The organism is Streptomyces sp. NPDC041108, from assembly GCF_055592645.1.
In genome coordinates, this window is the sequence record NZ_JBVIYK010000018.1 from 114,790 (window position 1) to 172,174 (window position 57,385).

46 protein-coding genes (2 of these 46 running past the window's edge) are annotated in these 57,385 nt (G+C 72.9%); 17 read left to right on the top strand and 29 right to left on the bottom strand.

Annotated elements, in window-relative coordinates:
• The 5 genes from ACZ6BB_RS35365 to ACZ6BB_RS35385 form a co-directional block, all read right to left on the bottom strand.
• Positions 1-358: the 5' portion of a threonine/serine dehydratase gene (locus ACZ6BB_RS35365; protein WP_471619260.1), read on the bottom strand. The gene continues 620 nt to the left of window position 1, outside the view; the window shows 358 of its 978 coding nt (coding positions 1-358); its start codon is at positions 356-358; its stop codon lies beyond the left edge, outside the window.
• Positions 359-630: 272 nt separating this feature from the next.
• Complete coding sequence (locus ACZ6BB_RS35370; RefSeq protein ID WP_471619218.1) at positions 631-981, bottom strand: UBP-type zinc finger domain-containing protein; 351 nt, start codon at positions 979-981, stop codon at positions 631-633.
• Complete coding sequence (locus ACZ6BB_RS35375) at positions 978-2,495, bottom strand: ATP-binding protein (RefSeq protein ID WP_471619219.1); 1,518 nt, start codon at positions 2,493-2,495, stop codon at positions 978-980. Before ACZ6BB_RS35375 ends, ACZ6BB_RS35370 begins: the two co-directional genes overlap by 4 nt.
• Before the next feature lie 19 nt (positions 2,496-2,514).
• Positions 2,515-4,191 carry an NAD(P)/FAD-dependent oxidoreductase gene (locus tag ACZ6BB_RS35380; protein ID WP_471619220.1) on the bottom strand — a complete coding sequence of 559 codons (1,677 nt, stop codon included), beginning with the start codon at positions 4,189-4,191 and terminating at the stop codon, positions 2,515-2,517.
• Between the two features lie 97 nt (positions 4,192-4,288).
• Positions 4,289-4,645 (bottom strand): VOC family protein, encoded by a 357-nt coding sequence (locus ACZ6BB_RS35385; RefSeq protein WP_471619221.1) that lies wholly within the window; start codon positions 4,643-4,645, stop codon positions 4,289-4,291.
• 57 nt (positions 4,646-4,702) lie between these two features.
• Between ACZ6BB_RS35385 and ACZ6BB_RS35390 the strand changes: the two genes are divergently transcribed.
• Complete coding sequence (locus ACZ6BB_RS35390; RefSeq protein WP_471619222.1) at positions 4,703-5,575, top strand: universal stress protein; 873 nt, start codon at positions 4,703-4,705, stop codon at positions 5,573-5,575.
• Between the two features lie 31 nt (positions 5,576-5,606).
• Here ACZ6BB_RS35390 and ACZ6BB_RS35395 read toward each other — a convergent pair whose 3' ends face one another.
• The 3 genes from ACZ6BB_RS35395 to ACZ6BB_RS35405 all read right to left on the bottom strand — a co-directional run bounded on the left by ACZ6BB_RS35395 (position 5,607) and on the right by ACZ6BB_RS35405 (position 9,491).
• Entirely contained in the window at positions 5,607-6,854 is a 1,248-nt protein-coding gene (locus tag ACZ6BB_RS35395; protein WP_471619223.1) for a DUF4032 domain-containing protein, read from the bottom strand.
• Between the two features lie 126 nt (positions 6,855-6,980).
• Positions 6,981-7,415 (bottom strand): hypothetical protein, encoded by a 435-nt coding sequence (locus ACZ6BB_RS35400; RefSeq protein ID WP_471619224.1) that lies wholly within the window; start codon positions 7,413-7,415, stop codon positions 6,981-6,983.
• 153 nt (positions 7,416-7,568) lie between these two features.
• Complete coding sequence (locus tag ACZ6BB_RS35405; RefSeq protein WP_471619225.1) at positions 7,569-9,491, bottom strand: AMP-dependent synthetase/ligase; 1,923 nt, start codon at positions 9,489-9,491, stop codon at positions 7,569-7,571.
• Between the two features lie 317 nt (positions 9,492-9,808).
• Here ACZ6BB_RS35405 and ACZ6BB_RS35410 point away from each other — a divergent pair, with 317 nt between their 5' ends.
• On the top strand, positions 9,809-10,336 hold the full coding sequence (locus ACZ6BB_RS35410) for a hypothetical protein (RefSeq protein ID WP_471619226.1): 528 nt from the start codon (positions 9,809-9,811) through the stop codon (positions 10,334-10,336).
• A gap of 15 nt (positions 10,337-10,351) precedes the next feature.
• Here the strand turns inward: ACZ6BB_RS35410 and ACZ6BB_RS35415 are convergent, their stop codons facing one another.
• Genes ACZ6BB_RS35415 through ACZ6BB_RS35425 form a run of 3 tightly spaced genes read right to left on the bottom strand, consistent with a single transcriptional unit; the run spans position 10,352 to position 13,390 of the window.
• On the bottom strand, positions 10,352-11,866 hold the full coding sequence (locus ACZ6BB_RS35415) for a tripartite tricarboxylate transporter permease (protein WP_471619227.1): 1,515 nt from the start codon (positions 11,864-11,866) through the stop codon (positions 10,352-10,354).
• Position 11,867: 1 nt separating this feature from the next.
• Positions 11,868-12,410: a tripartite tricarboxylate transporter TctB family protein gene (locus ACZ6BB_RS35420; RefSeq protein WP_471619228.1), complete on the bottom strand. Its 543-nt coding sequence runs from the start codon at positions 12,408-12,410 to the stop codon at positions 11,868-11,870.
• Entirely contained in the window at positions 12,407-13,390 is a 984-nt protein-coding gene (locus ACZ6BB_RS35425) for a Bug family tripartite tricarboxylate transporter substrate binding protein (RefSeq protein ID WP_471619261.1), read from the bottom strand. Before ACZ6BB_RS35425 ends, ACZ6BB_RS35420 begins: the two co-directional genes overlap by 4 nt.
• Before the next feature lie 290 nt (positions 13,391-13,680).
• Between ACZ6BB_RS35425 and ACZ6BB_RS35430 the strand changes: the two genes are divergently transcribed.
• Positions 13,681-15,384, top strand: a complete 1,704-nt coding sequence (locus ACZ6BB_RS35430; protein ID WP_471619229.1) for a sensor histidine kinase — start codon at positions 13,681-13,683, stop codon at positions 15,382-15,384.
• Entirely contained in the window at positions 15,381-16,094 is a 714-nt protein-coding gene (locus ACZ6BB_RS35435; protein WP_471619230.1) for a response regulator, read from the top strand. The genes ACZ6BB_RS35430 and ACZ6BB_RS35435 overlap by 4 nt, the downstream gene beginning before the upstream one ends.
• 33 nt (positions 16,095-16,127) lie before the next feature.
• Here ACZ6BB_RS35435 and ACZ6BB_RS35440 read toward each other — a convergent pair whose 3' ends face one another.
• From ACZ6BB_RS35440 to ACZ6BB_RS35465, 6 genes are read right to left on the bottom strand one after another with little or no spacing between them, the layout of a single operon-like run.
• Complete coding sequence (locus tag ACZ6BB_RS35440) at positions 16,128-16,877, bottom strand: thioesterase II family protein (protein ID WP_471619231.1); 750 nt, start codon at positions 16,875-16,877, stop codon at positions 16,128-16,130.
• Positions 16,874-17,752 (bottom strand): STM4011 family radical SAM protein, encoded by an 879-nt coding sequence (locus ACZ6BB_RS35445; protein WP_471619232.1) that lies wholly within the window; start codon positions 17,750-17,752, stop codon positions 16,874-16,876. The genes ACZ6BB_RS35440 and ACZ6BB_RS35445 overlap by 4 nt, the downstream gene beginning before the upstream one ends.
• 8 nt (positions 17,753-17,760) lie before the next feature.
• The gene (locus ACZ6BB_RS35450; protein ID WP_471619233.1) at positions 17,761-19,119 is read right to left on the bottom strand and encodes an STM4012 family radical SAM protein; all 1,359 of its coding nucleotides are present in this window, start codon (positions 19,117-19,119) and stop codon (positions 17,761-17,763) included.
• Positions 19,116-19,922 carry an STM4013/SEN3800 family hydrolase gene (locus ACZ6BB_RS35455; protein ID WP_471619262.1) on the bottom strand — a complete coding sequence of 269 codons (807 nt, stop codon included), beginning with the start codon at positions 19,920-19,922 and terminating at the stop codon, positions 19,116-19,118. Before ACZ6BB_RS35455 ends, ACZ6BB_RS35450 begins: the two co-directional genes overlap by 4 nt.
• Positions 19,923-19,941: 19 nt before the next feature.
• Positions 19,942-21,132 (bottom strand): STM4014 family protein, encoded by a 1,191-nt coding sequence (locus ACZ6BB_RS35460; protein ID WP_471619234.1) that lies wholly within the window; start codon positions 21,130-21,132, stop codon positions 19,942-19,944.
• A 34-nt stretch (positions 21,133-21,166) separates the two neighbouring features.
• Positions 21,167-22,135 carry an STM4015 family protein gene (locus ACZ6BB_RS35465; protein WP_471619235.1) on the bottom strand — a complete coding sequence of 323 codons (969 nt, stop codon included), beginning with the start codon at positions 22,133-22,135 and terminating at the stop codon, positions 21,167-21,169.
• A 258-nt stretch (positions 22,136-22,393) separates the two neighbouring features.
• Here ACZ6BB_RS35465 and ACZ6BB_RS35470 point away from each other — a divergent pair, with 258 nt between their 5' ends.
• Both ACZ6BB_RS35470 and ACZ6BB_RS35475 read left to right on the top strand, forming a co-directional pair.
• Complete coding sequence (locus ACZ6BB_RS35470) at positions 22,394-22,720, top strand: hypothetical protein (RefSeq protein ID WP_471619236.1); 327 nt, start codon at positions 22,394-22,396, stop codon at positions 22,718-22,720.
• 74 nt (positions 22,721-22,794) lie between these two features.
• Entirely contained in the window at positions 22,795-23,820 is a 1,026-nt protein-coding gene (locus ACZ6BB_RS35475) for a DUF6745 domain-containing protein (protein ID WP_471619237.1), read from the top strand.
• A gap of 16 nt (positions 23,821-23,836) precedes the next feature.
• Here the strand turns inward: ACZ6BB_RS35475 and ACZ6BB_RS35480 are convergent, their stop codons facing one another.
• Together ACZ6BB_RS35480 and ACZ6BB_RS35485 are read right to left on the bottom strand one after the other, a co-directional pair.
• Positions 23,837-24,457 (bottom strand): L-threonylcarbamoyladenylate synthase, encoded by a 621-nt coding sequence (locus tag ACZ6BB_RS35480; protein WP_471619238.1) that lies wholly within the window; start codon positions 24,455-24,457, stop codon positions 23,837-23,839.
• Positions 24,458-24,578: 121 nt separating this feature from the next.
• Entirely contained in the window at positions 24,579-25,943 is a 1,365-nt protein-coding gene (locus ACZ6BB_RS35485) for an FAD-dependent oxidoreductase (RefSeq protein WP_471619239.1), read from the bottom strand.
• A gap of 212 nt (positions 25,944-26,155) precedes the next feature.
• Between ACZ6BB_RS35485 and ACZ6BB_RS35490 the strand changes: the two genes are divergently transcribed.
• Positions 26,156-26,605: a hypothetical protein gene (locus ACZ6BB_RS35490; RefSeq protein WP_471619263.1), complete on the top strand. Its 450-nt coding sequence runs from the start codon at positions 26,156-26,158 to the stop codon at positions 26,603-26,605.
• A gap of 84 nt (positions 26,606-26,689) precedes the next feature.
• Here the strand turns inward: ACZ6BB_RS35490 and ACZ6BB_RS35495 are convergent, their stop codons facing one another.
• The gene (locus ACZ6BB_RS35495) at positions 26,690-27,673 is read right to left on the bottom strand and encodes an aldo/keto reductase (RefSeq protein WP_471619240.1); all 984 of its coding nucleotides are present in this window, start codon (positions 27,671-27,673) and stop codon (positions 26,690-26,692) included.
• Positions 27,674-27,738: 65 nt separating this feature from the next.
• The gene (locus tag ACZ6BB_RS35500; protein WP_471619241.1) at positions 27,739-28,704 is read right to left on the bottom strand and encodes a DUF1152 domain-containing protein; all 966 of its coding nucleotides are present in this window, start codon (positions 28,702-28,704) and stop codon (positions 27,739-27,741) included.
• 477 nt (positions 28,705-29,181) lie between these two features.
• On the opposite strand from ACZ6BB_RS35500, the gene ACZ6BB_RS35505 reads away from it, so the two are divergent.
• Positions 29,182-29,964 carry an alpha/beta fold hydrolase gene (locus tag ACZ6BB_RS35505; protein WP_471619242.1) on the top strand — a complete coding sequence of 261 codons (783 nt, stop codon included), beginning with the start codon at positions 29,182-29,184 and terminating at the stop codon, positions 29,962-29,964.
• Positions 29,965-29,974: 10 nt separating this feature from the next.
• On the opposite strand, the gene ACZ6BB_RS35510 is transcribed toward ACZ6BB_RS35505, so the two are convergent.
• From ACZ6BB_RS35510 to ACZ6BB_RS35520, 3 genes are all read right to left on the bottom strand, one after another.
• Positions 29,975-30,766 (bottom strand): hypothetical protein, encoded by a 792-nt coding sequence (locus ACZ6BB_RS35510; protein ID WP_471619243.1) that lies wholly within the window; start codon positions 30,764-30,766, stop codon positions 29,975-29,977.
• A gap of 111 nt (positions 30,767-30,877) precedes the next feature.
• Positions 30,878-31,765 carry a Gfo/Idh/MocA family protein gene (locus ACZ6BB_RS35515; RefSeq protein ID WP_471619244.1) on the bottom strand — a complete coding sequence of 296 codons (888 nt, stop codon included), beginning with the start codon at positions 31,763-31,765 and terminating at the stop codon, positions 30,878-30,880.
• A gap of 62 nt (positions 31,766-31,827) precedes the next feature.
• On the bottom strand, positions 31,828-34,605 hold the full coding sequence (locus tag ACZ6BB_RS35520) for a SpoIIE family protein phosphatase (RefSeq protein ID WP_471619245.1): 2,778 nt from the start codon (positions 34,603-34,605) through the stop codon (positions 31,828-31,830).
• Positions 34,606-34,934: 329 nt separating this feature from the next.
• On the opposite strand from ACZ6BB_RS35520, the gene ACZ6BB_RS35525 reads away from it, so the two are divergent.
• From ACZ6BB_RS35525 to ACZ6BB_RS35535, 3 genes are all read left to right on the top strand, one after another.
• Positions 34,935-37,067 (top strand): DUF1996 domain-containing protein, encoded by a 2,133-nt coding sequence (locus ACZ6BB_RS35525; protein WP_471619264.1) that lies wholly within the window; start codon positions 34,935-34,937, stop codon positions 37,065-37,067.
• 366 nt (positions 37,068-37,433) lie between these two features.
• Complete coding sequence (locus ACZ6BB_RS35530) at positions 37,434-37,634, top strand: hypothetical protein (protein ID WP_471619246.1); 201 nt, start codon at positions 37,434-37,436, stop codon at positions 37,632-37,634.
• A gap of 205 nt (positions 37,635-37,839) precedes the next feature.
• On the top strand, positions 37,840-39,429 hold the full coding sequence (locus ACZ6BB_RS35535; RefSeq protein WP_471619247.1) for a hypothetical protein: 1,590 nt from the start codon (positions 37,840-37,842) through the stop codon (positions 39,427-39,429).
• 45 nt (positions 39,430-39,474) lie between these two features.
• Here ACZ6BB_RS35535 and ACZ6BB_RS35540 read toward each other — a convergent pair whose 3' ends face one another.
• Entirely contained in the window at positions 39,475-39,939 is a 465-nt protein-coding gene (locus ACZ6BB_RS35540; RefSeq protein WP_471619248.1) for an SRPBCC family protein, read from the bottom strand.
• A 190-nt stretch (positions 39,940-40,129) separates the two neighbouring features.
• Here ACZ6BB_RS35540 and ACZ6BB_RS35545 point away from each other — a divergent pair, with 190 nt between their 5' ends.
• On the top strand, positions 40,130-41,101 hold the full coding sequence (locus tag ACZ6BB_RS35545; protein WP_471619249.1) for a hypothetical protein: 972 nt from the start codon (positions 40,130-40,132) through the stop codon (positions 41,099-41,101).
• A 96-nt stretch (positions 41,102-41,197) separates the two neighbouring features.
• On the opposite strand, the gene ACZ6BB_RS35550 is transcribed toward ACZ6BB_RS35545, so the two are convergent.
• On the bottom strand, positions 41,198-41,563 hold the full coding sequence (locus ACZ6BB_RS35550) for a cupin domain-containing protein (RefSeq protein WP_471619250.1): 366 nt from the start codon (positions 41,561-41,563) through the stop codon (positions 41,198-41,200).
• A gap of 150 nt (positions 41,564-41,713) precedes the next feature.
• On the opposite strand from ACZ6BB_RS35550, the gene ACZ6BB_RS35555 reads away from it, so the two are divergent.
• Positions 41,714-44,011: an MMPL family transporter gene (locus ACZ6BB_RS35555; RefSeq protein ID WP_471619251.1), complete on the top strand. Its 2,298-nt coding sequence runs from the start codon at positions 41,714-41,716 to the stop codon at positions 44,009-44,011.
• 32 nt (positions 44,012-44,043) lie between these two features.
• Here the strand turns inward: ACZ6BB_RS35555 and ACZ6BB_RS35560 are convergent, their stop codons facing one another.
• Positions 44,044-46,323, bottom strand: a complete 2,280-nt coding sequence (locus ACZ6BB_RS35560) for a M4 family metallopeptidase (protein ID WP_471619252.1) — start codon at positions 46,321-46,323, stop codon at positions 44,044-44,046.
• A gap of 465 nt (positions 46,324-46,788) precedes the next feature.
• Complete coding sequence (locus ACZ6BB_RS35565) at positions 46,789-47,604, bottom strand: SAM-dependent methyltransferase (RefSeq protein WP_471619253.1); 816 nt, start codon at positions 47,602-47,604, stop codon at positions 46,789-46,791.
• A gap of 348 nt (positions 47,605-47,952) precedes the next feature.
• Here ACZ6BB_RS35565 and ACZ6BB_RS35570 point away from each other — a divergent pair, with 348 nt between their 5' ends.
• A complete protein-coding gene (locus tag ACZ6BB_RS35570) occupies positions 47,953-48,171 on the top strand; it encodes a hypothetical protein (protein WP_471619254.1) in 219 nt (72 codons plus the stop codon).
• A 156-nt stretch (positions 48,172-48,327) separates the two neighbouring features.
• A complete protein-coding gene (locus ACZ6BB_RS35575) occupies positions 48,328-49,170 on the top strand; it encodes a class I SAM-dependent methyltransferase (protein WP_471619255.1) in 843 nt (280 codons plus the stop codon).
• On the opposite strand, the gene ACZ6BB_RS35580 is transcribed toward ACZ6BB_RS35575, so the two are convergent.
• Complete coding sequence (locus ACZ6BB_RS35580) at positions 49,142-49,987, bottom strand: thioesterase II family protein (RefSeq protein ID WP_471619256.1); 846 nt, start codon at positions 49,985-49,987, stop codon at positions 49,142-49,144. The genes ACZ6BB_RS35575 and ACZ6BB_RS35580 overlap by 29 nt on opposite strands.
• 247 nt (positions 49,988-50,234) lie before the next feature.
• On the opposite strand from ACZ6BB_RS35580, the gene ACZ6BB_RS35585 reads away from it, so the two are divergent.
• Both ACZ6BB_RS35585 and ACZ6BB_RS35590 read left to right on the top strand, forming a co-directional pair.
• A complete protein-coding gene (locus ACZ6BB_RS35585) occupies positions 50,235-56,861 on the top strand; it encodes a type I polyketide synthase (protein WP_471619257.1) in 6,627 nt (2,208 codons plus the stop codon).
• Between the two features lie 89 nt (positions 56,862-56,950).
• Positions 56,951-57,385: part of a type I polyketide synthase coding region (locus ACZ6BB_RS35590; RefSeq protein ID WP_471619258.1), annotated on the top strand (this coding region is incomplete at its 3' end). 1,234 nt of the annotated region lie beyond the right edge of the window; the window shows 435 of its 1,669 annotated nt.

Genomic DNA, 57,385 nt, shown 5'->3' on the forward strand with positions numbered 1-57,385 from the left:
TGAGCCGCAGCGAGGCCCCGGCCGCCTCGACGAGGTCGACGGCACGTCGCGGGGCGTTCCTCGCCATCACCACGGTCGCCTTGATGTGCAGTGCCGCGGCCATGTGCGCCAGCGCGATCCCGTGGTTGCCGCCGCTGACCGCGACGACGCCGGCCGCCCGCTCGGCGGGGGTGAGCGCCAGCAGTTTCGCCGTGGCGCCCCGGGCCTTGAACGAGCCGGTGCGCTGCAGCAGCTCCAGCTTCGTGGTCACGGGGACACCGAGCAGCTCGGACAGCCCCGGGCTCGGGACGGTCGGCGTCCGCACGACATGGCCGGCGATCGTCGCGGCGGCATGCCTGATCTCGTCTGTCCCGATCAACACGTGGGCACTCCGTTCGGGTGGTGCTTCGGCTTGCGGCCCCGGTGGGGGCAGGGTGGTGCGTTCGGCCGCGGACCCGGTGGGGGCCGGTCGCGCCGATCCCGGCGCCCTGAGAAGCCGGGGCTGAGCCCCCAGCCTTTCAGACCCGCGGCACCGTGGTACTTCAGGCCCTGCGGGGCCCGGGCTTTCGGGGGCGCGGGGACCTGCGCGAGAAGCCCCACCGGGCCCGCACCCGCAGTAGAGCCCCAGCCGTCCCGTCCCCCCGCGTCACCTCACCGCAGGCGATCCGCCCAGTCACCCGGCACCCGCCCGGCCGGGCCCGGGGCCGGCTGGTCCGTGGGATGGCTGAGCGGCGGTGCCAGGTCCGGCCCCGACTCGTACATCTCGGAGGTCTCGTAGTTCCAGAACCAGGACTCCCCGGGCTCATAGCTCCGCACGAAGGGATGTCCGGAACCACTCGCGTGCGCCGTCGCGTGCTGCGCGGGCGAGGAGTCGCAGCAGCCTACGTGACCGCACTGCGCGCAGCGCCGGAGGTGGAACCACCAGCCGCCGGCGGCCTCGCACTCCACGCAGCCGTCGCCGCTCGGCGGCACGGCGGGGTCGATGCCGGCGGGCGGCGTCATGAGGTCTCCTCGGACAGGTCGGGAGCGGGGAGCGGGCGGTCGTCGGGGTCGTCGGCGAGGGTGAGGTCGAGGTCCGCCGCCGGCGCCGTCAGCGGCAGGAACACCTGGAAGCGGGTCTCGCCCGGCCGGGACCGGACCTCGATGTGACCGTGGTGCTTGTTGACGACGATGCGCCAGGAGATGTCGAGGCCGAGCCCGGTGCCCTGCCCGACCGGCTTGGTCGTGAAGAACGGGTCGAAGATCCGGTCCCGGATGCCCGCCGGGATGCCGGGACCCGTGTCCTGGAACTCCACCAGCACCCGGTCACGGTGGTCGAGCGCCGTGCGTACCGTCAGCGTGCCCGCGCCGCCCGTCTCATTGATCGCGGAGACCGCGTTGTCGATCAGGTTCGTCCACACCTGGTTCAGCTCCCCCGGATAGGCGGGGATGCGCGGCAGCGTGCGGTCGTACTCCTTCACCACCTCGATCCGCTCGCCGATCTTCCCGGACAGCATCAGCAGGGTGCTGTCGAGGAGTTCGTGGACGTCGGCGTTCTGGTACGGCGCGCGGTCCAGCTGCGAGTACTGCTTCGCCGCGTCGACGAGCTGGGTGACACGGGTCGTGGAGTCCTCGATCTCGTTCATCAACAGCTCGGTCTCGACGGTGTAGTTGAGCCAGCGGACCGCGCCTTCGAGGGTGTGCTCGTCCACGGCGGCCGCGACCTGGTCCAGCCAGGCGCTGTCGAGCCCGGCCTGGACGAAGGTCGGCGCGAGCTGCCAGCCGCCCGCGATTCCGTGGTCGTCGAGCCAGTCCGAGAGCTCGTCCTCCCGGTCGGACGCCTCCAGCGGGCTGAGCGGGGTCGCCTTGGCCACCTGCTCGGCCGTCCGTTCCTGCAGGTCGACCAGCGACTCCAGCGTGGCCCGCTTGTACGGCCCGGCGGCGATGACCCCGAGCTTGTGCCGCATGCCGGCCACCCGCTCCCGCAGCGCGGAGGTGGCACGCACGGCCGCCGCGGCCGGGTTGTTCAGCTCATGGGTGAGCCCGGCCGACAGCGAGCCGAGCGCCAGCAGGCGTTCGCGCTGGTTGATGGTCCGCTGGGTGTTCTGATGGCCGAAGAACACGCCTTCCAGCAGGTGCACCGCCATGGGGAACCAGTCGCGCATGATCTGGGCGAAGGCGGCCGCGGGCAGGACATAGAAGCGGGAGGGGACGGTGACCCGCATGGAGCCCTTGTAGCGGGCCTGGTCCGCCTGGTCGCCGAGATACGCCTGGAAGGCACCCGCGTACACGCCGACCTGGGAGCTGCGGCTGACCTCCACGTCGTCGTCGCCGACCTGGCGGGACAACACGACCGTGCCCTCCAGGAGCACGAAGAAGCAGGTGGCCGGCTCGCCCTCCTGGTAGACGGGGCCGGGCTCGAACCGCTCCACCCGGCCCTCGCGGCACAGCCGGTCCAACTGCCCGTCGTCCAGCTTCTCGAACAGGAACAGCCTGCTCAGCTCGGCCCGGTCGCACGGCGACGGCTGCCCGCTCACGACGACGCTCCTGCGGGTGTCATGACTGCTCCAGATACCTGTGCACCAGCATCACGGCCATCGCTCCCTCTCCCACGGCGGACGCGACCCGCTTCGCGGACTCCGACCGCGCGTCCCCGGCGACGAACACGCCGGGCACATTGGTCTCCAGGTGGTACGGGGGCCGGTCCAGCTCCCAGCCCGGCGGCGGGCCCCCGTCGGCGGTCATGTCGGGCCCGGCCACGATGAACCCGCGCTCGTCGCGGAGCACGGTCCCCTCCAGCCAGTCGGTGTGCGGCTCGGCGCCGATGAACACGAACAGCCACTGGGCGTCGACGAGTTCCTCGCGCCCGCTCGCCAGGTCCTTGAGGGTCAGCTGCTCGAGCTGGTTCGTGCCGTGCGCGGCCTCGACGACCGTGCCGGGGCGCACGAAGATGTTGGGCGCCTCGGCGAGCTGCTGGATCAGGTAGTGCGACATCGACGCGGTGAGCGAGTCCCCGCGGACGAGCAGGGTGACCGACTTGGCGCCCCGCGAGAGGTACATCGCGGCCTGGCCGGCCGAGTTGGCGCCGCCGACGATGTACACGTCGTGGCCCTGGCAGCCGGCGGCCTCGGTGAGCGCGGAGCCGTAGAACACCCCGCAGCCGGTGAGGTCCGCGCAGCCCGGCGCGGCGAGCTGGCGGTACGACACGCCGGTCGCCAGGATCACGCTGTGCGCGGCGACGGCCGAGCCGTCGGAGAAGCGCACGGTCCGGGCCGCCCCGTTCACCTCCAGACCGCTCACCTCGCGGGCGGTGAGGATCTCCGCCCCGAACTTGGTGGCCTGGCGCCGGGCCCGGCCGGTGAGCTGCCCGCCGGAGACCCCGTCGGGGAAGCCCAGGTAGTTCTCGATGCGTGAACTCTGTCCGGCCTGTCCGCCCGTGGCCGACCTCTCCACGAGCAGGGTCCGCAGTCCCTCCGAGGCCCCGTACACGGCCGAGCCCAGCCCGGCCGGTCCGCCGCCGATGACCACCAGGTCGTAGAAGTCCTGGGCCGGTGTCGTGGCCAGCCCCACCCGCTCGGCCAGCTCCGGGTCCTCCGGCGCGAGCAGCGGTGTGCCGTCCGGGGTGACGACCAGCGGCAGCCGTCGCCCGTCCGCGCCGGCCGCCGCGAGCAGCCGCCGTCCCTCCGGTTCGTCCGACGAGAACCAGCGGTAGGGCACCTGGTTGCGCGCCAGGAACTCGCGTACGCCGGACGACCGCGCCGACCACCGGTGCCCGACCACCTTCGTGATGCCCACACAGCTGCGGTCGGCGGCCCGCCATGCCTGCAGCAGGTCGTCCAGGACCGGGTAGAGCTTCTCCTCCGGCGGGTCCCACGGTTTCAGCAGGTAGTGGTCGAGGTCGATGACGTTGATCGCGTCGATCGCCGCGCCGGTGTCGGCATAGGCGGTCAGCAGGACGCGCCGCGCGCCCGGATAGACGTCCAGGGCCTGTTCCAGGAACTCGATGCCGTTCATCTCCGGCATGCGGTAGTCGGCCAGGATCACCGCCACCTGGTCCCCGCGCAGCTTCAGCTCCCGCAGGGCCTCCAGAGCCGACCGCCCGGACTCCGCCCGCACGATCCGGTACGACTCGCCGTACCTGCGCCGCAGGTCCCGGGCCACCGCACGCGACACCCCGGGATCGTCATCCACCGTGAGGATCACGTTCCGCGCCGGACCGACCGCCTGAGTCATACGCCTCCACCCCGAGCCAATGGGCCCATCGTATGTTCGACCGTACGGGTTCGCTCGGTTTCCGCTCGGCCGCAGGCCGGAGCCCTTCGCCGGGGGTTCAGCTCCTGCGCGGGGCCAGTACGCAGAACTCGTTGCCCTCCGGGTCCGCGAGCACCACCCACGGCTCCTCGCCGCTCTGTCCGACGTCCGCGTGCCGGGCCCCGAGGGCGAGGAGGCGGCTGACCTCCGCGGCCTGGTCGTCGGGGCGGAAGTCGAGGTGCAGCCGGTTCTTGACGGTCTTCGCCCCCGGATCGCGTCCGAACAGCAGTCCGGGGAGGCGGTCCGGGGCCGGACGGATCTCGTACTCCTCGGGGGAGTCGTCGACGACGACCCAGCCGAGCGCCTGCGCCCACCAGCGCCCGAGGGCCGCCGGATCGGCCGCGTCCACCACCAACTGCTCCCACTCCAGAGTCATGCGGCGAGCGTAGTGAAGACTGGGCCCGTCAGCCATGTGACTACAGAGAGGTGGGCGATGACGACGCGCCCGATCACCGCCGCAGTGGACGGTACGCCCGAGAGCCTCGCCGCGCTGGCGTGGGCCGGCCGGGAGGCCGTACGCCGGGGCCTGGCGCTGCGGGTGGTGCACGCGTGGCAGTGGGAGCCGCACGAGGCGGTCGCCGTGGACCGGGACGGCCAGGCCCGGTGGGCCGAGGAGGCCCTCGACGAAGCGGCGCGAGGCGTTCGCGAGCGCCACTCTGGACTGGCGGTGACGACGGAACTACTGGAGGGCCCGCCGGTCGAGATCCTGGCCGGCGTCGCCGGCTCCGCCGAGGCGCTGGTGCTCGGCTCGCGCGGGCACGGCGCGGTGATCGGCTTCCTGCTGGGCTCCGTCGGACAGCAGGTGATCGTGGAGTCCCCGCGTCCCGTCGTGCTCGTCCGCGCCGAGGACAGCCCGGCGGGCGAGGCCGCCGGACGTGAGATCGTCGTGGGCCAGCAGGGCACGGCGGAGGACAGCGCCGACGTCCTGCGGTTCGCCTTCGAGTCGGCGGCGGCCCGCGGGGCGTCCCTGCGCGCGGTCCGGGCGTGGGCGCTGCCGCCGCTGTACGCCTACAGCCCCGGTTCGCTGAAGCTCCTCGACGAGGCCGGCGGCCTGGAGCCGTACGAGAAGAAGGCGCTGGCCGCCGCGCTGGAGCCGTGGCGGGAGAGGTTCCCCGAGGTGCCCGTCACCGAGCACGTGGAGATCGGCAGCGCCGGGCAGGTGCTGCTGTCCGTGGCGCACCGGGCACAGCTGATGGTGGTCGGGCGCCGCGCCCGCCGTACGGCCGTCGGGGCCCGGATCGGTTCGGTCACCCACGGGGTCCTGCACCACGCGCGCTGCCCGGTGGCCGTGGTCCCGCACGGGTGAGGGCGGCCGGCGGTCCCGGCCGCCCGGCGGCTCACATGGGGGTGACGTCCTCCGCCGGGGGCGGCAGCAGCGCCAGGGTCCTCGGCAGGACGTTGTCGATGTAGTCCTTCACCGCCATGTCCAGGCCGATGTCGTGCTGGGCCCGCTCGGACAGGTACCAGCGGTGTTCGAGGAGCTGGTGGTAGATCTCCGCCGCGTCCATCGAGCCGCGCAGTTCGAGCGGGACGGCCCGCACGGTCGGGCGGAACACCTCCCGCACCCAGCGGTGGGCCAGCACCTCGGGGCGGGCGCCGAGGGGGTCGCCCGGGGCGTAGTCGTCCTGGGTGGCCATCCAGCTCTCCAGGTCGTTCAGGAGGCGCCGGGCCTGGTTCTCCTCGGTGTCCAGACCGGTGAGCCGCAGCAGCTGCCGCTGGTGGTGCCCGGCGTCGACGACCTTGGGCACGAAGGTCACCGTGTCACCGTTGTCGGCGTGCTCGATCTGCATCTCGGCGACGTCGAAACCGAGTTCGTTGAGACGCCGGATCCGGCGCTCGATGTAGTGGTACTTCCCGGCCGGGTACACCGACCGGCGCGTCAGCTCCTCCCACAGCCCGTGGTAGCGCGAGCAGATCTCGTTGCCGAACTCGATGGGGTCCACCGAGGGGTGCAGCGCGCCGGACGCCTCCAGGTCCAGCAGTTCGCCGCTGATGTTCACCCGGGCGAGATCGAGGTCGTACTCGCGCTGCCCGGAGCTGAGCCGCGGGTGCAGATCGCCCGTCTCGGCGTCCACCAGGTACGCCGCGTACGCGCCCGCGTCCCGCCGGAACAGCGTGTTGGACAGCGAGCAGTCGCCCCACGCGAACCCGGCCAGGTGCAGCCGCACCAGCAGGACGGCGAGGGCGTCCATCAGCCGGTGCATGGTGGCCGGACGCATGGTCGTCTCGAACATCGAGCGGTAGGGCATCGAGCCGCCCAGGTGCCGGGTGATCAGCACCGACTCCAGGGGATCGCCCGCCTCGTCGAGCCGGCCGGTGACCACGCCGAGGGCGTCCACGGCCGGGATGCCGAGCCGGTCCAGGTCGCGCAGCAGCTCGTACTCGCGCAGGGCGGGCCGCTCGGCGAGTTCCTTGACGGCGACGACCTCGTCGCCGGCCCGGGCGTAGCGCACGACGTGCCGGGAGATACCGCGGGGGAGCGGCACGAGATGGTGCTCGGGCCACTCCTCCAGCGGCACGTGCCACGGCAGTTCCAGCAGCAGCGCAGGGTGTTCCGGGTTGGTGGCGCTGATCTGCAGTGCCATGGGTCCTGGTCCTCAGCCTTCGTCTCACGGTGGTGCGGAGTGCTCGTGGGGAAGCGGTTTCCCGCTGCCGCCCGGAGCATCTCCCCATCCGGAGGACCGTTTCGTCAACAGCCGCCCGATCCGTGGTCAGGCGGGAGTGGGAGCCGTCGGCTCAGGCTCCCGCCGTCCGAGCGCGGACCGGACGTTCCAGCCGCCCACGGCCAGGCACACCAGCCCGGTGCCGCCCGGGTACAGCCAGACGCCGTTGTCCCGCACGACGGCCGTGCTCGACGACGCGTCGTCCACGTAGGCGGGCACGAGCCCGGTGGGCCTGCTCGCGAACGTGGTGTCGACCTCGACCCTCGGGATGCGGAAGGAGCCGTCGCCGGCCCGGAAGGACCCCTCGCACGACCAGTCGTCGTCACCGTCCGACTCGGACACCTGGCACCGGCTGACCACGAACTGCCCGGCCACTCCGTTCAATTGCGTCTCCAGCCGGAGCAGCGCCGCTCCGAGCAGAAAGGCTCCGCCGCCGAGCGCCGTCACCGTGGTCAGCAGCTTTCTCGGCCCCATACGTGCCATGGATCGTCCCCCTGTTGGTTCTGTTCGGTTGTTCGTTCTGTTCGGTTCCGTACGGCGGTGCGGGCGGTGCGGCCGGTGCCGCGGTGCGGTCGTCACAGTCGTGCGGTCGTCACGGCGGTGGTCGGTACGGCGGTGGTCGGTACGGCGGTGCGGTCAGTGCCGGGCGCGGCGGAAGACGTCGTCGGAGTCCGAGTCGTCCCAACCCCCGGACTCCTCCGGCACACCGCGGCGGAGGGCCCGCGCCGAGGTCGCGTACATCGCCTCGATCTCCGCCTCGTACCGTCGCACGATCGCGTCCCGGCGCAGCTTCATCGACGGGGTGAGCAGGCCGTTGGCGAGATCGAAGGGCTCGGGCAGGATGCGGTAGACACGGATCGACTCCGCGCGCGACACCGTGCTGTTGGCCGCCGCGATCGCCCGCAGCACCTCCTGGCGCAGCGCGTTCTCCTCCCGTGCCTCCCGGCCCAGCAGCTCACCCGGCGCGGACAGCGACCCCCGCCAGTGCGCGAGGAACTCCGGATCCAGGGTGAGCAGGGCGCCCACGCACGGCCGGTTGTCGCCCACGACCACCGCCTGGTGGATCAGGGGATGCATCCGCAGCTGCTCCTCCAGCGGTGCCGGGGCCACGCCCTTGCCCCCGCTGGTGATGATGATCTCCTTCTTGCGGCCGGTGATCGACAGATACCCCTCGCTGTCCAGCCGTCCGATGTCCCCCGTGGCCAGCCAGCCGTCCTGCAGCGCGGCCCGCGTGCCCGCCTCGTCGTTGACGTAACCCTGGAACACCGAGGGCCCGTTGACCAGGATCTCCCCGTCCCGGGCCACCCGGATCTCCGTCCCCGGCAGCGGACGGCCCACGGTGCCGAACTTCTCCCGGCCCACCGGCTGGGCGGTGATGCCGCCGGCGGTCTCGGTGAGGCCGTACCCGTCGTGGACGAGGATGCCGATGCCGGCGTAGAACAGCGTGAGGTCGCGGTTGAGGGGGGAGCCGCCGGAGCAGCCGCCGCGCACCCGGCCGCCGAGAGCCCCGCGCATCTTGCGGTACACCGTCTTCTCGTAGAACGCGTGTTGCAGCTTCAGGTCCATGGCGGGGCCGGGGCCCGTGCCCAGCCGCTGCCGTTCGGCGGCGAGCGCGTAGTCCTGGGCGGTGCGTACCGCGCGCTCGAACAGCGGCCCCCTGCCGGCCTGTTGGGCCTTGCGCAGGAAGTTCTTGTAGATCTTCTCGAAGAGATAGGGCACACCGAAGAGGAACGTAGGCCGGAAGGACCGCAGAGCGGCGGACAGGGCCTCCTCGGTCGGCTCCGGTTCGTGCGCGAGGAGCAGCCCGCCGCGCAGACACATCCCCTGGATCATCAGGCCGTAGACGTGCGAGAACGGCAGGAACGCCAGGATCGCGGGCTGTTCGCCCGGCGCGGCGGTCGTCTGCCGCCACCCGGCGAGCAGGACGTCGCAGGGGCTGGCCAGGCTGCGGTGGGAGAGCGCGCAGCCCCGGGGGTGACCGGTCGTGCCGGAGGTGTACGCGATCACCGCCGTGGAGTCCGGCATCACGATGCGGCGCAGCGAGTCCACCGTCGCGTCCGGCACGTCCCGGCCGGCCTCGACGAGCCGCGGCAGGGAATCGGCGTCCAACTGCCAGACGTGGCGCAGCAGCGGCAGCTTGGCGCACACCGAACCGACCGTCATCACGCCCAGTTCGTCCTCGACGACCACGCCCACACAGCCCGCGTCCCGCAGGATCCACTCGATCTGGTCGCGCGACGACGTGGGACAGACCGGTACGATCTCGGCGCCCACGGCCCACAACGCGACGGCGAGCAGCGTCCACTCGTACCGGGTGCGGGCCATCACGGCGACCCGGTTGCCCGGCCGGATCCCGGAGGCGATCAACCCCTTGGCCAGATCGGCCACTTCGTCCCGCGTCTCGGCCGCGCTCACCCGGGTCCAGGTGCCCGGGAAGGCGGGGTCGCGGCGCGCGATCTGCGGCAGCGCGGGATCACGGTGTGCCGTCTCGAACAGCGGATCGGCCAGCCCTCCGGCCATGACCGGCCCCGTCGGTGGAGCAAGACCGAAGTTGCCCATGCGACGCTCAGAACCTTCCCTGCACGCGACCTCGCCGAGCGGTGCGCCAACCGGCGGTGATCGAACGTAGCGTACGGCCACGGCGTCGCGCGCGGGGAATCGGCAAGTCGGCCGCCGCCCCATCCGCACTGTGGGCCGTGGACGTGATGTGCGGCACGTGCGCACCCGCCCGCGCGAGGCCCTCCCGGCAATCGTCGCTGCACACGGCTTGATCACCTCTGACCGGCGGTAATGCGTCGAACCCGGACGTCCGACGGGTGTGGCACTGTGGTGCGCGCGAACGCGGGAGAGGTCCCGCCGATGTGGAGAGGTGGACGGTGCGCGAGCCCAATGTGATCGGGGACTGGCAGGAGTACGACGGTGACCTGGCCGGCCTGCGCGTGCGCGTCCACCAGGTCGAGTGCGCCGAACCCCCACGGGGCCGCGACGACGCCGCCGAGGGCCTCGCGTACTTCCGGTTCCGGGTGACGGTGGAGAACCGAGGCGCCGAACACGTCGGCCTGCACCTGGAGGACGGCCAGCTCGACATCCGCACCGGCCCCGACGGCGAGAGCGCCTTCCTCGACTGGCGCAACTCCCGGTTCATCGAGGGCTTCGACCTCTACCCGCTGCGCCGCGCCACCTCCGTGCTCTACGCGGCGGCTCCCGAGGCCCACCTCACGCAGTTCGACATCCAGGTCCAGCTGCGGGTCGACGAGGAGTGGACCGAGCGGTACCTGTGGTCCGGCGGCATCGGGATCGACGAGGACCTCCTCGACCCGGCGGCCGGCCCGGGCCGGGAGGGCATCGCCGGGCAGATCAGCGCGTTCCTGCACGAGGAGGCGGAGCGGGGGGCGGCGGGCTGAACCCCGCCCCGGGGCTCACCCGGTGCCGGCGGGCGTGCGGTGGCGGTCCCGGGCGCCGGGGAACAGCCGCTTCAGCAGCGGCCAGGCCAGCAGTACGGCGATGATCGCGTACACCGTCACCGAGAACGGCGTGTTCACCAGGCCGGTGACGCTGCCGTCGCTGATCTGGAGGGCGCGGCGCAACTGCTGCTCGGCGTTCGGGCCGAGGATCACGCCGATGACGGCCGGCAGCACCGGCAGCCCGTAGCGGCGCATGCCGAACCCGATCAGGCCGATGATCAGCAGGATCACGAGGTCGATCACCTCACCGCCGACCGCGTAAGCGCCGACCGCGGCGAAGAAGAGGATGCCCGCGTAGAGGTACGGGCGCGGGATGCGCAGCAGCTTCGCCCACAGCGGGGCCAGCGGCAGGTTGAGCGCGAGCAGCAGCACCATGCCGACGAAGAGCGAGGCGATCAGGCCCCACACCAGGTCGGGCTCGCGTTCGAAGAGCAGGGGGCCCGGCTGGATGCCGTACTGCTGGAAGGCGGCCAGCATGACCGCCGCGACCGCCGTGGTCGGCAGCCCGAGGGTCAGCATGGAGACCAGGGTGCCCGCCGCCGAGGCCGAGGCGGCCGACTCCGGGCCCGCGACGCCCTCGATGGCGCCCTTGCCCCAGTCGTCCGGGTGCTTCGACAGCCGCTTCTCGGTGACGTACGACAGGAACGTGGGGATCTCGGCGCCGCCCGCCGGGATCGCGCCGAACGGGAAGCCGATGAACGGGCCCCGCAGCCACGACCGCCAGCTCCGCCGCACATCGGCGCGGCCGAGCCACGGACGGCCCACCGGTATCGGCTCGGGCGGACTGCGCCGCAGATGGGCCGCGACCCACAGCGCCTCGCCGATGGCGAACAGACCGACCGCGACGATCACCACGTCGATGCCGTCGGCGAGCTGGAGGGAGCCGAAGGTCAGACGCTGCTGGCCGGTCATCTGGTCCAGCCCCACCAGGCCGATGGTGAGACCGATCAGCAGGGAGGCGAGTCCGCGGATCCGGGAGGAGCCGAGGACGGACGTCACGGCGATGAACGCCAGCACCATGATCGCGAAGTAGTCCGGGGCGCCGATGTCCACGGCCAGGTCGGCGACCGTCGGCGCGAGCGCCACCAGCAGGAGCGTGCCGACCATGCCGCCCGCGAAGTGCCCGACGGCGGCCGCCGCGAGCGCCTGCGCGCCGCGCCCGGACCTGGCCATCGGATGCCCCTCCATGGCCGCGACCACGGCCGCGCTCTCCCCGGGGGTGTTGAGGAGGATCGAGGTGGTGGATCCGCCGAACATCGCGCCGTAGTAGATGCCCGCGAACATGATGAACGCGCCCACCGGGTCCAGCCCGTACGTCACCGGCAGCAGCAGCGCGACCGCCATGGCGGGCCCGATACCGGGCAGCACACCGATCGCCGTGCCCAGCAGCACACCGACCGCGGCCCACAGGATGTTGACCGGCGTCAGGGCCGTGCCGAAGCCGTCCAGGAGGGAGGTGAGGGCGTCCATGTCACAGCACTCCCATCAGCGGGCCGCCCGGCAGCGGCACCCCGAGCAGGTTGTCGAACAGGACGTACGTGACCAGGGAGACGACGGCCGCGATCAGCGGGTCGCGGTCCAGGTGCCGGCTGCCGAGCGCGTAGGCCGCGCCCCAGAACAGCAGGGCGCCCGCCACGGGGAAGCCGAGCGGTTCGATGAGGACGGCCGCGCCGAGGAACACCCCGGCGAGCAGCAGCACCGTGCGCCAGTCGGCGGGCTCGGACAGGTCGATGTCCTCGCCCCCCTCGGCCTGGCCCCGGCCGCCCCGCACCACGTCCACCGCGAGCAGCGCGGCGATCACCAGCAGCCCGGCGCCGACCACGACCGGCACGGTCCTCGGCCCCACCGGCCCGCGCTGGGCGATGTCGACGTCCATGGTCAGCGCGTCGGTCAGGACCAGGACGCCGAGGGCAAGCAGCAGGACACAGACCCCCAGTTCGGAGTGGTCGCGCAGCCAGGTGCGGCGCTCGGCGGACGGCGGGGGAGTGCCGGTGGTTTCGGTGTCCGTCGTCACAGCCCCAGCTCCTTCAGCACCGACACCACGCGTTTGTCCTGGGCGTCCAGGAACGCGCCGAACTCGTCGCCGGTCAGAAAGGCGTCGTCCCAGCCGTGTCGCTTCAACGACTGCCGCCACTGAGGTGAGTCGTGCAGTTCCTCGATCAGCCGGGTGAGTTTGCCGCGCTGGGCGTCGGTGAGACCGGGCGGGGCCACGATGCCGCGCCAGTTGGTGAAGTTCACGTCGTAGCCCGCCTCCTGGAGGGTGGGCGCGTCCAGCCCGGCCACCCGCTTCGGGCCCGTCACCGCGAGCAGCCGCAGCTCGCCCGCCCTGATCTGGTCCAGGTACTCGCCGACCCCTGACACCCCGAAGGCGACCTTGTCGCCGAGGATCGAGGCGAGCAGTTCGCCGCCGCCGTCGAAGGGGACGTAGTTGACGTCCTTCGGCGCGATCCCCGCGGCCCGCGCCATCAGCATCGGCGCCAGATGGTCCGGCCCGCCCGGCGCCGACCCGCCGCCCACCGGCAGCTCGCCCGGGTCCTCCTTCCACGCCCCGATCAAATCGTCGACCGTCTTGTACGGCGAGTCCTTCGCGACCACCACGACGTCCTGCTCCTCGGTGAGGCGGGCGATCGGTGTGGTGTCGGCGAGCGTCTTCGGCGCGTCGTTGGAGCGGACGGCGCCCACGACGCCGAGGCCCATCGACATCGCGAGCCTGCCGTTGCCGTGCTCGCCGACCAGCCGGCTCAGACCGACCGTGCCGCCGGCCCCGGGCAGGTTGAACACCTCGATGTTGTGGGTGAGCCCGGCTTCCTCGGCGTTCTTCGCGGCCGTCCGGGCCGTGATGTCGTAGCCGCCGCCGGGCGTGTTCGGCACCATGAAACGCAGGCCCGGGATCTGGGTGCCGGTCTCGCCGCCGCTGCCGGTCGTCAGCAGCGGCGGCCCCACGAGCACGAGGGCGGCCGCCCCGAGCAGGGCGAGGGGGGTGCGCAGCCGCACGAATGCCACCACCTGTCGGTCGGGTCGAGGGGGGAAGGTGACCTGGGCCACATCGTGCCCGCGTGGGGCGGAGCTGACTCGGTTGCGCAAACAACGGTGGTTGTGGTCGTAGTGGTCACGGCCCCTGTCACCGTATGAGCACGTCCCGCACACCTCCCTTTCCCGGATCGGGACCGGGCGCCATGATTGTGCGACCCACCGCACAGGCCGGCGCCCGAGCCGCCTGACAACGTGTCGGCACGAGAGAAGAGTCCGTCGTGGTGTTCCGCCGCCATACCCTCGCAGGCGAGATGCTGGTCCTCCAGCTCGCCATCGTCGTGGTGGTGCTGCTGGCGGTCGCGGCGGTCTCGCTCACGCAGTCGGCGGCCACCTTCAACCGGGTCGAGGGACGCCGGGTCACCGCCCTCGCCGAGCAGCTCGCCGCGAATCCCCTGGTCCGTGACCGGCTCGCCCAGCCCGTCGCGCACGAGGTGCTGGCGCCGCTGGTGAACTCCGTCCAGACCCAGTCGGGGGTCACGTCCGTCACGGTCGCCGACGTCGACGGCCGCATCGTCAGCTCCACCGACCCCACCGTGATCGGCGACACGATGCCCGCCGACGAGGGCGCGGTGGCGGGCCGTGGCTGGTCCGGCCCGCTGACCTTCGACGGCAACCGCGAACTGGTCGCCCAGGTCCCCGTGCTCGGCGCGACGGTCGACGACCTGGGCCGGCTGCTGGGCACGGTGATGATCGGCGAGGCCGCCCCGACCGTGTGGCAGCGCCTCAGCGGAGCCTCCTCCTACCTCCTCGCCTACCTCGGCATCGCCAGCGGCCTCGGCCTCGCCGGTTCCTGGCTGCTGGCCCGGCGCGTCAAACGGCAGACCCTCGGCCTGGAACCGCAGGAGATCGCCGGCCTCGCGGAACACCGCGAGGCCATGCTCTACGGCATCGCCGAGGGCGTGATCGCCCTCGACCCCCAGCACCGGCTCACCCTCGCCAACGAGATGGGCCGGCGCCTGCTCGACCTGCCCGGGGACTGCGTCGGCAAGAGCCTGGCCGACCTCGGCGTGGAGGGGCGGCTGCGGGACGTCCTGGTGGGAGCGCAGGAGGCGGGGGGCGGCGTCCGCGACGGCGGGACGAGCGCCGGCGGAGGCGTGACCCGGGCTCGTGAGGGGGGTGCGGGGAGCCGCGGTGACGACGCCGCGGCCGACCGGCGGGACGAGGTGGTCGTCCGCCGGGGCCGGGTGCTGGTGATGAACCGGATGACCGTCACCAAGGACGGCCGCCATCTCGGCTCCGTCACCACGCTGCGGGACCGCACCGAGCTGGCCCGGCTCGAACGGGAGATCGGCTCCTTCCGCAGCTCCGCCGAACTGCTGCGCGCCCAGGCCCATGAGTTCGCCAACCAGCTGCACACCATCTCCGGACTCATCCAGATCGGCGAACAGGACGAGGTCGTCCACTACATCCGCGCGCTGAGCCGCCACCGCCACTCCCTCGACGTCACCCTCAGCCGCCGCGTCCGCGACACCGCCGTCGCCGCCCTGCTCACGGCGAAGACCTCCCTCGCCGCCGAACGCCGGGTCACCCTGCGCATCTCGGAGAGCACCGCGCTCGACCGGCTCGCCCCCGCGGACGCCGCCGACGTGGCGACCGTCGTCGGCAACCTCGTCGACAACGCCGTGGACGCGGCCGCCACCACGACCGTCCCCGACGGCCACGAGGCATGGGTCGAGGTGGAACTGCGCCAGGACGCCTCCAGCGTGGAGATCGTCGTCCGTGACTCGGGTCCCGGCGTGGCCCCCGAACTCGCCCGTGAGGTCTTCTCCCACGGCTTCACCACCAAGGCCGCGCGCGAAGGCGAACGCGGCATCGGCCTGGCCCTCACCCGCCTGGTCTGCGAACGCCACGGCGGTGAGATCTCGGTGACCAACACCCCCGACGGGGCCATGTTCACCGCCCGCATGACCGTCAGCCACCTCGCCGACGCGGTGGCGGAAGGAGCGCCCCGATGAGCGGCACGAACGGCACGAGCAGCCCGCCCGGCACGATCGACGTGCTCGTCGTCGACGACGACTTCATGGTGGCCCGGGTCCACCGCACCTTCGTCGAACGCGTCGAGCCCTTCCGCGTCGTCGGTGTCGCCAGCACCGGCGAACAGGCGGTGCTGGCCGTCGACGAACTCCGCCCCGACCTGGTCCTGCTCGACCTCTACCTGCCCGACGGCTTCGGCCTCGACGTCATACCCCGGCTGCGCACCGCCGGCCACGACTGCGACGTCATGGTCATCAGCGCCGCCCGGGAGGCCGACAGCGTGCGCGGAGCGGTCCGCCACGGCGTCGTCGACTACCTCCTCAAGCCCTTCGAGTTCGAGGAACTGTGCTCCCGGCTCCAGCGGTACGCGGCCCAGCGCGGCCGCCTGCTCACCACCGTCGTCCGCGGCCAGGCCGACGTCGACCGCGTCCTCGCCGGAGCCGCCGCACCCGCCTCGGCGGCCGGCGCCCTGCCCAAGGGCATGAGCGTCGAGACCGCCGAACTCATCGAAGGCACCCTCCGCGGCACCGACGGCAGCCTCTCCGCCACCGAGTGCGCCACCCTCACCGGCATCTCCCGCGTCAGCGCCCGCCGCTACCTGGAGTACTTCCACGGCATCGGCAGCGCGGACGTCTCCCTGCGCTACGGAGTGGCCGGGCGGCCGGAGCGCCGGTACAGCTGGCGGTTGTGACGGCCCCGCACCGGCCCCGGCGGCCCCCCGGCACTACAGCCCCAGGTGCCGTCGCACGACGTCGACGACCTCCCCCGGCCGGTCGTTGAGGAAGAAGTGGCCGCCGGGGAACACGCACACCTCCGTCGGCCCGTCGGTGTGGTCCGCCCAGGCCCGCGCGTCCGCCACCGGGGTCACGGGATCGGCGTCACCGGTGAGGACGGTGACCGGGCAGGCCAGCCGGTCGCCGGGGCGCGGCTCGTACGTCTCCAGGGCCGTGTAGTCGCCGCGCAGGGCCGGCAGGACGAGCCGGAGCAACTCCTCGTCCTCGAAGACCTCGCTGCCGGTGCCGTTCAGCGCGCGGACGGCCGCCAGCAGCCCCGCGTCGCTCGCCCGGTGCAGGCTCCTGCGTTCCCGGATCACCGAGGGAGCGCGCCGACCCGACACGAACAGCCGGACCGGGGCCCGGCCGGCCGCCTCCAGCCGCAGCGCCGCCTCGTGGGCGACCACCGCGCCCATGCTGTGGCCGAAGAGGGCGAGCGGACGGTCGTCGTCCCCGCCGACGGCCTCGACCACCCGCTCGGCCAGCTCCCGGACGCTCGTCGTCGGCGGCTCGGCGTACCGGTCCTGGCGCCCCGGATACTGGGCGGCCAGCACATCGGCCCGCGGGGCCAGGGCACGCGCCATGGGCAGGTAGGAGCCGGCCGAGCCGCCCGCGTGCGGGAGGCACAGCAGCCGGACCGCCGCTTCGGGGGCGGGCCGGTAACGACGGATCCACGCGCCGCCGTCGACCGCTGAGGTCATGAACCCACTCGCTTTCCGATTCCCAGTCGCGCTTCCGGCGTCGGTACGCGTTCCAGCACACCGCCCGCGAAGACGTCGTACAGGGGCAGTGTCTCCAGGTGGACGTACCCGATGTGGCAGTCGCAGACGGACAGCGGGCACGGGCGGGGCGCGAGCGCCGCACGGAAGGAACCGTCGTAGAGGTTGCCCAGCTCCGCCTTGACGAAGTGGCAGCGCCGCACCGTCCCCTCGCCGTCCACCGACACGACCGTCGAACCCGTACGGCAGGCGCGGCCCGCCGAGCGGTGCGGATGACGGCTGAAGGGGAAGAGGGGATCGAGCCCGCTCCACACCGCCGCCTCCTCGTCGCTGTAGGTGTGACCCTCGGCGGCGTTCACCCACAGGTACACCTCCTCCGGCAGCTCCCCGCGCAGCCGCCGGGCGTGCTCCAGATGCTCGGGCAGCCCGACGATCCCCACGCTGAACCGGATACCCGTCCCGGACAGCCGGCGCGTCTTGTCGAGGAACCGCTCGTACGGGGTCTGCCCGGGGTGGTACGTGCACCACAGGGCCACCGTGTCCCGGTCGGCCCGCGTCAGCCACTCCGTGCGGCAGCTGAGGTTCGTCTGGATCGCCACCCGGTCGATGTGCGGCTCGTGGGAGAGGCCGACCAGCGCCTCGCGGTACCAGGAGCGGGTCAGCCCCTCGCCCCACGGTGTGAAGAGCACCGACAGCCGGTCCCCGCCCTGGGCCCGGGCCCAGGTGGTGAAGCGGTCCAGGGCCGCGCGGTCGGCCCGCAGCCGGTCCGGGGAGTCGCGGCGCTTGGCGAACGGGCAGTAGGGGCAGTCGTAGTCGCAGGAGGCGAGGGGGCCCCGGTACAGGATCGTCAGGTCCATGGGCTCCGTCACCTCAGCTCGTACTCGGCCATCGCGGCCCGGACGGCGGGGGAGAAGAAGCCGGGCCCGATGGCGTCCGAGTGGGCCAGCCCCTCGTCGGACAGGCGCAGCAGCCCCTCGCCCGCCTCCGCCAGCCAGCCGCGCCCGGCCAGCAGCTCCAGCTCCGCGGGGAAGTCCGCGTACGGGTCCGATCCGAACCGCCGCCGGTAGTCCGCCACCGGCATCCCCCGGGCCTGGAGCAGCGACTGCAGCAGATGACGCCGCCGCGCCTCGTCCTCGTCGACCGCCCGGCCGTGCACGGCGCGCCCGAAGTCCTCGGTGGCGGTGTAGTCGTCGATGATCGTCCGGATCCGGCTCATGCCGACCGCGTAGTCGAAGGAGTAGTGCAGCCTCGACGTGTACGACCGGGCGCCGCAGCCCAGGCCGATCATGCCGTCGGTCTGGCAGGCGTGGTCGTCCGGGCCCTGCGCCGGCGCGTCCGTGCGGCGGAACATCCGCATGGAGACCTGCTCGTAGCCGTGCGCGAGCAGATGGTCCAGGCCCTCGCGGTAGCGCCGCAGCCGGCTCTCGTCCCACTCGCGGTCCGCGACCGCCGGGTCCGCGTGGCGCCCGAGCCCCGTCAACGGCCGGACGTACAGCGGATAGAGATAGATCTCCTCCGGCCGCCAGGCGAGGGCCGCGTCGAGGGACAGCCGCCAACTGGCCGCCGTCTGCCCGTCGATGCCGTAGATCAGGTCGATGTTGAGGACGGGCAGGGCGGCGTCGCGGATCCGGGCGAGCGCCGCCTCCACGTCGGACCGCCGCTGCGGGCGTACGGCCGCACGGGCCTCCTCGGCCACGAAGCTCTGCACACCGAGGCTCAGCCGTGTGGTGCCCCGCTCGGCCAGGACCGCCAGCCGGTCGGCCGTCGCCGTGGCGGGGGACGCCTCCACCGACAGCGGGATCGCCCGCAGGTCCGCGCCCAGGTGCCGCTCGGCGATGTCGCACAGCCGCTCCAGCTCGGCGGCCTCCAGATAGGTCGGCGTGCCACCGCCGAAGGCGGCGTTGGCGAACCGCACCGGCTCCGCGTCCCCGAGAGCCTCCCGCACCGCGATCGCCTGCCGTTCGAGGGCGTCGAGATAGCGGCCGGTCAGTCCGTCGGGCGCGCCGATGCGGGTGAAGAGGTTGCAGAAGCCGCACCGCACCTCGCAGAACGGGATGTGCGCGTACAGCGACAGCGCCTGCCGGGACTCCCCGGCCCACAGCTCCGCCAGCCGCGGGGCCCCGGGCAGCTTCCGGTACGCCGTCTTGTGCGGGTAGGCGTACACGTAGTGCTGATAGGGGCGCCGCGACGCGGGGGTGTCGATGTCGGTCACGGTGACGGTCATGCGGACGGCTCCAGGAAGAAGTGGCTGTAGGGGACGGTCCACACGGCCTCGTGACCGAGCCGGTGTCCGGTGTAGCCGTCCTCGCCGTAGGTGGTTCCGTGGTCGGAGCAGACGACGGCGAAGCAGCGGCGCCGCGAACTCATCGCGGTGAAGAGCCGCCCGATGTGCCGGTCGACGTACTCCAGGGCCGCCGCGTGCGTGACCAGGCTGTCGCCCGCCTCCCGGGTGGCGCCCGGCAGATGGAACCAGTTGGGCTGATGCAGCGCCGAGGCGTTGAGGAACAGGAACAGCCGCTGTCCGGCGGGCAGTTCGGCAACGATCCGTTCGGCGCGGGCCACCTGGGACTCGAAGGACGTCGGGGACGCCACGGAGAACTCCGGCTCCCAGTGGCTCTCCTGGAACAGGTCCGGCAGGACGCTGCCGAGGGCCCCCTGCTTGTTGAAGAAGCCGACACCGCCGACGCACACCGTGCGGTAGCCGTGCTCGGCCAGCGCCGACACCAGGTCGGGGCTGTCGAAGACGAACGTGCGGCCCGCGGTCGTCTCGCTGCCGGCGAACCGGCCGGCGAAGAGCCGCGGATGCGGTCCCGGCGTCGCCGGGGTCGGCAGGAAACCCGCGAACATCGCCTGGTGCGAGGCATAGGTGAAGCTGCCGGGCGCGTGCCGCTTCTCCCAGGCGCCGCCCGGCAGACGACCGGCCAGGTTCGGCAGCCGGCCCGCCGCGGCCAGCTCCGCCGCCACGTCGTACCGCAGGGTGTCGAGGGTGAGCAGCAGCAGGTCGTCGCGGCCCACGACCTCGTTCATGTCGGGGGCGCCGGCCGGGTCAGAAGGGTGCATGGTCGTTCCTTGCGTGGGGGTGGTGCGAGGGGGTCGTGCGGGAGGGGCCCGGGGACAGGGCTGCGCGCACGGCGGCGAGCTGCGCCGCGTAGGTGTCCAAACCCTCCGCCGGGCCGCCGGGCAGCCCGGTCAGCCGGGGCAGCAGATCACCGAACGCGTTGACCTCGCCCACGGCGAACCGGCGCCAGCCGATCGCCGGGAGCAGGTCCACGCCGACGCTCAGCGTGCCGGGGAAGCAGGCGGCGGCCCGCTCGCAGATGTCGAGCGCCTGCCGCCAGCGGTCGCCCGCCGCCTCCACGACCGACGTGAGATCGCCCCGCGCCCCGCCCAGATGGAGATTGGTCATGGGGAAGCGGCTGGTGCGCACGACGGCGTGCGTGGCCCGGCCCGCCACGACCAGCACCCGCAGATCGGCGGACCTGCCGTGCGCGGACGCCTTCGGCAGCCAGCGCTCGATGTGCAGGCCGTCGGCCGCGAGCACGTCGACGATGCCGGCGATCTCCCGCTCGTGCGAGTAGCGCCGCACACGCAGCGAGTTGTGCAGCCGGAGCGGGGCGCGCAGCCCGCCGTCGGCGGCGACCTCCACGGAGGTGGTGGCCCTGATCCGCCCGCTCGCCGACGACTCCACGGCCAGCACCCCGGACGCTGAGGACCCGTGGGCCGGCTTCACGAAGACCCGCGGCATGCCGTGCTCCCGCATCGCCGCCCGCACGTCGTCCCAGCCGCGCACCGGCCACGCGCCGCCCGAGGTGGGCGACGGGGGCACCGGGACGCCCGCCGCGTCGAGCCGGGCGTGGCACAGCCGCTTGTCGAACAGCACCGGCAGATCCGCCGGATCGTCCAGTCGCAGCCCGCCCCGCAACGACCCCACCGCGGCCAGGAAACGGCCGTACCAGGTGGCCGAGCCCTCCACCCGGGTGGGATCGCCGACGCCCCGCAACAGCCGGTCCACCTCGGCGTTCTCGCCCGGCGAGTCCAGCCGTACGACCTCGTCGTCGGCGAACACGTGGCCGCCGTCGCGCAGCACGTCCCGCCACTCGACGACCCGCGGCGTGCCCACGCCGGCCGCCTCGGCCGCCGCGCGGAACAGCCCGACCCGCCGGTTCTCCCCGTTTCCGACGACCACCCACCGGTACGGGCCGGGACCCGCCCCCGCCGCACCGCTCCAACCGGACATGCCGCCCCCCTTCCGACCGTGACCGTCTACGCGCTCACTCGCCCACCGCGACGAACCGCCAGACCGTGCCGTCCTCCTCCTCGTCCGACTCGGCGTCGTCGGCGTCGGCGTCGACCTGGACCCCCTCGGCCTCCAGGGAGTCCCGGAGGCGGTCGCGTATCGCCGGGCTCAGGTAGTTGTGGTGCAGGTCCAGCGTGGTGAGGTGGGTCAGCGGCTGGCCCGTGAGCAGCGCGGTCGCCCCGTCGTCGGTGAGGACGCCCATCGACACGTCCAGGACGTCGAGGCGGGCCACCACGGGAGCCGAGGCCAGGGCCACGCAGATCTCGTCCTGCATCTCGCTGTTGCGCAGGGCCAGGTGCTTGAGGGCCGGCAGGCGGGTGCCGGCGAGGATCGGCGCGAGGTCGGCGGCCTCGCAGTCGCCGCCGTACTCGGACGTCCCCAGCCACAGGTCCAGCTCGACCAGGGCCGGCAGGTCGCTGCCCGCGACACCCCGGACGGCTTCCACGGGCATGCCGCCGGTCTCCACCGTCAGCGAGCGCAGCCGCTCGTGCCGCAACGCCGGGAAGCCGAGGCCCTGGCCGCCGCGCACACCGAACTCCTCCAGCTCGGGGAAGGCGTCCAGCAGCGGGCCGACGTCGCCCTGGTTGATCCAGGAGATCTCGCACTCCTCCCCCACGATGTCGCCGAGGAACAGGGCGCGCAGCGCGGGCAGCCGGTCCTTCGCCGCGATCAGGGCCTCGACGATCGCCTCGGGGCCGTTGTCGTAGGCGTCGCTCCAGGCGCCCACGACCAGTGCCCGCACCTTCTCGGTGCCGACGGAGGCCAGGAACCGGGCGAACGCCTCCTCCCACGACTCCTCGCTGTCGTAGGACTCCACCGCGATGCTCCAGGCCACCGACTCGGGAGCGGGCAGGTGCCCGGCCCCCTCCAGGCCCTTCACCGACTTGGGGAAGCGGTGGACCGGCAGGCCGTGGAACTCCTCCAGATGGCTCCCGATGGTCATGTGCGCCCCGCCCCTTCGTTCCATGTCCATGGGCGGCGCCGGGCCTGTGCCCGGTCCGCCCGTCTCGCACCCGGAGCGCACGGCGCCGCCGGGTAGGGGAGTTCTACCAAGTCCGACCGACAACGTGTGCGGCGGACCCCTGTCCTGTGGACGAACAGTGGTCCGCGCCCCGGCGGACGGGCGTGCGCGGACCGATTGTCAGTGGTCGGCCCTACGGTCCTGTCGTGGCACAGCGAGTGCCCGACGGGAGGGAGACCCATGTACCGGCAAGGAGACGTCCTCATCGCGCCGTTGGCGCGGAGCGCCGTGCCCGGCGACGCGCTCGACGCCGCCTCGGAGCCCCGCGACGGGCGCGGGCGGCTCGTCCTCGCCCTCGGCGAGGTCACCGGCCACGCCCACGCCGTGGTCGGCCCCGGCCGGCTCGTCCGCGAGGCGGGCGCGTTCGGGCCGATGCTGCTGCACGTGCCGGAGGGTGCCCGCGTCGTCCACGAGGAGCACGCTGCCATCTCCCTGCCCAAGGGCTGGTACCGGGTCGTGCGGCAGCGGGAGTACGTACCGGGCTCGGTGCGGATCGTCGCCGACTGAACCGGCGGGGCGGAGGGCGGCCGTGGCGTGCGGCGGCCCGCGGGAACGGACATACGGGATCCAGGAGGAACGGCGTGACGGAACGGACGAGTTGGCGGGCGGTGGCGGCGGCCACCGGGGCGGGCGACCGGGCACGGGCCGAGGCGGGCGTGCGCCTGGCCTACCGGCGGGCGGGGCTGCCGGAGCCCGGACGGATCGTGTGGGCCCGCTCGCCCCTGGAGGCGGTGCGCCTGCTGTCGGGAGCGCCGGCGCAGGACGGCCAGGCGCTGCCCGCCACCGGGGCGAGCGTGCGGGACGCGGTCCGCAACAGAGCCGTCGCCGCCGAACGGGCCCGGCTGCACACCCGGCTGGGCCCCACCGGCTGGAGCGCGCACTGGAGTGCGACGGGCGCCGGCCTGTGGGAGACGACCCGTCCGTTGATCGACCGCGTCCGCACCGGAGTCGTCGAGGCCCTGGCCCCCACCGGCCGCAAGGAGGAGACCGGCATCCGTCTGCTCCTCCTGGACGCCGTCCTCGGCCAGCACGACGCGGCCTGGCTGTCCGCGTTCGACACGGCCCCGGGCCTCGACGGACTGGCCGAGGTGGCCCGCACGGCCGGCTGGTGGTGGCCGTACGAGAACGTCGCCGTCGTCACCGAGCGGCCCGTGGAGCTGCACCGCGACGAGGCGGGGCGGCTGGACCGGGGTGACGGGCCCGCGCTCGCCTACGCCGACGGATTCGCCCTGCACGCCTGGCGCGGGCTGCCCGTCCCCGGCGCCTTCCTCGACCGGCTGGGCTCGCTGACCCCGGCGGAGATCCGGGCGGAGGAGAACGCGGAGCTGCGCCGCGTGATGCTGGAGTTCTACGGCTACGACCGCTATCTGGAGGAGTCCGGCGCGAAGCCGGTGCACCGTGACGAGACGGGCGTGCTGTGGCGCATAGCCCTGCCGGGCGACGAGGACGTGGTGATGGTCGAGGTCGTCAACTCCACGCCGGAGCCGGACGGCACGAGCCGCACCTACTGGCTGCGGGTGCCGCCCGCCACGACCACGGCCCGCGCAGGGGTGGCCTGGACGTTCGGGCTCAGCGCCGAGGCGTACGAGCCGCTGCGGCAGACCTGAGCCGGGCCCGCCGGGGTCACTCGAACCGTGAGGTGTCGCCCGCGCCCTTGCGGATGATCTCCGCCTCGCCGCTGGAGAAGTCGATGACGGTCGTCGGCTCCGTGCCGCAGTCCCCGGAGTCCACCACCGCGTCGACCAGGTAGTCCAGGCGTTCCTTGATCTCCCAGCCCTGGGTCAGCGGCTCCTCCTCGTCGGGCAGCAGCAGGGTGCTGGAGACGAGCGGCTCACCCAGCTCGGCGAGCAGGGCCTGGACCACGCGGTGGTCGGGAATGCGCACCCCGACGGTCTTCTTCTTGGGGTGGAGGAGCTTGCGGGGCACCTCCCGCGTGGCGGGGAGGATGAAGGTGTAACTGCCGGGCGTCGATGCCTTCACGGCGCGGAACACGTCGTTGTCGACGTGGACGAACTGGCCCAGCTGCGCGAAGTTCTCGCACACCAGGGTGAAGTGGTGGCGGTCGTCGAGCTGCCGGATCGTCTTGATCCGCTCGATGCCGTCACGACTGCCCAGCTGGCACCCCAGGGCGAAGCAGGAGTCCGTCGGATAGGCGATCAGCCCACCCTGACGAATACTGTCGGCGACCTGCCCGATGGCACGCGGCTGGGGGTTGTCGGGATGCACGTCGTAGTACTTGGCCATTGGACGAGCTTATGCCCCCGGAGTCGCGGGCCCCTGAAAGGGGCGCGGGGAACTGCGCGGCCGGCCACGGACGACCCTCAGCGTCGAAGCGGCCCGCAGTCCCCCCTTCCAAGCGGAGCGCCTACGCGCCGCTTGCGCGCAGCATGTCCTCACGCTCGACGATCTTCACGCGCTCACGGCCCTGCGGCTCACCGAGCGCCTTCTCGGCGGCGTCGAGCTTGTACCAGCCGTCCCACGTCGTGAAACGCACGTTCCGCTCGGCGAGGAACGCGTCCACGGCCTCCGGGGCGGGCGTGGACGGCTCGTGCAGCCGGCCGTTCGCGAAGTCGTCCAGGAGGTTGGCGACGGTCTCGTTGGCGTCGCCCTTGGTGTGCCCGATGAGGCCCACGGGTCCGCGCCGGATCCAGCCGGTGACGTACGTCGACTGCAGGTGCGCGCCGGTCTCCTCGACGACCCGGCCGCCCGCGTCCGGGACGGTGCCCGACTCGACGTCCCAGGGGAGCTTGGGCAGCTTGTCCGAGAGGTAGCCGACCGCGCGGTACACACCGGTGACGTCCCAGTCCTTGAACTCGCCGGTGCCCTTGACGTTGCCGGTGCCGTCCAGAGCCGTGCGCTCGGTGCGCAGGCCGACGACCTTTCCGTCCTCGCCGAGGATCTCGGTGGGCGACTCGAAGAAGTGCAGGAACAGCTTGTGCGGGCGGTCGCCGGTGTCGCGGATCGCCCAGTTCTCCAGGGTCTTGGCGACCATGTCGGCCTGCTTGTTGCCGCGCCGGGTCGCGATGGAACCCTCGTCGTAGTCGATGTCCTCGGGGTCGACGATGACCTCGATGTTGGGGGAGTGGTCGAGCTCTCGCAGCTCCATCGGGGAGAACTTCGCCTGAGCCGGGCCGCGGCGGCCGAAGACGTGGACCTCCAGCGCCTTGTTGGCCTTCAGACCCTCGTACACGTTGGCCGGGATCTCGGTCGGCAGCAGTTCGTCGGCCGTCTTGGCGAGGACGCGGGCCACGTCGAGCGCGACGTTGCCGACACCGAGGACGGCGACCTTCTCGGCCTCCAGGGGCCAGGTGCGCGGGACGTCCGGGTGGCCGTCGTACCAGGAGACGAAGTCGGCCGCGCCGTACGAGCCGTCGAGGTCGATACCGGGGATGTCGAGCGCGCGGTCGGCCGTCGCGCCCGTGGAGAAGATCACGGCGTCGTAGAACGCGCGCAGGTCGTCCAGGTTGATGTCCCCCGGGTAGTCGACGTTGCCGAAGAGACGGATCTGCGGCTTGTCGAGGACCTGGTGCAGGGCGGTGATGATGCCCTTGATGCGGGGGTGGTCGGGGGCCACGCCGTAACGGATCAGTCCGAACGGGGCGGGCATCCGCTCGTAGAGGTCGATGGACACACCGGGCTCGGTGGCCACGTCGGACTTCAGCAGCGCGTCGGCGGCGTAGATCCCGGCGGGTCCGGCTCCGACGATGGCTACCCGCAGAGGGCGGGGCATGTTCAGGTTCCCTTCGAGCGGAGAAAAGCGACTCGACGGCAACCCTAAACTAAGGTAACCCTTACCAGGTACTCGGGTCGGGTCTATGACCTCATAAGGCGATCTTATGCCATCCGGGGGAATGGACGGACGAAGGGAGCGTGACCGGTCCCTCGGCCCACACGGTCGTCGACAGCGTGTTTGCCGGGGCGCGGAGCGGCAACGCGGTCTCCATGACTGGATCGAACAAGGACCCGAACGAGAACTCCGCTTCCACCGGGACGACCGCAGCCAAGGCCCGCCGGACGGCCGCCAAGGCCACGGCACCGGCCACCGAGTCCGCGAAGGCGGCCGCGACCAAGAGCGAGAGCGCCGCCTCGTCCGTCAAGGCCGGTGCCGGACACGCGGCCGAGGCGACCAAGCGTGCCGCCGACACCACGAGCGCGGCCGTGCAGAGCGCGGCGAAGGGCGTCGAGGCGGGCCGCCAGGCGGTCGTCCAGGCGTCCGGCCAGGTGGCGGCCACCGCCAGGACGGCCATGACCGTCATCGCCCACCGCAAGCTCGTCGCCGCCGGTGTGGGTGCGGGCCTGACGGCCCTGACCGCCGCCTCCTACGCGGTCGGACGCCGCTCCGGACGCCAGGTCCAGGGGCCGCTCACCCGGCTCACGGGCGGCCGCATCTGACGCGCCCGCCGCGGGGTGGAACCCACGCGCGGGAAGCGGCCGACCGGCCGCCTCCCGCGCGGCGCTCCGCCGCGCCCGGCCGCCCTACCAGCGGCCCTCCACCTGCTCCTTGATGCGCCGGTCGTACAGGTCCCGGATCGCCGTGAGCGTCTCACCGGACAGCTCCGGCAGCGCTGCGGCCGCCGCGTTGGCGCGGGCCTGGTCCGGGGTGCGGGCGCCCGGGATCACCGTTGTGACGCCCGGCAGCTGGACGATCCAGCGCAGCGCCAGCTGGGCCGGGGTGTAACCGTCGGGGGTCAGCCCCGCGAACTCGACGGCGGCCTCGACGCCCGTGGCGTAGTCGACGCCGGAGAAGGTCTCGCCCTGGTCGAACGCCTCGCCGTGCCGGTTGTACGTGCGGTGGTCGTTCGCCGCGAAGACCGTGTCCTTCGTGTACTTGCCGGACAGCAGTCCCGACGCCAGCGGAACGCGCGCGATGATCGCGACGCCCGCCTTCTCGGCGGCGGGGAGGACGTCGAGGAGCGGCTTCATCCGGAACGGGTTGAGGATGATCTGCACGCTCGCCACGTTCGGCCGGGCGATCGCCGTCAGCGCCTCCGCGCAGGTCTCCACGCTCACGCCGTACGCGGCGACGCGCTCCTCCTCGACCAGGGTGTCGAGCGCGTCGAACACCTCGTCGGAGGAGTAGACGGGCGTGGGCGGGCAGTGCAGCTGGACCAGGTCGAGCCGGTCCACGCCGAGGTTGCGGCGGGAACGGTCGTTCCAGGCCCGGAAGTTGTCGAGGACGTAGTTCTCGGGGATCTGGTCCATGCGACGGCCCATCTTCGTCGCGACGAACACATGAAGGTCGGGCCTGCTCCGCAGGAACGTGGCGATGGTCTGCTCGCTGCGCCCGTCGCCGTAGACGTCGGCCGTGTCGAAGAAGGTCACTCCCGACTCGGCGGCCGCCTCCAGCACCGCCAGGGCCTCCGTGTCGTCGACGTCTCCCCAGTCGGCGCCCAGCTGCCATGTGCCGAGACCGACGACGGACGCGTGCTGACCCGACCTACCGAATGCGCGTTCTTCCATGCCGTCAGTCTGTCATCCGTCCCGCCCCGCGGCCCGCGGGGGCGGGGACGTGGTGGGGTGCGGGGTCAGTGCGGGAAGGCGCGTGGTGGGCGCTGCCGGGGGAGCCCGTCCCTGAACTCCTCGACGACCGAGCTGATCTGCCGGGTGAGTTCGGTCTTCTCCAGCCGGTCGAGGTAGAGATTGCGGCGGGCGAGTCCCACCGCGTCCACGCAGAAGTACAGCGCCATCAGCGGGTTGATGAACAGCTCGCTGTTGCTGGTGCGGTCGGTGAAGCGGACGTCGCCGAACTCGCCCCGTACGGCGGCCGCGACCGAGCCGTTGACGATGCTCGGGTGGGTCGGCGTGCTCTGCTGGGCGTGGGCCACCGCGTCCAGGTACAGGGCGCCCTCGGTGCTGTCGCGCGGCAGCGAGAACGCCCCCAGGTAGGCGCCCTCGCGCTCCAGCGCGGCCAGGTTCTCCAGGACCAGTGAGTGGTTGACCCCGTGGTAGGCGTCCACGCCGAAGCCCAGGCAGGCCACCAGTCGCTCGGGGACCTCGTCGAGGCCGGCCACGGCGCCCAGACTCGCCATGTCCTCCTCCGGCGTGCCGAGTCCGTGCTCGTCGCCACGCATCAGGATGTCGGTGCCGCCGTCCACGAGGACGACGGCGTCCACCCCGCCCAGATGACCGACGAGAGCGCGGTAGGCGGCCCGCAGGGGTGCCACACCCGTACGGGACAGCGCGTACACGGTGCTGGGCAGCCGGTGCAGGGACAGCCACCGGGCGAGGGCGCGCTCGGGGAAGTAGTCGCCCCGGAAGGTGGTCTCCGGGCCGATGGCCGCGACATCGGGCTCCAGCCACACGTCCTGGCTCAGGCCGTACAGGTCGGCGAAGGAGAGGTTCGCGAGATGGACCTCCTTGCCTTCGGCCCGCAGGGCGAGGGCCAGCGGCAGCCCGGCGTACACGTCGAATCCACCACCGGCACCGGCGATGAGCACACGCCGCGCCTCGCGCAGCCGGGTGAAGAACGGGGGTTCCTGGAGGGAGAACACCGGGGGAAGTTAACAGGGCGGAGCACGAGACGCCCGCGGTTTCCCGCCGTCGCGGTGCCGTGGGGCGGGGCCTGCGGTTGCAGGCAGTCCGGCCGGGCGGGGGCTGCTCCGAAGGTTGCCGACGCGGCCGTCCGAGGGCGCGCGGTGGGCAGGCCGGGGTCGGTGGCGGTCGTCGGACGGTCGCGGTGTCAGGGGCGCCGGCTGCCGCACGGCCGATGGGCGGGGACCGGCTGCCGTCGCACGGTCGGCCGGTCCCGGGCGTCGGTGGTCCGCAGGTCCCCGCCGCGACCGTCCGCCGGCACGCGGGCCGGCCGACCGTGCGACGGCCCTCGGACCCTCGGCCGGCGGCCCTTCGGGCGCCGTCACCAGCCCGGTCATCCGTGGCGCTCCGCAGATTCCTCGGCCGACGCCGGTGACGGGGGCCGGGGAGGCGGATACCGTACCGGTCAGTAACCGGACCGCATCGCAGGAGGCCCCATGCCGCAGCTCGAAGTCGACGGCGCCGTGCTGACGTACGACGACGAGGGCCCCCGGGACGGTGACGGTGTGCCCCTGGTCTTCGTGCACGGGTGGACCGCGAACCGGCACCGCTGGGACCATCAGGTCGCGCACTTCGCCGGGAAGCGGCGCGTGATCCGGCTGGACCTGCGCGGGCACGGCGAGAGCCGGGGCGCGGGGGTGCGCACGATCGAGGAGCTGGCCGAGGACGTGCTCGCCCTCCTCGGTCATCTGGAGGTCGAGCGGTTCGTCCTCGTCGGCCACTCGATGGGCGGCATGATCTCCCAGACCATCACCCTCGCCCACCCCGAGCGCGTCGAGCGCCTGGTGCTGGTCAACTCCATCGGCCGCATGACCTACAGCCGAGGCCGCGGCCTGCTGATGGCGGTCTCCACCCGTGTTCCCTTCAAGCTGTTCGTCGCCGCCAACATCCAGCGGGCCTTCGCCCCCGGCCACCCCCGCGAGGAGATCCGGGAGTACATCCGGGCCTCGGCGGCCACCCCGCGCGAGGTCGTCATGACCCTGTACGGCGCCATGCGCGCCTTCGACGTCCTCGACCGGCTCGGCGAGATCAGCACACCGACCCTGCTCGTGCACGGCTACCACGACATCCAGCTCCCGGTCTCCCAGATGCTGCGCATGGCCAAGGCGTGCCAGGACGCCGAGGTGCGCATCCTGGACGCCGGCCACGAACTTCCCGTGGAGAAGCCGGCGGAACTCACCGCCACCCTCGACCGCTTCCTCACCGGCGCCCGTCCCTGAACCCCGGACGTCACACGGCCGGGCGCGAGCGGGTCCGTCCCCGGCCCAGGAGGCCGCCGAGCGTGCGGAGCCACCCGAGGACGGCGTCCACGGCCGCCCGGGTCCGGGGCAGCCGGTCGATGTCCGCGGCCAGGGACAGGGCCGCGCCCGTCCAGGCGAAGCCGAAGGACCAGACGGAGAGCCATTCGCACAGGTACAGGGGCGTGATCGTCCAGTCCTCGCCCATCCCGGTGGCCGCCGCGACGGCCGCGAGCGCCATGAAGGCGAGGATCAGCACGCCGGCCGCCAGGTAGGGACGCCGGACGTACGAACGTTCCTTGATGCCCGGCGCCCCGTGCATGAAGAGGCAGAACGCCGCCATCGCCGTCAGCAGGGCGACGGCGAAGACCTGGTGGAGGACCGAGACCGTCTGCTGCCCGGCGTCGCCCCCGGATCCCGGCGCGGTGGGGAAGAGGGCGACGCCGAGGGCGCAGAGTCCGGCGACGGTGCCCAGAACGTCGTGGAACCGGTTGAAGCGGTAGACGATCAGGAAGATCCCGAGGGCGCAGAGCCCGCCGACGAAGATGTCGCGGGTGCTGGTGTGGTACGAGCCGCTCATGGAACCGGGCCAGGCGTCGCCGCCGGTCACGCCGGCGAGCCGCGCCGCGATCCAGTTGCCGGCCGGCAGCGCCAGGGGCAGCAGGACACCGATGATCCCGACCCCCAGGCGCAGCCGCATGACCGTCCGCGCGTCCTGATCCTGCTTCGAGGCCGCCAGCCTGCGCCGCAGGTTCTCGGCGGCGCTCCCGTCCGTCGCGCTCACGGGGCCCTCCTCACGCTCACGGGACGCGCGAGGCGGAGGCATGCCCGCCACCGGACGATGTCCGGTATAAGGCTCACATAAACTCGAACACGGGCTCGGGCGCCGGGTGTGTCAGCCGGTCAGTCGACCCTCCGCGGCGACGAGCAGCTCCGTCACGCGCAGCGCGAAGGCGGCGTCGCACGGATGCGGGCGGCCACTGCGCGCGGCCGCCAGCAGCGCGTCTCCCGCCCGTACGAGGGCCTCTACGGCACCTTCGTCGGACCCGGGCAGTACGGTCGCCCCGGTCCGGCCGCGCAGCTCGACCGTCGCGCCGGAGGCCGCGGGCGGCGCGGTGAGGCTGAGCGTGAGCGTGCTGGACGCCCCGCCGGTGTGCAGAAGCACCAGATGGACCGTGTCCCCGGGCCCGCGCACGGCGGCGGCGACCTGTTCCACGTCCCCGAGCACCGGCAGCAGCACGGACAGGGCGTGCGGGCCCACGTCCCACAGGCCGCCCTTCTCGCGCCGCCACGGCGAGGCCGCGAAGGGGCTGTCGCTCTCCTCGTCGAACAACGATCCGAACCACTCCGCGCGGGCGGTGAACCAGCCCCCGGCCGCGGCCTGCTCGGTGATCCACGCGTCGACGGCGGTCTGGAAGCGGGCGGTGAAGAAGACGACCGAGGCCACTCCGGTCTCCGCCACCGCCTCGACGACGGCCCGCCCCTGCTCGACGTCCGTCGCCAGGGGCTTGTCGAGCAGCAGATGGCAGCCGGCCCGGGCGGCCCGCGCCGCCAGCGGTGCCTGGACGGAGGGCGGCAGGGCCACGGCGACCGCGTCCACGTCGGCGAACAGGGCGTCGACGTCCTCGTACACCGGCACTCCGCCGTGCCGGCCGGCCAGTTCCTTGGCCGCCTCCGGGCGCCTGCCCCACACCCCCGCGAAGTCCAGCTCCTGGTGCGCGCCGAGCGCGGGGGCGTAGGCCATCTCGGCCCACGGGCCGGTTCCGAGCAGTCCGATACGCATGCTGCGGTCTCTCCTTGCGCTGTGGAGGCCCCGCCCCCGCGGGCGGGGCCTGTCGAGGACCGTCAGGGCAGTGCCTGTTCGGTCCAGATGGTCTTGCCCGTGGGGGAGTAGCGGGTGCCCCAGCGCTGGGTGAGCTGCGCGATGAGGTACAGCCCCCGGCCGCCCTCGTCGGTGGTCGCGGCGTACCGCAGATGGGGCGAGGTGTGGCTGCTGTCGGTGACCTCGCAGATCAGCTGGCGGTCGTGGATCAGACGGACCCGGATGGGGCCGCCGCCGTACCGGATGGCGTTGGTGACCAGCTCGCTGAGGATCAGCTCGGTGGTGAACTCCAGCTCCTCCAGGCCCCAGACGGTCAGCTGCCGGGTGGCCTCGGAGCGCGCCCGGCGGACGGCCGCCGGGTCGCCCGGCACCTCCCACTCCACGACACGGCCCCGGTCCAGCGCCCGGGTGCGGGCGACGATCAGCGCGATGTCGTCGCTCGCACGGCTCGGCGGCAGCGCGTCGAGCACGGCCTCGCAGGTGCCCTGCGGGGAGGTGTCGGCCCCGGTGAGGGCCGTGCGCAGCAGTTCGAGACCGTCGTCGATGTCCCGCTCCCGGTGCTCGACGAGCCCGTCGGTGTAGAGCACCAGCCGGCTGCCCTCGTCCAGCTCCAGCCGGGCCGTCTCGAAGGGCAGTCCGCCCAGGCCGAGCGGCGGACCGGCCGGCACCTCGGGGAAGTCGACGGTTCCGTCGGGCCGGGCCACCGCGAGCGGCGGATGGCCGGCCCGGGCGACGTCGCAGCGCCGCGAGACCGGGTCGTAGATCGCGTACAGGCAGGTCGCCCCGGTGATCGGCGCGGTGCCGTCCAGGGCCGCCTCGTCCTGGTCGATACGGCTGACCATCTCGTCCAGCAGCCCGAGGATCTCGTCCGGGGGCAGATCCAGCGCGGTGAAGTTGTGCACGGCGGTGCGCAGCCGCCCCATCGTGGCCGCCGCGTGCAGCCCGTGACCCACGACGTCGCCCACGACGACCGCGACCCGGGTACCGGACAGCGGGAGTACGTCGAACCAGTCCCCGCCCACCCCGGCCTGCGCCGGAAGATAGCGGTAGGCGACGTCGAGGGCGCTCTGCTCGGGAAGATTGCGCGGCAGCAGGCTGCGCTGCAGGGTCTCGGCCATCGTGTGCTCACGGGTGTACCGGCGCGCGTTGTCGATGGACACCGCCGCCCGCGCGACGAGTTCCTCGGCGAGCGCCAGTTCCTCCCGGTCGAACGGCTCGGGCTTCTCCGAGCGCCAGAAGTTGGCGACCCCCAGCACCAATTGGCCCACCCGCAACGGCACGGTGATCAGCGAGTGGATGCCGTACTCGACGACCTGCGCCGACCGTTCGAGATCCTGTGCCTGCCAGCCGGAGGCCCGGCTGAGGTCGGTGACCAGGGTCGACGTGCCGCTGTCGATGCTGCGGGCCTGCGGCGAGGAGGGGACGAGGTCGATCCGCTCGCCCACCTTGTACAGGGGCGCGTCCTTGCGGATGCCGCTGCAGGCCGTACGGCGCAGACTTCCGACCGCGTCGGGCTCGTCGCCGTTGAGCGCAGCCGGGGCGAGGTCCACGGTGACGAAGTCCGCGAACCGGGGGACGGCCACCTCCGCCAGTTCCTCGGCGGTGCGGGTCACGTCCAGGCCGGTGCCGACGCCCACGCCGGCGTCGTAGAGCAGCCTCAGACGCTCCCTGGCCGCCTCGGCGCGGCCGGACAGGGCACGCAGCTCGGTGGAGTCGCGGAGCGTGGCCACGCTGCCGGAGGGCTCGCCCTGCAGATCGGTGGCCCGCTGGTTGACGGCGAGCAGCCGGTCGCCGACCAGGTGCACCTCGTCGTTGGCGACCCGCCCCGAGGCCAGCAGGTCGGCCATGGGGGATTCGAGGCCCAGGGCGTGGACATCCTGTCCCTCGGCGTCCGCGGGCAGGCCGAGCAGACGGTGCGCCTCGTCGTTGGCGAGCAGCAGCCGGCCCCCGCCGCCGATGATGATCACGCCCTCCCGCACGGCGTGCAGCACCGCGTCGTGGTGCTCGTACATGCGGGTCATCTCGGACGGGCCGAGGCCGTGGGTCTGGCGCAGGAGCCGCTTGCTGACGAGTGCCGTGCCCGCCGTGGCCAGCGCGAGGGCCGCCGCGGCGGCGATCAGCACCAGGGGCAGCTGCTGTTCCGCGACCCCGCCCACGTTCTCGGTGGTGATCCCGGCCGAGACCAGGCCCACGACCTTGCCGTCGGGCTCCGTGACCGGCACCACTGCCTGGACGAGGGGGCCGAGGGTGCCGTTGACCTCCTCGGTGAAGGACTCGCCCTTCAGCGCCGGTCCCAGGGTGCCGACGAACTGCTTGCCGATGCGGTCCGTCTTCGGATGGGTGTAGCGGATCCCGTCGGTGTTCATCACGACGATGAAGTCGACCTTGGACTTGACCCGGGCCGCCTCGGCCCTCGGCTGGAGGATCGCCGTGGGATCGTCGGCGGCCAGCGCCTCCCGGGTGCCCGGCGCGTTGGCGAAGGTCTCCGCCACGGCGAGCGAACGGTTGTGCGCTTCCTCGCTGCTGTCGTGCCGCACCTGCAGGACCAGGGCCACCACGGCCGACACGACCAGCACCAGCACGATCACCACCTGGAGCAGGAAGACCTGCCCGGCGACGCTGCGCCCGCCCACCGCCGACCGCAGCCCCGCGAGCGGGCCCCCGCGGTGTTCCTGTTCCCGGCTCGCGCCGCCGTCGGTTCCGTGCCGTACCCGCCGGGCGCGGTCGTCCGGGCCCTGCGCGGGCCGACCCTGGGGGCGGCGGGTCGACTGAGAGCGAGATCGACCCAGGAGACGCACCATGTGCCCATGTCTACACTGCCCCGCGCCCAGAGGCGAGAGGGGGTCACGCGCCGTCACGGCCGGTGCCGTCGGCGAAACGACGGGGAGAGCGCTTGCTACCGCTTTGACCACGTGTGACTTACCGCTACCTGTCGGATTCCTGTGAATTCCCGGGACGTTTGAACACTTCGGCCTCCGGCTCCGTATGAAGCTGGGGTTCTTCATGCCCGGACCCGATCACGACGTTGTAGGAGCTATCCGTGGGACGCACCACCAGGCGCAGACGCCCATCAGGAGCACGGCGCGCGACCTCAGCCGCGATCGCGCTGATCTTGGGCGGAGGCGGGCTCGTGGCCGTCAACGTCTACGCGTCGGCCACCGAGGAGGACTCGGCGGACGACACCGTCCAGCAGGTGGGCTCAGCCGCCGGCACGATCGACTGCCCGGACGTCGGCGCCAAGTTGACGGAGGTGCCCGACGGTGCCCGTGCCGAGGTCGACAAGGAACTCGCCGCCCTGGACCAGCAGATAGCCGAGGCCTACCAGCGGCTGCAGAACTCCGCACAGGCCCAGCAGCAGGACGGCGGCTTCGCCGACAACGCGATCATGAACCCGCTCAAGGAGAAGCGGGCCGCGACGATCGAGCGGATCGCGATCGCCATCGACCGGGTCGGCGACCGCCCCGAGGGACTGGACTCCCTGGCCGCCTGCGCGCTCCGCCCCGCCGAGAACCAGAACGGCGGTGACCAGAACGGCGGTGACCAGAACGGCGGTGACCAGAACGGCGGCGGTCAGGACGACGGCGGTCAGGACGACGGCGGGGACGGTCAGGGCCAGGGCGACCAGCAGGGCGGTCAGGGCCAGCCGGGCAACGGAGGCCAGGCCGGCAACGGGCCGGTGGCCGCGGACTACGCCGACATCACCAGCGTCCAGCCGAACGCGGGCGACCGGGGCGGGCGGCAGAACGGCTCCACCGGCTCCACCGGCTCCTTCAGCACCGACTGCGGCGTGAACGCGGGCGGGCTGTTCAACTCGGACAACGTCATCGTCGCCCCCGGTGTCTCCAACGGCGCCCACCACTTCCACGACTACGTCGGCAACCAGGGCAACAGCGCGTTCGCCAGTGACCAGGACCTCGCGGCCGCCGACACCAGCTGCGAGAACCAGGGCGATCGCTCCTCGTACTTCTGGCCGGTCATCCGCCTGCAGAACGGCACCGCCGAGCAGGACGCCAACTCCCCCGGCGGTGGCATCGAGGGCAACGTCGGCGAGATCGTGACGCCCAAGCAGGTCACGATGACGTTCGAGGGCAGCCCGCGCGGCGACGTCACGGAGATGCCGCGACTGCTGCGCATCATCACCGGCGACGCCAAGGCCTTCGTCAACGGCACGGCCAACGCCAACGCGTCCTGGAGCTGCACCGGGTTCGAGGACCGGCAGTTGAAGGACAAGTACCCGCTCTGCCCCGCCGGCAGCGACGTGGTGCGCACGTTCAAGTTCCAGAGCTGCTGGGACGGTCGTAACATCGACAGCGCCAACCACCGCACCCACGTGGCCTTCGCCGCGGCGGACGGCAGCTGCGGCGCCGGCTTCAAGGCCATCCCGCAGCTGGTCCAGCGCATCGTCTACGACGTCGACGCCCCGAGTCTGCAGGACGGCGGGCGCACGAGCCCGTTGTTCGCCGTGGACGCCTTCCCCGAGCAGCTCCACAAGCCCGTCACCGACCACGGCGACTTCATCAACGTCTTCGACGAGGACCTGATGCGCGCGATGGTGGACTGCATCAACGACGGCCGCGAGTGCGACGCGGCCGACATCGGCGGCGGCCAGGAGGACGACGGCGGCCAGGGCGGCGACGATGGTGGCCAGGGCAACGGCGGCGACCAGGGCGGTGACAACGGCCAGGGCGACGGTGACCAGGGCGACGGCGGCCAGGGCGGCGACGACGGCCAGGACCAGGGTCAGGAGCAGCCGGGCGACGGCCAGGACCAGGGTCAGGAGCAGCCGGGCGACGGCCAGGACCAGGGTCAGGGAAAGCCGGGCGACGGCCAGGACCAGGGTCAGGGAAAGCCGGGCGACGACCAGGACCAGGACGACAACCCGGCCGAACCGACCGGGACCGCCCAGGCCCCCGGCGCAGGGGACGACGAGGCGAACCAGGGCGACGACAAGGAGCCCCAGGTCCTCGGCTCGCTGAAGGCGACCCAGCGCGGCAACCCCGGCGCCGACAAGGGTGACGACAAGGGCGCCGACGGCGGTGACGACGACGGCGATGCCTCCGGCGGTGCGGTCGTGGCCCCCGCGCAGACGACGCCCGCCGCCAACATCCCCTCGCCCGCCGGCCAGTCCGGATCGCAGGGATCGCAGTCGGCGGCGGGCGACCTCGCGGAGACCGGCGCGCAGCTGTGGCCGGCGATGATCGGCGGCGTGGCCGTGCTCGCCGGGATCGTCCTGCTCCGCCGGGTCCGGCGCGGGAACTACTGACCCGCGCGAACGGGCCGGAGGGGATTCCGTGCTCCGTCAACCTGGTTGGCCTGGACGGGAATCGATCCTGTACCGAACGACCCGGGGCGGAGCAGGCGGAGGTCGGGGTCCGGCGGCTGCCAGCGGGTGATGTCGCGGTCGCGTTCGGGCTGCTGGTGTGGTCCGGGGTGTGGATCCTGTGGCAGATGCCCGCGCGCTGGTGGGTACGGATTCCGGCCGGCCCGACCGTCTCGCCCACGCCGCCGGCCTGCACGGCATCCATCTCCTCGCCCTGCTCGCGATTTTGGCGGACACGGGCCGCCTCGGGCCCCGGAGAGCGGCGAACGGCGTGGCCGCGGCGGCCCCCTCGGCTACACCGCCGCCTTCGTGGCGGCCACCGCCACCGCCTACGCCGGCCGCGCCCCGTACGACCCGACCGTCCCCCTCGGGATCCTGCTCGCGGCCGGTGTCCTCACCACGGGCGCGGCGACGGCCGTCCTCCTCGCGCGGGCGTCCCCCGCCCACCCCGCCCCCGATCGCGCACCCGACAGGGCGAGAACCCCGCTCCGCGAGCGAACCGAACGGTGACCTCCGCGCGTCAACAGGCTGTGGGGTCCGCGCCTGGCGCAGGCGACGGGCGGTGCGCACGACCTCAAGGATCACCACCCGGGCGGTGGTCACGAATGGAAATCGATCTCTGCCGGTGCCCGGGAAACGCCTGTCGCGGCATCGAGTTTCGGCCGTACACTGACAATTCGTAAGCATGCGGGTGGACTTGACGGGGGGATCCGAGATGTCCGGGGATCAGTACGGGGTAAGAGACCAGGACGGCTGGAGCCACAGCTACGTCGTGCCGCCCGTACCGCCCATGCCGCCGGGGCCGCCGCCCGGCCCGGCGGACGCCTGGCGAGCCGTCGGCGTGGGCCTGCTGAACCTCAGCGGTCTCGGGCTCGGCTACGCCCTGATCCGCCGCCCGCTCCTGACGCTGGCGTGCTGGGTGGCCACCGGCCTCCTGCTCTTCACGGTGCTGCCGGCCGACCCCGACGGCGTCTCGGGCACGGCCCTCGCCGTCTACGGTCTGTTCCTTCTCCTGGCCGCCGTCCACGGCGCCTTCCTGGGGCTGCGCACCCGCCTGGTCTGGCCCGCGCAGTCCCCGTTCGCCGTCGTGCTCGGCGTCCTTCTCCTCGGCGTACCCGTCGCGGGCGGTCTGCTGTACGAGACCGCGCGCAAGGAAGCCGTCGAGGAGATGCTCCTGGAGCGACTGGAGAAGGCCGACGACCTCGTGGACAAGGCCTCCGGCGAGTCCTTCTCCACGACCCAGTCCGAGTTCCGCAGGGCACTGACCGCCTACGACGACCTCAGCACCGACCACCCCGGCTCCCGGGCGGCCGAGAAGGTCCCGGACCGGCTGAAGACCTTCTACACGACGGTCGGCGCCCCGTACGAGAAGCAGCAGTACTGCGACGCGGTCGCTCCCCTCGAATACCTGCGCACGGTCCCGCAGACCGTGAGCGAGCGTGACCTCGGCTCGCTGGCCGACTGGCCCGACGACCGGCTCGCCACCTCGCTGTACGAGTGCGCCTCCGCCGGCCTGACGGCCGACACCGCGGGCTGGCAGGACCAGTTCAGCGACCTCCTCACCACGTTCCCCGAATCGGACCAGGCCGCGAAGGTCGAGCCCGACGTGAAGCGGGCCGTCGACAAGGCGGTCAAGGCCGTGGGCGGTGACGACCCCTGCACCGCCGTGGACCGGCTGAAGACGCTCGGCTCCCAGGTCAAGGCCCTGCCGGGGGACAAGGCCGGGGTGGCCGACGCCCTGGCCGCCGACGCCGGACGGGCCGAGGACACCGCGTCCACCGGCGTCTACACCTGCGGCGTCGACCAGTACCGGGACGGCGACTTCGCCGAGGCGGTCACCTCGATGAACGACTTCGTCGACGCCCACAAGAAGCACAAGAACGCGCCGCGCGCGAAGAAGATCGCGATCGCCGCGGAGATCGCGCAGGAGGTCCCGGCGGCGGGCAAGAAGCTGCCCACCACGCGTTCCGGCGGCAGCATCTCCGTCACGGTCAAGAACGACAGCCCCGACGAGATCCAGGTCATGTACACCGGCCCGGTGACCGGCACCTTCACGCTCAAGGGCTGCGGCACCTGCTCCAGCTACGACTGGAGCAGCACGCTCGCCAGCGGCTTCAAGCCGTGCAGCGGCAACGACAAGTACCCGCAGCGCACGATCAGCCTGCCGGTCGGCACCACGTACTTCCTGCACAAGCCGAAGGGCGACAACGCCTCCAGCGCCGCCTCCGACACCGCCAAGCTGCAGTCGGGCTACATCTACACGGAATGCGCCTACGTGACCTCGGGCTTCGGCCTGGACTCCTGACGCGCACCCGGTTCCACGGTGACCGTACCGGGCGGTGGGGGCGACTCAGCCCCCGCCGCCCTCCACCCACCGGGCGACGTCGTCGAGGTCCTTCGCGACCGCCTTGCGCACGGCGCGGGCGCCGACGGGTCCCATGAGCCGGGCGAGCAGCCCCGCGACGGCACCGGTCGGCTCGGCCGAGAACGTCAGCAGGATCGTCGTCGACTCCGGCCCGTCGGCCCGCAGCAGCCACTGCGAGACATAGCGGGAGCCGTGCGACTCGGCCTCCACCACATACCGTTCGGGCGGCTCGCTGACGGTCACCCACATCTCCTCGGTGGCGTCCTTGCCGAACATACGCCGGGTCTCCCGCCACCGCGTGCCCACCCCGAAGACCCCGTCCGTCAGGACCTCCACCCGCGTGACACCGCTGAGCATCCGATCCATCCGGCGGAGGTCGGTCAGGGCCTCCCACACCCGCCCCTGGGACGCGCCGACCCGCCGCTCGACTACGACACTCCTGCTGGTCATGGATCCCATGAAAGCACCGGCCGGCCGCCTCCGCCCCATGACGCCCCCGCCCCGGTCCGGCCGCCGGGTTGCGTAGGACAGGTGCGTAGTTCTACGGACGACCGGGCGGGAGACGTTCTGCGAGGCTTGGATCTTCAGGTGCGGCCGACGCTCCGGGCGACCCCATCCACCACGACACGAGGAGAAGCCGATGACCGACCGCCCCGAGGGTGCGCCGGCGCAGCCCCAGCCGCAGGACCAGCCGTCCGCGTCCCCGGCCTGGCCGCCCCCGGGACAGCCCGGCCCCCAGGCACAGTCCCAGCCGCCGGGGCCGGTCCCGACACCGACCCAGGCGGAGATACCCGTCCAGGCGCAGCCGCCCACCCAGGCGGCGGTGCCGAGCGCCTACCCCTACCCGAACCCCCAGTCACCGGCCGGCTACGGGCCGCCGGTGCCCGCCCAGGCGTCCGCGTACGGGCCGCCGGCGGGCGGATATCCGCCGGGCGGCTACCCGCCCCTCGGGGCGCAGCCCGCGACGGGCGCCGGCGGACGGGCCGTGCTGTGGGCGCTCGTGGGGGCGGTCGTGGCGTCCGCGGCGTGGGCCGGGGGTGTCTTCCTGCTCGGCAGGGACGACACCAAGGCGGACCTGCGCGGCTACCGGGCCGAGTCCAACCTCTGCTCCTCGGTGGACTACTCGTCGTTCAAGAACGAGTACCCGGAGGAGGACACCGAGCCGGTGCACAACGCCCTGGAGCACGAGGCCCTCGACGAGAGCTACTGCAGCATCTCCCTGAAGGAGTCCTCCACCTCCTCGATCTCCGACGCGTACTTCTCGGTCCAGGTGGACCTCCACAAGAAGACCGACCCCGGGCCCGAGTTCACCGCCGTCTGGTCCGAGTACGACCAGCGGTACGAGGACTACGACGTGGAGAAGGTCACCGGCTTCGGCGACGAGGCGTATCTGGTCACCGAGGACACCACGTCCGGGGACGACAACAGCGGCAGCCGGGCGGCCACCCTCGCGGTGCGCGACGGCTGGATGACGTACGAGATGAGGTGGAGCGCCTACGGCTCCACCTATGACGACGGCGCGACCATGCCGGAGGTCAGCGACGTGGTGGAGTGGCTCAAGAGCGACACCAACGCGACGCTCGACAACCTGCGGGAATCCGACGGGGTCTAGCCGCGCGGGGCACGGACGCCGCACGCACGCGGGCGCGCACGGACGGAGGCGGGGCGTGCGCGCCCCGCCTCCGTCCCCTCTCGCACTCCGGTCGGCTCAGCCGTCCTTCGCCTTCGCGTAGTCCTGGGCCATCTGGCCGGCGAAGTCGTGCACCAGGCACTGCTCGTCGCCCACCACCCACGCGTCGTGCCCCGGCGGGCACACGAAGACGTCGCCCGGCCCGACCTCGCCCTCCCCGCCGTCGTCCATACGGATGTGCATCCGGCCGCTGAGCACGTAACCGTTGTGATGGACCTGGCAGCTCTCCGTGCCCGCGATGGGGCCCACGGACTCCGACCAGCGCCAGCCCGGCTCGAAGGTGGCCACGGCGAAGTCGAGCCCGGTCAGGTGCACGGCTTCGAGGTGCCCCCGGGGGAAATCGCGCCGCTCGTCCGGCTTCTCGACCGTCTTGATCTCCAGCATCACGGCTCCTTCCGCTAGGCCGCCCCACCTCCCCATGGTCCGCCTGTCAAGCCGGGGCCGCCAACCGGGGGACCTGCGCCCGCCGAAGGTGCCGGGCCCCCGCAGGCGGCGTGTAATGAGGGCCGGAAGATCGCTCCCGGAGGAGAGACGATGCGCTCAAGTCGTTCCGGTGGTGGGAAGGGCGGGACCGAGGCCCCGACGGGCCGACTGCGGAGGCTCGGTGAGTGGTGCGCCCGGCACTTCGTGGTCGTCATCGTCGCCTGGCTGGTCGCCCTCGCGGCCGTCCAGGTGCTGAACCGGGCCTACGGCGGCGACTACTCGGACAACTTCTCCCTCCCCGGCGTGCAGTCCCAGAAGGGCCTGGACGTGCTGAAGGAGCACGATCCGGCGGCCGGCGGCTACGGCAGCCAGATCGTCCTGCACGACAAGGACAAGGCGCTGACCTCGCTCGGCTCCCAGATGTCCGAGACGGTCGGCGACCTGCAGAAGCTGCCGCACGTGCTGTCCGTGCAGAACCCGCTCACCGCGCCCGCCGCCCAGCCGTCGCAGTCGTCGGACCAGTCGCAGCAGCCGAACGTCGGCCCGCTGTCCTCCGACCAGAAGACGGCGTACATCACGATCCGCTTCGACGTGCAGCCCTCCACCCTCGGTGACGGCTATCTCGACGGGGTGGACGACTCCGTCCAGCCGCTGCGGTCGGCGGGCGCCGAGGTGGAGTACGGGGGACCGCTCGGAGAGCTGGCCCGTCCCGACGCCGACGACCGGATCAGCGAGCTGATCGGCTTCGCGGTCGCGATCGTCGTCCTGGTGATCGGCTTCGGCAGTGTCATCGCCGCCGGTCTGCCTCTGGTGACCGCCCTGCTGAGCGTGATCGGCGGCCTTGCCTGTCTGGGTCTGCTGGCCGCCGCGTTCACCTTCGCGACCGTCTCCCCGACCCTGGCGACGATGATCGGTATCGGTGTCGGCATCGACTACGCGCTGTTCCTGATCACCCGCCACCGCCAGAACCTCATGGACGGCGACGACCCGGTGCGGGCGGCCGGCCGCGCCGCCTCGACCAGCGGGCACGCCGTCCTCGTCTCCGGCTGCACGGTGATCGTCGCCCTCGCCGGACTGTACGCCTCCGGGGTGAGCTTCATCGGCAAGCTCGGACTGGCCGCCGCCGTGACCGTCGTCTCCGCGATCGCCGGCGCCCTCACCCTGGTCCCGGCCCTGCTCGGCCTGATCGGCCGGCGGATCGACCGCTATCACGTCCGCAAGCCGATCGCCGAGACCGGCGCCGACGCGGGCGAGGAGATCACCGGCACCTGGCACCGCTACGCCCAGCGCGTGGAACACCATCCGTGGCGGTTCCTGACGGCCGGTGTCGCGACCGTGGCGATCCTCGCGATCCCCCTCTTCTCCATCCAGTTGGGCCACATCGGTGACGGCGCCGACCCCACCTCCTTCACCGACCGCCGCGCCTACGACCTGATGACCGACGCCTTCGGGCCGGGCTCCAACGGCCCGCTCACGGTCGTCATCGACCAGACCTCGGTGCCGTCCGGGGACCGCCAGAGCCTGCAGAGCACCGCGCAGAAGGACCTGGACGCGGTCGCGGGGGCGTACGCCGTCACCCCGCTGACCCCCACCCAGGACGGGGACGTCCTGGTGGGCACGGTCTACTCGAAGGAGTCGCCGCAGAGCGCCGAGACCACGGATCTGACGAACCGCCTGGTCGACGACACCCTGCCCGCCTCGGTCTCCGGCACGAAGGCGCACGGCTATGTCACCGGGACCACGGCCTCCCAGGTCGACTTCCGTGACATCGTGGCGAGTCGGCTGCCCGTCATCATCGCCGTCGTCGTCGCCCTCGCCTTCCTGATCATCCTCGCCGTCTTCCGCGGCCTCCTGGTCGCGGTGAAGGCGGCCGTCCTCAACGTGCTCTCCATCGCCGCCTCGTACGGCGTCGTCGTCGCCGTCTTCCAGTGGGGCTGGGGCGGGCCCGCCCTGGGCGTCAACGGCAAGGTGCCCATCGAGAGCTATGTGCCGATGATGATGTTCGCGATCATCTTCGGCCTCAGCATGGACTACGAGATCTTCCTGCTCTCCCGCGTCCACGAGGCATGGCTGCGCACCGGTGACGCCCGCGACGCCGTGGCCCACGCTCTGGAGATCACCGCCCGGGTGATCACCTGCGCCGCCCTGATCATGGTCAGCGTCTTCGCCGCGTTCATCGTCAGCGACAACATCGTGGTCAAGATGCTGGGTCTGGGGCTCGCGGTCAGTGTCCTCATCGACGCCACCGTCGTACGCCTGCTCATGGTCCCCGCCGTGATGACCCTGCTGGGGCGCCATGCCTGGTGGACCCCGCACTGGCTCGACCGGATCATGCCGCACGTCGACGCGGAGGGGGAAACGGCGGAACGGCCGGTCCCGCAGGCGCAGGACCGACCGCTCGGCAGCTGACGTGCTTCAGCGGAACAAGAGGTGACGATTCGTCAGAAAGTCAGCTTCCAGCTGTTGATGTAGCCGGTGTCGAGGCTCGCCACGTCCTGCACCCGCAGCTTCCAGGTGCCCGCGGCGGTCTCGGCGGAGGCGTCCGTCGTGTACGTCTCGACCACGTTGTCGGCCGAGTCGGACGAGGCGGAGTTCTTCAGCCGGTACGCCGTGCCGTCCGGGGCCACGAGGTCGATGACCAGGTCACCGCGCCAGGTGTGGACGATGTCCACGTCCACGGTGAGCGTGCTGGGCGCCGCTCCGGCCCGGTTGACGTTGATCGGGGACTCGACGGTGTCGTTGTCGGGGATCTGGTAGTCGGCGGTGTTCTCGAACACCGACTGGTTCCCCTCCTCGTCCACGCGCCAGGCGAAGCTCGCCTTCCCGGTCTTGTCGGCCGCGTCCGTCACGGTGACGGTCGGCGTCCAGTTCCCGGCCGTGGTCGGGGTGCCCGAGATGCGTCCCGTGGCGGCGTCGATGGACAGCCCGTCCGGCAGGCCGGTGGCCGCGTACGACAGGGCGCCGGCGTTGGTGGACGACGCCTGGACGTCGAGGGTGACCGCCTGCCCGGTGAGGGTGTACTGGGCGGCCGGCGGTACGACCGTCACGCCGTCGAGGATCCGGGAGCCGACGTTGATCGCGGCCCAGGCGTTGGCGGTGTTGTTGTAGGTCACCGAGCCGAGCCCGTACAGGTCGGCGGCGGCCCGCAGGGTGTAGGTGCGCGCGGCGGCGTAGTTGGTCGCGGACGTCATGTACGTGGTGAGCGCCCGGAACCAGATCTTCTCGGCGGCCTCCCGGCCTATCGGCGTCACCGGCAGCCCGTCGAAGGTCGGCGAGTCGTAGGAGACGCCGTTGACGACCTTCGCGCCGCTGCCCTCGGAGGCCAGGTAGAACCAGTGGTTGGCCGGGCCCGAGGAGTAGTGGACGTCGTTGTTGCCGAGCGTGGAGGACCAGTAGTCGCGCGAGGAGCCGTCCTTGCTGGGCTTGTCCATGTAACGCAGCGGCGTGCCGTCGCCGTTGATGTCGATCTTCTCGCCGACCAGGTAGTCCCCGACGTCGTCGGAGTTGCCGGCGGCGAACTCCACGGCGGCGGCGAAGATGTCGGAGGTCGCCTCGTTCAGCCCGCCGGACTCACCGCTGTAGACGAGGTTGGCGGTGACCGACGTCAGACCGTGCGTCATCTCGTGCGCGGCCACGTCGATGGAGGTGAGCGGGTTGGCGTTGCCCGACCCGTCGCCGTACGTCATGCAGAAGCAGGTGTCCTGCCAGAACGCGTTGACGTAGTTGTTGCCGTAGTGGACCCGGCTGTACGGGGCGACCCCGTCGTTGCGCAGGCCGTTGCGGCCGTGCACGTTCTTGTAGTAGTCCCAGGTCAGCGCGGCACCGTAGTGCGCGTCCGCGCCGGCGGTCTCCAGGTTGGCGGCGGTCCCGTCGCCCCAGACGTCGTCGCTCCCGCTGAACAGCGTGCCCGTCCCGGACGAGCCCCGGTTCAGGTTGTAGGTGCGGTGGTTGCCGCGGTCCGCGTCGGTCAGCGTGTACGACGAACCCGACTGGCTGGAGCCGAGGGTCACCGTGCCGCTGTAGCGGGTGTTGCCCGTCCCGGTGTGCACGGCCTCGTACTCGAACAGCTTCTTGCCGGACTGCGCGTCGGTGATGACGTGCAGCTCGCTGGGCGTGTCGTCGTGCTGGAAGCCGCTCACGACCGTCTCGTAGGCGAGGGTCGGCGTGCCCTTGGCGGCCCAGACGACCTTGCGGCTGCTGTCCGGAGCGGTCTTGGTGGACCCCTCCTTCTTCGCCGCCGCCAGTGCCTGCTTCTCTGCGGTGGCCCTGCTGACCTCGGCGCTGAGGTCAGCCACCTTCAACGCGGGCTTGTAGGCGCGGGTGACGCTCTCGACCGCGCCGGACTTCGCGGCGTGGACGACCAGGTCGCCGCCGAGCACGGGGAGTCCGGCGTAGGTGCGCTCGTAGCGGGTGTGCACGGTGCCGTCGGCGTCCTTGACCACGTCGCGGACCCGCAACTCCTCCCGGCCGCCCAGGCCGAGGTGGTCGGCGGTGGTGTCCGTGGCCTTCTCGGCCTTGCGGATGAGGGTTTCGCGCTGACCGGGCGTGAGCTTCGCGGGCAGGGACCCGCGGTCCGGCTTCACGGCGGCGGGACGGGCGGTGCCTTCTCCGCCGTCACCGCGTGCCATCGCCGGGGCGCCGGGTACGGCGACGGCGAGTACCGCCGCCGCGACGACGAGGGCGGCTGTGGCCGTGGTACGTCTGTGGGGGGTGGATCTCACGCGAACTCCTTAGCTGCGGCCGACGTTGGTCGAGCGGCCGTACGAAGGACCCGGTGCACGGGTCGAGGCACCGGGTGGAGCAGGGAGAGCTGCGATGCGGGTGCGCGTGCTCCGTCGCGAGACGGGGTGGGCACAGAGTGACAGATGTGTGAGTCCTGTGTCAGGAGCACGCCAACTGTTTGGCCGGAAAGTGATCGATCAACGACCGCCGGTGGCCAGGGATTTCCCCGATGCCGTCGGCACGCCGAGACCCTGCACCGGAACGTTCCGGCCACCGGGTCCGGTTCACGACGGCACACGGCGCCCGCCCCCGCACGGGGGCGGGCGCCGTGTGCCGTGGGGCCGGGCGCCGGCCGGACGCGTCCTGGCTCCGGTGGGCACCCTTTGCCGGGGTGCGCGGGCGGTTACGCGCGCGGCGTCATGGCGAGTGTGTGGTCATGGCGTAAGAGGTCACGACGTGTGCGGTCACGGCTTGCGGGCGAGGCCGCCGTGTTCGGCGATGACCTGCGGGGCGGGGTCGGTGGCGTCCGGGCGCCAGAGAGGCACCGAGACCACGCCGGGGTCCAGCAGCTCCAGGCCGTCGAAGAACGAGGTGATCTCGTCGACCGTACGCAGGTTGTAGGGCACGGCGCCGCTCTCGTTGTACCCGTCCTGGGCCCGCTCGAAGACCGGGTCGATGCCACGGGAACCGTCGTTGATGGAGAGATAGCTCCCGGAGGGCAGCGCCCCGAGCAGCCGGTCGACGATGGAGCGCGCCTGGTCGTGGTCGGCGACATGGCCCAGGATGTTGCTGAGGATCAGCGCGGTGGGCCGGTTCAGGTCGAGGGTCTCGGCGGCGGCCGCGAGGATGCGGTCCGGGTCGAGCACGTTGGAGTCGACGTAGGCGGTCGCCCCCTCCGGCGTGGAGTAGAGCAGGGCGCGGGCGTGGGCCAGGACCAGCGGATCGTTGTCGACGTAGACGATCCGCGCCTCGGGGGCGATCCGCTGCGCGACCTCATGGGTGTTCTCCGCGGTCGGCAGGCCCGTTCCGACGTCGAGGAACTGCCGTATGCCCGCCTCGGCGACCAGATAGGTGATGTTGCGGCGCAGGAACGCGCGGCTGCTGCGGGCGATGGTCACGATGCCGGGGAACACGGCGGTGTACGCGTCTCCGGCCTGCTCGTCGACGGGGTAGTTGTCCTTCCCGCCCAGCCAGTAGTTCCAGATACGGGCCGAGTGCGGCACCGAGGTGTCGATCTTCTGATGCGCCGCCGGTCCGGGGGTGGTCGCGTGGTCGGTCATGTCTACCGTCCGTCTTTCAGCCGAAGCGAGGAGTTCCGGACACAACTTACGTCTCGACACCCGTTCCTCGTAGGCCAGTTCACGTTTCTGACGGACCCGGGCGGGAGGACTGCGAGGGGGCGGACCGGTCGACGGGGGCACGGCGGCCGGGTGGCGGCGGGTGCCCCGGGTGCCGTGACGACGGTGCGGCGGGTGGATGGCGGCCGTGCCGTGGAGGGGTGGCCGCCCGTGTGGCGGCGGTGGCACAGGGCGGTTCGGCCGCACGCGGGGCGGGAACTTCCCTGCTCGAACGGACGTCCATACAGGTGAGGCTGGACCGCACCCGGTGCGCGACGGAAGTGGGTTGCCATGACGACGATCGACCCGACCACGTTCGAGACCACGCTGGCCGACGGCCGCCGAATGACGCTGTCGCTGCCTCCGACGGACGCGGGATGGGCCGCCGAGGGGATCAAGACCCTCCGCCCCGTCCCGCCCACGCACACCGGCCGGGGCCAGGACCCTCCCGCCCTCCCCGAGCGCCCCGCGCTTCCCCTCGAAGTAGCCCTGCTGGGGTTCGCGCTGTAGTGACGTGAGGGGGAGATGCGCCGGCAGGTGACGGCGAATCTCCCGTACACGTCCCCACCGGCGCCGCCCGCCGAAGTCCGCGCCCCCGCCCGCGGGGTACGACCGGGCCGGCCGGCGTGCTCGGTCCGACGTGCGGGGCTAGGGAGCGAGGGCGGCATGCCTGACGGATGGCAGTGGGACCGGACGCTCTTCCGGGGCAGCGCGGCCCACTACGGGCGAGGCCGGCTCCCGTACGCCCCGGGCCTTCCCGAGACGCTCGCCGGTGCCCTCGGTCTGGACGGCCGGGGCAGACTCCTCGACGTCGGCTGTGGTCCGGGGACCGTGCTGCTGCCGATGGCGCGGTACTTCGAGGAGGCGGTCGGTGTCGATCCGGACGAGGACATGCTGGCCGAGGCCCGGCGGCAGGCCGGACGGCGCGGGGTGACCCACGCTCGCTGGGTCGCCGCCCGCGCCGAGGAACTGCCCGCGGGACTGGGGGAGTTCCGGGCCGTGGTGTTCGCGCAGTCCTTCCACTGGACGGACCGTGACCGTGTCGCGGCCGTCGTGCGGGAGATGCTGGAACCGGGCGGCGCGCTCGTCCACGTGAACGAACTGCAGGACCCGCCCCCCGAGCCCGCGCCCCCGCCGTCGCCCGCGCCCCCGTACGAACGCATCGGTGGGCTGGTGCGCCGGTACCTGGGCCCCGTGCGCCGCGCGGGGCAGGGGGTGCTGGTGGACGGCACGCCGGGCGGGGAGGAACTGGTCATCGCGCGCGCCGGGTTCGTGGACTTCGCGCGCCATGTGGTGCCGGGCGGCGACGTCGTCACCCGCACCACGGACGACCTCGTCGCATGGACGTTCTCCCGGTCCGATGCGGCGCCGCACCTGTTCGGCGACAGGCGGGCCGAGTTCGAACGGGACCTGCGGGCGCTGCTGGCGGAGACGGCTCCCGGCCGGCACCCGTTCGCGGAGCGCCTGCCCGCCACCGAGGTCAGGATCTGGCGGAAGCCCCCGGGGTAGGGGCGGGTGCCGGCGGTGGTCCACCGGCGCTGCCGGTGGCGGCGGGACGGGCGGCGGGCAGGGTTCCGGCCAGGGTCTCGGTGAGCAGGGTGAGGACCTGGGGGGCCTGGTCGACCAGGTAGAAGTGGCCGCCCGGATAGGTGTGCAGGGCGAAGGGGCCCGTCGTGTGCTCCTGCCAGGCCCGGACGTCGTCCACGGGGGCCTTGGGGTCGCTGGTGCCCACCAACGCCGTGACGGGGCACGTCACTCGGTGGAAGCGGGCGGGACGGTACAGCTCGGCGGCGCGGTAGTCGTTGCGCAGGGCGGGGAGGATCATGCGGAGCACCTCGTCGTCGCCGAGGATGCGGGTGTCGGTACCGGCGAGGCGCCTGATCTCGGCGAGCAGCGCCTCGTCGCCGCGACGGTGCACGTCGTCCTCGGGACGGAAGCGCGACGGGGCGCGCCGGCCGGAGGCGAACAGCACCGCCGGTACCACGCCCGCCCGCTGCTCCAGGAGGCCCGCCAGCTCGAAGGCGAGGGACGCGCCCATGCTGTGCCCGAAGAGGGCGAGGGGACGGTCCGCCTCACGCAGGACCAACGGCAGCAGCCGGTCGGCGAGTTCGGGGATCGTCTCGACGCAGGGTTCCAGACGGCGGTCCTGGCGGCCGGGGTACTGGACGGCGAGCACCTCGACCCGTGGCGCGAGGGCCTGGGACACGGGGAAGTAGAAGCTCGCCGATCCTCCGGCGTGCGGCAGGCACACCAACCGCGCCTCACTGTCCGGGGCGGGGTGGTAGCGGCGGATCCACAGATCCCTGTCCTCGGTCTGCACGGTCACCTGATGGCTCCGGGGGCTCGGGGCTGGCGGTCCTGGGACGCTAACAGCCGCCGACGACGGGCCGGTTACAGACGGCCCCCTGACCCCACCCCTAACCTCCGGGGGCTAGGTCAGGGGTGTTGCGACGCGATCGTGATCGTTCTACTTGAAGCTCCAAGCATCCAGGACCGCTCGGCCCGCCGTCCTGCGGCAGCCGCTGCCCGCTCCCTGGTGAACATCCGCACGGCTCCGACCCCAGGGGGTTCCAGTGACGGACGAAGCACGGCTCGTCGAGTACATCCGCACCATGACGGGCGACCTTCGCAAGGCGCACCGACGGCTCAAACAGCTGGAGGACGCCGACAGCGAACCCATAGCCGTCGTCGGCATCGGATGCCGCTTCCCCGGCGGCGTCGAGAGCCCCGACGATCTGTGGCGGCTGGTGGACGAGGACCGGGACGCCGTAGGGGCCATGCCCGACGACCGGGGCTGGGACTTCGAGGCCCTCTTCGCCGACGGCGACGACCGGCTCGGCACCAGCCGCGTCCGGGAGGGGGCCTTCCTCTACGACGCCGGCGAGTTCGACGCCGGCTTCTTCGGGATCTCCCCGCGCGAGGCCCTCGCCATGGACCCGCAGCAGCGGCTGCTGCTGGAGGTGACCTGGGAGGCACTGGAGCACGCCCGGATCGTGCCTTCGACCCTCGCGGGCAGCCGCACCGGCGTCTACGCCGGGATCATGTACCACGACTACGGCGGCGAACTGTCCACCCTCCCCGACGAGGCCCAGGGGCTGCTGAGCACCGGCATCGCCGGCAGCGTGGTGTCGGGCCGGGTCGCCTACACCCTCGGCCTCGAAGGCCCCGCCCTCACCGTCGACACCGCGTGCTCCTCCTCGCTGGTCACGCTGCATCTGGCCGCCCAGGCGCTGCGGGCCGGCGAGTGCGAGCTGGCGCTGGCCGGCGGTGTCACCGTGATGTCCAGCCCGTTCACCTTCGTCGAGAGCACCCGGCAGGGCAACGTGGCCCCCTACGGCCGCTGCCGGTCCTTCGCGGACGCCGCCGACGGCACCGCGTGGGGCGAGGGCGCGGCCGTACTGGTCGTGGAGCGTCTCTCGGACGCCCGGCGCAACGGGCACCGGATCCTCGCCGTGATCCGGGGCACCGCCGTCAACCAGGACGGCGCCTCCAACGGGCTGACGGCCCCCAACGGGCCCTCCCAGCAACGCGTCATCCGGCAGGCCCTGGCCAACGCCCGGCTGACCGCGGCCGATGTGGACGTCGTCGAGGGGCACGGCACCGGCACCCGGCTCGGCGACCCCGTGGAGGCACAGGCGCTGCTGGCCACGTACGGCGCGGAGCGGCCCGACGGGCACCCGCTGTGGCTGGGGTCGGTCAAGTCCAACCTGGCGCACCCCCAGGCCGCCGCCGGCGCCGCCGGTGTCATCAAGATGGTGATGGCGATGCGGCACGGGCGGCTGCCCCGCACCCTCCACGTGGACCGGCCCAGCCCCCAGGTGGACTGGACCGCCGGCGCCGTGGAACTCCTCACCGAGCCCCGGGACTGGCCCGACCTGGGGCGGCCCCGCCGGGCCGCCGTCTCCTCGTTCGGCGTCGGCGGCACCAACGCCCACGTCATCATCGAACAGGCCCCGGCGGACGAGGAGCCGGCCCCGGTCCCGGCGAGCGGGGCCGCGGCGTCCGACACGGGCGCCGCCGCGCCGGAGCGGGGGCCCGACGGCCCGGCCGTCGTGCCGCTGCCCGCCGTGCCCGTCCTCGTCTCCGCCCGTGACGCCGAAGCGCTGGGCGCGCAGGCCGCCAGGCTGCACACGCACCTCACCCGGGCCGCCGCCGACGGAGGAGGCCCCCGCCTGACCGACCTCGGTCTCGCCACCGCCACCACCCGCGCCGCGCTCGAACACCGGGCCGTGGTCGTCGCCACGGACGGCGACGACCTCGCGCGCGCCCTGACGGCCCTGGCGTCCGCGGATCCCGACCCCGGTCTGGTGACGGGACTGGCCGACGAACAGGTCCCCGCCTTCCTGTTCACCGGTCAGGGGGCCCAACGACCCGGCATGGGAAGAGAGTTGCACGCCGTCTTCCCGGTCTTCGCACAGGCCCTCGACTCCGTCTGCGCGGAGCTCGACGGACACCTGGAACAGCCCCTGCGCGACCTGATGTTCACCGAACCCGGCACCGACGGCGCCGCGCTGCTGGACGAGACCCAGTACACCCAGGCGGCGACCTTCGCGATGGAGGTGGCGCTGTTCCGGCTGGTGGAGAGCTGGGGAGTGACACCCCGCCTGCTGGCCGGACACTCCATCGGCGAACTCGCCGCCGCCCATGTGTCCGGCATGCTGGCCCTGCCCGACGCCTGCGCCCTGGTGGCCGCGCGCGGCCGGCTCATGCAGGCCCTGCCGTCGGGCGGCGCCATGGCCGCCCTGGAGGCCACCGAGGACGAACTCGCTCCGCTGCTCGCGGGCCGGGAGGACGCCGTCGCGCTGGCCGCGGTCAACGGTGAACGCGCCGTCGTGGCCTCCGGCACGGCCGCCGCCGTCGCCTCGATCGCCGAGCACTTCACGGGCCTCGGCCGCCGCACCCGGCACCTGCGCGTGTCCCACGCCTTCCACTCGCCGCTCATGGACCCCATGCTCGACGACTTCCGCGACGTCGTACGGAAACTGGAGTTCCACCCGCCCGCCGTACCCGTCGTCTCCAGCGTCACCGGCACCCTCCAGAGCGACGAGGAGTGGCGGTCGCCGGACTACTGGGCCCGACAGGTCCGCGACACCGTCCGCTTCCACGAGGTGACCCGCACCCTGCGCGAGGCCGGTGTCACCACGCAGGTCGAACTCGGCCCCGACGCCGCGCTCACCGCCATGGCGGACACCGACGACGAAGCCCTCCGGCCCGTGGCGGCACAGCGCCGCGACCAGCCCGAGACCCGCGCCCTGGTCACCGCGCTCGCGCGCTTGCACGTCCGAGGCGTCCCGGTCGACTGGGCGGCCTTCTTCGCGGGCCGCGACGCACGACCGGTGCCCCTGCCGACGTACGCCTTCCAGCGCCGCCACTACTGGCTGCGCCCCAAGCCCGGCGCGGCGGCCACCACGGGCGCCGCCGGACTGCCCACCGCCGGGCACCCCCTGCTGGGCGCCGCCGTCACCGTGGCCGGCACCGGCACCCTGCTGCTGACCGGCCGCCTCGGCCTGGACAGCCACCCCTGGCTGGCCGACCACGCGGTGGGCGGCTCGGTCCTCGTACCCGGCACCGCCCTGCTGGAGCTGGCCCTGCACGCCGCCTCCCGGCTGGAGGCCACCACCCGCACGGCCCTCGCCGTCGCCGAACTCGTCCTCCAGGCCCCTCTGATCCTGCCCCCCTCCGGTGGCGTACGGGTCCAGGTGGTCGTCGACGGACCCGACGACGACGGACGGTGCGCCTTCCGCGTGGTCTCCCAGCCGGAGTCCGCCGACGGCGACGCATGGACCACGCACGCCGACGGCGTCCTCGGCGCCGAGGAACCCGACGACGGCGACGCAGCGGGAACGGGCGGGACCTGGCCCCCGGACGGCGCCACCCCCGCCGACACCGACGCCCTCTACGCCGACTTCGCCGCCGGCGGCTTCGCCTACGGCCCGGCCTTCCAGGGGGTCCGGCGTGCCTGGCGGCACGGTGACGAGGTGTACGCGGAGGTCGCGCTGCCCGAGTCGGTCGCGGGCGCCGCCGACTTCGCGCTCCACCCCGCACTCGCCGACGCGGCCCTGCACGCCGCCGTGTTCGCCGGCGGACCGTTCGCCGAGGCGGCCGGGCAGGCGCGGCTGCCGTTCGTCTGGGACGGCGTGACCCTGCACGCCACCGGCGCCACCGCACTGCGCGTGCGGATCACCCCCACCGGCCCGGACGGTTTCGCCCTCGCGCTCGCGGATCCCACAGGCACCCCCGTGGCGACGATCCGCTCCCTGACCGTCCGGGCCGCCCCCGACCTCGCCGCTCCCGCGCCCGCCGGCGCGCCGGCCGACGATCTCCATCTGCCCGGCTGGGAAGAGGTGCCGCTGCCGGCCGGACCCGCCGCCGAGGGTGACCGCTGGGGCCTCGTGGGAGACCCCGGCCGCCTGCCCGACCTGCCGCAAGCCGCCCGCCACCCGGATACGGCCGGCGCCGCGCGCGACGCCGACCAGGTGGTCCTCGCCCTCGACGCGGGCCTGCCCCCGGGCGTCGAACCCGGCGACACCGACGCCGTGACGGCCGTGCACACCGCGACCGCGCGGGCCCTGGACACCGTGCGCGACTGGCTCGCCGGCACCGGCGCCGCCCGGCTCGTCGTGCTGCTGCGGGCCGCCGTCCGCGTCGGGGACGGCGAGGACGCCCCCGATCCGGTGGCCGCCGCCGTATGGGGGCTGCTGAGCTCCGCCGCGCACGAGAACCCCGACCGGATCGCCGTCGTCGACTGGGACGGGGCCGAGGCGTCGGCCGCCGTCCTCACCCGGGCACTGGCGTTCCCGGAACCCCGTCTCGCCCTGCGCGCGGGCACCCTCCACGCGCCCCGGCTGATCCCCCTCGCCCGGCACTCCGCGCTGCTGCCGCCGCCGGGGCCCGGTTCCTGGGTCCTCGACCGGGCGGCCGACGGCGCCACCATCGACGACCTCGCACTGGTCCCGGCGCCCGAGAGCCTGGCCGCACCGCTCGGCCCCGGCCAGGTACGGGTCGACGTCCGCGCCGCCGGCGTGAACTTCCGGGACGTCGTCGTCGCCCTCGGCCTCGTCGACGGACTGCGCGGCCTCGGCGGCGAACTCGCCGGTGTGGTCACCGCCGTCGGCCCGGACGTGACCGGCGTCCGCCCCGGCGACCGGGTCCTCGGCCTGGGCCCCGCCACGTTCGGCCCGGTCGCGGTCACCGACCACCGCTGGCTGGCCCCGATGCCCGACGGCTGGACCTTCGAACAAGCCGCCGCCGTACCCATCGCCTATCTCACCGCCTACTACGGCCTGGTCGACCTCGCGGGCGTCCGCCCCGGCCAGAAGGTGCTCGTCCACGCCGGAGCCGGCGGCGTCGGCACCGCCGCCGTTCAGCTCGCCCGGCACCTCGGCGCCGAGGTGTACGCCACCTCCAGCGCCGGGAAACGGCAGGTGCTGCGCGCCGCCGGACTCGACGACGCCCACACCGCCGACTCCCGCAGCCTCGACTTCGCCGACCACTTCCGGCAGACCACCGGCGGACAGGGCATGGACGTCGTCCTGGACTGCCTCGCCGGGGAGTTCGTCGACGCCGGCCTCGGCCTGCTGCCGCGCGGCGGTCACTTCCTGGAGATGGGCAAGACCGACATCCGCGACCCGGAGGCCGTCGCCGCCGCCCACCCCGGGGTCGTCTACCAGGCGTACGACCTCCAGGAGGCGGCCCCCGACCGGATGCGCGAGATGCTCCGGGCCGTCCTCGACCTCTTCGCGCGAGGCGCCCTCACCCCGCCGCCGCTGACCGTCTGGGACATCCGCCGCGCCCGCGACGCCTTCCGCGCGCTCAGCCAGGCCAAACTGGTCGGCAAGGCCGTCCTCACCGTCCCCCGCGGCACCGATCCGGCGGGCACCTTCGTCGTCACCGGCGCGAGCGGCCACCTCGGCGGTCTCGTCGCCCGGCACCTCGTCGCCCGCCACGGCGCCCGGCACCTGCTGCTGCTCAGCCGCCGCGGCCCCGACGCCCCCGGAGCCGCCGAACTGGAGGCCGACCTGCGCGCGGCCGGTGCCACCGACGTCACGACCGTTCGCTGCGACACCGCCGACCGCGACGCCCTGCGCACCGCGCTGGCCGCACTGCCCCCGGACCGGCCGGCCACGGCGGTCGTGCACACCGCCGGTGTCCTGGACGACGGCATCGCCGCCGGCCTCACCGACGAGCAACTGCACCGCGTCCTGCGGCCGAAGGCCGACGCCGCCGCGCACCTCGACGCCGTCACCCGCGAACTCGGCCACGACCCGGCGATGTTCGCCCTGTTCTCCTCCGCCTCCGGCTTCACCGGCAACCCGGGCCAGGCCAACTACGCGGCGGCGAACCTCTGTCTGGACGCCCTCGCCGCACAGCGCAGGTCCCGCGGACTCGCAGGCGTCTCCCTGCTCTGGGGCGCCTGGGAACAGGCAGGCGACGGCATGACCGCCGGACTCGGCGACACCGACCAGCGGCGCATGGCCCGGTCCGGACTGCGCGCCCTCGGCCCGGACCGGGGACTCGCCCTCTTCGACGCCGCCCTCGCCGCGGACGCCGACGCGGTGGCACCCCTCGCCCTGGACACCGCCGGCCTGCGCGCCCAGGCCGAGTCGGGCACCCTGCCCGCCGTCTTCCGGAGCCTCGTCCAGGCCCCCGTCCTGCGACGCGCCGCCGTCGCGGGGGCCCGGGAACCCGCCCTGGCCGAACGGCTGGCCGCGCTCTCCGACACCGAACGCGACCGTCTGCTGCTCGACCTCATCACCCGGCACACCGCCACCGTCCTCGGCCACGGCTCACCGAACTCCCTCGGCTCCCAGCGGACCTTCCGCGAACTCGGCTTCGACTCCCTGACCGCCGTAGAACTGCGCAACAGCCTCGGCGCCGCGACCGGACTGCGGCTGCCCGCCACCCTCGTCTTCGACCACCCCACCCCCCAGGCACTGGCGGAACTGCTGCGCGCCGAACTCGCCCCGCCCCAGGCGTCCCCCGCACAGGAAGCGCTCGCCCTGCTCGACGGCCTGCACCGGCACCTGGAGGACGTCTCCCGGGACGACCCGGACCGCAGGCGCCTCGACGAACGACTCCGCCAGGTGCTGGAGACCTGGCGGCAGCCCGACACCACCGACACCGACACCGACCACGACCTCGACAAGGCCTCCGACGACGACCTCTTCGCCATGGTCGACGACGGAGCCCGGCTGCCCTGACCCCGGGCGGCACCGCCTGCCCGGCGGGGCCACACCCCGCCCCGCCGGGCAGGCATCACACCCCCCACCTCGAGGAAAGTGACGCACGCATGCCCAGCACATCCGACGGATCCGGCAGCGCCACCGAGCACAAACTCCGCGAGTACCTCAGGCGGGCCATCGCCGACGCCCGCGACCTGCGCGACCGGCTCCGGCAGACGGAGGACCGCATACGCGAGCCGATCGCCGTCACCGGCATGGCCTGCAGGTTCCCCGGCGGGGTCGCCTCCCCGGACGATCTGTGGCACCTGGTGGCCGACGGCAAGGACGCGATCGGCGCCTTCCCCCGCGACCGCGGCTGGCCCCTGGAGGAGCTGTACGAAGCGGCCGGCGGCGTCTCCTCCTCGGTGACCCTCGAAGGCGGCTTCATCGACGATCCCGCGGGCTTCGACGCGGAGTTCTTCGGTATCTCGCCGCGCGAGGCGCTGGCGATGGACCCGCAGCAGCGGCTGCTGCTGGAGGTGTCCTGGGAGGCGGTGGAGCGC

What these genes read in the sequence shown, in the direction of transcription:
- ACZ6BB_RS35370 (WP_471619218.1), bottom strand. Translation starts at nt 981, where the DNA reads ATGACGCCGCCCGCCGGCATCGACCCCGCCGTGCCGCCGAGCGGCGAC.
- ACZ6BB_RS35380 (WP_471619220.1), bottom strand. Translation starts at nt 4,191, where the DNA reads ATGACTCAGGCGGTCGGTCCGGCGCGGAACGTGATCCTCACGGTGGAT.
- ACZ6BB_RS35385 (WP_471619221.1), bottom strand. Translation starts at nt 4,645, where the DNA reads ATGACTCTGGAGTGGGAGCAGTTGGTGGTGGACGCGGCCGATCCGGCG.
- ACZ6BB_RS35390 (WP_471619222.1), top strand. Translation starts at nt 4,703, where the DNA reads ATGACGACGCGCCCGATCACCGCCGCAGTGGACGGTACGCCCGAGAGC.
- ACZ6BB_RS35395 (WP_471619223.1), bottom strand. Translation starts at nt 6,854, where the DNA reads ATGGCACTGCAGATCAGCGCCACCAACCCGGAACACCCTGCGCTGCTG.
- ACZ6BB_RS35400 (WP_471619224.1), bottom strand. Translation starts at nt 7,415, where the DNA reads ATGGCACGTATGGGGCCGAGAAAGCTGCTGACCACGGTGACGGCGCTC.
- ACZ6BB_RS35405 (WP_471619225.1), bottom strand. Translation starts at nt 9,491, where the DNA reads ATGGGCAACTTCGGTCTTGCTCCACCGACGGGGCCGGTCATGGCCGGA.
- ACZ6BB_RS35415 (WP_471619227.1), bottom strand. Translation starts at nt 11,866, where the DNA reads ATGGACGCCCTCACCTCCCTCCTGGACGGCTTCGGCACGGCCCTGACG.
- ACZ6BB_RS35430 (WP_471619229.1), top strand. Translation starts at nt 13,681, where the DNA reads ATGCTGGTCCTCCAGCTCGCCATCGTCGTGGTGGTGCTGCTGGCGGTC.
- ACZ6BB_RS35435 (WP_471619230.1), top strand. Translation starts at nt 15,381, where the DNA reads ATGAGCGGCACGAACGGCACGAGCAGCCCGCCCGGCACGATCGACGTG.
- ACZ6BB_RS35440 (WP_471619231.1), bottom strand. Translation starts at nt 16,877, where the DNA reads ATGACCTCAGCGGTCGACGGCGGCGCGTGGATCCGTCGTTACCGGCCC.
- ACZ6BB_RS35445 (WP_471619232.1), bottom strand. Translation starts at nt 17,752, where the DNA reads ATGGACCTGACGATCCTGTACCGGGGCCCCCTCGCCTCCTGCGACTAC.
- ACZ6BB_RS35450 (WP_471619233.1), bottom strand. Translation starts at nt 19,119, where the DNA reads ATGACCGTCACCGTGACCGACATCGACACCCCCGCGTCGCGGCGCCCC.
- ACZ6BB_RS35455 (WP_471619262.1), bottom strand. Translation starts at nt 19,922, where the DNA reads ATGAACGAGGTCGTGGGCCGCGACGACCTGCTGCTGCTCACCCTCGAC.
- ACZ6BB_RS35460 (WP_471619234.1), bottom strand. Translation starts at nt 21,132, where the DNA reads ATGTCCGGTTGGAGCGGTGCGGCGGGGGCGGGTCCCGGCCCGTACCGG.
- ACZ6BB_RS35465 (WP_471619235.1), bottom strand. Translation starts at nt 22,135, where the DNA reads ATGACCATCGGGAGCCATCTGGAGGAGTTCCACGGCCTGCCGGTCCAC.
- ACZ6BB_RS35470 (WP_471619236.1), top strand. Translation starts at nt 22,394, where the DNA reads ATGTACCGGCAAGGAGACGTCCTCATCGCGCCGTTGGCGCGGAGCGCC.
- ACZ6BB_RS35480 (WP_471619238.1), bottom strand. Translation starts at nt 24,457, where the DNA reads ATGGCCAAGTACTACGACGTGCATCCCGACAACCCCCAGCCGCGTGCC.
- ACZ6BB_RS35485 (WP_471619239.1), bottom strand. Translation starts at nt 25,943, where the DNA reads ATGCCCCGCCCTCTGCGGGTAGCCATCGTCGGAGCCGGACCCGCCGGG.
- ACZ6BB_RS35490 (WP_471619263.1), top strand. Translation starts at nt 26,156, where the DNA reads ATGACTGGATCGAACAAGGACCCGAACGAGAACTCCGCTTCCACCGGG.
- ACZ6BB_RS35495 (WP_471619240.1), bottom strand. Translation starts at nt 27,673, where the DNA reads ATGGAAGAACGCGCATTCGGTAGGTCGGGTCAGCACGCGTCCGTCGTC.
- ACZ6BB_RS35505 (WP_471619242.1), top strand. Translation starts at nt 29,182, where the DNA reads ATGCCGCAGCTCGAAGTCGACGGCGCCGTGCTGACGTACGACGACGAG.
- ACZ6BB_RS35515 (WP_471619244.1), bottom strand. Translation starts at nt 31,765, where the DNA reads ATGCGTATCGGACTGCTCGGAACCGGCCCGTGGGCCGAGATGGCCTAC.
- ACZ6BB_RS35520 (WP_471619245.1), bottom strand. Translation starts at nt 34,605, where the DNA reads ATGGTGCGTCTCCTGGGTCGATCTCGCTCTCAGTCGACCCGCCGCCCC.
- ACZ6BB_RS35535 (WP_471619247.1), top strand. Translation starts at nt 37,840, where the DNA reads ATGTCCGGGGATCAGTACGGGGTAAGAGACCAGGACGGCTGGAGCCAC.
- ACZ6BB_RS35540 (WP_471619248.1), bottom strand. Translation starts at nt 39,939, where the DNA reads ATGACCAGCAGGAGTGTCGTAGTCGAGCGGCGGGTCGGCGCGTCCCAG.
- ACZ6BB_RS35545 (WP_471619249.1), top strand. Translation starts at nt 40,130, where the DNA reads ATGACCGACCGCCCCGAGGGTGCGCCGGCGCAGCCCCAGCCGCAGGAC.
- ACZ6BB_RS35550 (WP_471619250.1), bottom strand. Translation starts at nt 41,563, where the DNA reads ATGCTGGAGATCAAGACGGTCGAGAAGCCGGACGAGCGGCGCGATTTC.
- ACZ6BB_RS35555 (WP_471619251.1), top strand. Translation starts at nt 41,714, where the DNA reads ATGCGCTCAAGTCGTTCCGGTGGTGGGAAGGGCGGGACCGAGGCCCCG.
- ACZ6BB_RS35565 (WP_471619253.1), bottom strand. Translation starts at nt 47,604, where the DNA reads ATGACCGACCACGCGACCACCCCCGGACCGGCGGCGCATCAGAAGATC.
- ACZ6BB_RS35570 (WP_471619254.1), top strand. Translation starts at nt 47,953, where the DNA reads ATGACGACGATCGACCCGACCACGTTCGAGACCACGCTGGCCGACGGC.
- ACZ6BB_RS35575 (WP_471619255.1), top strand. Translation starts at nt 48,328, where the DNA reads ATGCCTGACGGATGGCAGTGGGACCGGACGCTCTTCCGGGGCAGCGCG.